The 56,761-nt window shown below is 71.9% G+C and carries 56 protein-coding genes and 1 pseudogene; 44 read left to right on the forward strand and 13 right to left on the reverse strand.

The genetic code is table 11. The annotated features are described in order from the left end of the window. The coding region (locus AB0M54_RS32440; RefSeq protein WP_364475549.1) for a hypothetical protein at window positions 1–906 on the reverse strand (906 nt) is incomplete at its 3' end. A gap of 334 nt (window positions 907–1,240) precedes the next feature. Between AB0M54_RS32440 and rsmD the strand changes: the two genes are divergently transcribed. From rsmD to mutM, 9 genes are all read left to right on the forward strand, one after another. After that, window positions 1,241–1,816 (forward strand): 16S rRNA (guanine(966)-N(2))-methyltransferase RsmD, encoded by a 576-nt coding sequence (rsmD, locus tag AB0M54_RS32445; protein WP_364315249.1) that lies wholly within the window; start codon window positions 1,241–1,243, stop codon window positions 1,814–1,816. Then, complete coding sequence (gene coaD / locus AB0M54_RS32450) at window positions 1,813–2,292, forward strand: pantetheine-phosphate adenylyltransferase (protein WP_364315252.1); 480 nt, start codon at window positions 1,813–1,815, stop codon at window positions 2,290–2,292. Before rsmD ends, coaD begins: the two co-directional genes overlap by 4 nt. 124 nt (window positions 2,293–2,416) lie before the next feature. After that, window positions 2,417–2,911, forward strand: a complete 495-nt coding sequence (locus AB0M54_RS32455; RefSeq protein ID WP_364315254.1) for a hypothetical protein — start codon at window positions 2,417–2,419, stop codon at window positions 2,909–2,911. A 71-nt stretch (window positions 2,912–2,982) separates the two neighbouring features. Then, window positions 2,983–3,546 (forward strand): DUF177 domain-containing protein, encoded by a 564-nt coding sequence (locus AB0M54_RS32460; RefSeq protein WP_364315257.1) that lies wholly within the window; start codon window positions 2,983–2,985, stop codon window positions 3,544–3,546. Window positions 3,547–3,551: 5 nt separating this feature from the next. Further along, on the forward strand, window positions 3,552–3,725 hold the full coding sequence (rpmF, locus tag AB0M54_RS32465) for a 50S ribosomal protein L32 (RefSeq protein ID WP_364315259.1): 174 nt from the start codon (window positions 3,552–3,554) through the stop codon (window positions 3,723–3,725). 105 nt (window positions 3,726–3,830) lie between these two features. Continuing rightward, the gene (locus tag AB0M54_RS32470; protein ID WP_364475674.1) at window positions 3,831–4,781 is read left to right on the forward strand and encodes a phosphate acyltransferase PlsX; all 951 of its coding nucleotides are present in this window, start codon (window positions 3,831–3,833) and stop codon (window positions 4,779–4,781) included. Beyond that, window positions 4,771–5,532, forward strand: coding sequence for a ribonuclease III (gene rnc, locus AB0M54_RS32475; protein WP_364475551.1), 762 nt, complete (start codon window positions 4,771–4,773; stop codon window positions 5,530–5,532). Before AB0M54_RS32470 ends, rnc begins: the two co-directional genes overlap by 11 nt. Beyond that, window positions 5,529–6,677, forward strand: a complete 1,149-nt coding sequence (locus AB0M54_RS32480; protein ID WP_364475553.1) for a hypothetical protein — start codon at window positions 5,529–5,531, stop codon at window positions 6,675–6,677. Before rnc ends, AB0M54_RS32480 begins: the two co-directional genes overlap by 4 nt. A gap of 10 nt (window positions 6,678–6,687) precedes the next feature. Next, complete coding sequence (gene mutM, locus AB0M54_RS32485; protein WP_364315267.1) at window positions 6,688–7,569, forward strand: bifunctional DNA-formamidopyrimidine glycosylase/DNA-(apurinic or apyrimidinic site) lyase; 882 nt, start codon at window positions 6,688–6,690, stop codon at window positions 7,567–7,569. Here mutM and AB0M54_RS32490 read toward each other — a convergent pair. Then, window positions 7,496–8,722, reverse strand: a complete 1,227-nt coding sequence (locus AB0M54_RS32490) for an FAD-dependent monooxygenase (RefSeq protein WP_364475555.1) — start codon at window positions 8,720–8,722, stop codon at window positions 7,496–7,498. The genes mutM and AB0M54_RS32490 overlap by 74 nt on opposite strands. Before the next feature lie 46 nt (window positions 8,723–8,768). Here AB0M54_RS32490 and AB0M54_RS32495 point away from each other — a divergent pair, with 46 nt between their 5' ends. Continuing rightward, entirely contained in the window at window positions 8,769–9,398 is a 630-nt protein-coding gene (locus AB0M54_RS32495) for a TetR/AcrR family transcriptional regulator (RefSeq protein WP_364475557.1), read from the forward strand. On the opposite strand, the gene AB0M54_RS32500 is transcribed toward AB0M54_RS32495, so the two are convergent. The 4 genes from AB0M54_RS32500 to AB0M54_RS32515 form a co-directional block, all read right to left on the reverse strand. Continuing rightward, window positions 9,395–9,949, reverse strand: a complete 555-nt coding sequence (locus AB0M54_RS32500; RefSeq protein ID WP_364475559.1) for a spherulation-specific family 4 protein — start codon at window positions 9,947–9,949, stop codon at window positions 9,395–9,397. The two genes, AB0M54_RS32495 and AB0M54_RS32500, sit on opposite strands and share 4 nt — an antisense overlap. After that, window positions 9,946–12,483 (reverse strand): hypothetical protein, encoded by a 2,538-nt coding sequence (locus AB0M54_RS32505; RefSeq protein ID WP_364475561.1) that lies wholly within the window; start codon window positions 12,481–12,483, stop codon window positions 9,946–9,948. Before AB0M54_RS32505 ends, AB0M54_RS32500 begins: the two co-directional genes overlap by 4 nt. Beyond that, window positions 12,480–13,982, reverse strand: coding sequence for a DUF3492 domain-containing protein (locus AB0M54_RS32510; protein WP_364475563.1), 1,503 nt, complete (start codon window positions 13,980–13,982; stop codon window positions 12,480–12,482). Before AB0M54_RS32510 ends, AB0M54_RS32505 begins: the two co-directional genes overlap by 4 nt. 125 nt (window positions 13,983–14,107) lie before the next feature. Next, on the reverse strand, window positions 14,108–14,911 hold the full coding sequence (locus tag AB0M54_RS32515) for a CAP domain-containing protein (RefSeq protein ID WP_364475565.1): 804 nt from the start codon (window positions 14,909–14,911) through the stop codon (window positions 14,108–14,110). Between the two features lie 455 nt (window positions 14,912–15,366). Between AB0M54_RS32515 and AB0M54_RS32520 the strand changes: the two genes are divergently transcribed. The 13 genes from AB0M54_RS32520 (at window position 15,367) to AB0M54_RS32580 (ending at window position 32,393) form a co-directional block, all read left to right on the forward strand. Continuing rightward, window positions 15,367–15,561 (forward strand): hypothetical protein, encoded by a 195-nt coding sequence (locus AB0M54_RS32520; protein ID WP_364475567.1) that lies wholly within the window; start codon window positions 15,367–15,369, stop codon window positions 15,559–15,561. 283 nt (window positions 15,562–15,844) lie between these two features. Beyond that, window positions 15,845–19,426, forward strand: a complete 3,582-nt coding sequence (gene smc / locus AB0M54_RS32525; protein WP_364475569.1) for a chromosome segregation protein SMC — start codon at window positions 15,845–15,847, stop codon at window positions 19,424–19,426. Window positions 19,427–19,431: 5 nt separating this feature from the next. Further along, window positions 19,432–20,043: an HAD-IA family hydrolase gene (locus AB0M54_RS32530; protein WP_364475571.1), complete on the forward strand. Its 612-nt coding sequence runs from the start codon at window positions 19,432–19,434 to the stop codon at window positions 20,041–20,043. A 53-nt stretch (window positions 20,044–20,096) separates the two neighbouring features. Next, the gene (locus AB0M54_RS32535) at window positions 20,097–21,785 is read left to right on the forward strand and encodes an alkaline phosphatase D family protein (protein ID WP_364475573.1); all 1,689 of its coding nucleotides are present in this window, start codon (window positions 20,097–20,099) and stop codon (window positions 21,783–21,785) included. Between the two features lie 44 nt (window positions 21,786–21,829). Next, window positions 21,830–22,351: a DinB family protein gene (locus tag AB0M54_RS32540; protein WP_364315291.1), complete on the forward strand. Its 522-nt coding sequence runs from the start codon at window positions 21,830–21,832 to the stop codon at window positions 22,349–22,351. A gap of 22 nt (window positions 22,352–22,373) precedes the next feature. Continuing rightward, window positions 22,374–22,892, forward strand: a complete 519-nt coding sequence (locus AB0M54_RS32545) for a DinB family protein (protein WP_364475575.1) — start codon at window positions 22,374–22,376, stop codon at window positions 22,890–22,892. A gap of 219 nt (window positions 22,893–23,111) precedes the next feature. Further along, a complete protein-coding gene (ftsY, locus tag AB0M54_RS32550; protein ID WP_364475577.1) occupies window positions 23,112–24,290 on the forward strand; it encodes a signal recognition particle-docking protein FtsY in 1,179 nt (392 codons plus the stop codon). Between the two features lie 22 nt (window positions 24,291–24,312). Then, entirely contained in the window at window positions 24,313–25,137 is an 825-nt protein-coding gene (locus tag AB0M54_RS32555; RefSeq protein WP_364315300.1) for an aminoglycoside phosphotransferase family protein, read from the forward strand. Window positions 25,138–25,348: 211 nt separating this feature from the next. Then, entirely contained in the window at window positions 25,349–26,716 is a 1,368-nt protein-coding gene (locus tag AB0M54_RS32560) for an ammonium transporter (RefSeq protein WP_364315302.1), read from the forward strand. A gap of 29 nt (window positions 26,717–26,745) precedes the next feature. After that, window positions 26,746–27,084 carry a P-II family nitrogen regulator gene (locus AB0M54_RS32565; RefSeq protein ID WP_364315304.1) on the forward strand — a complete coding sequence of 113 codons (339 nt, stop codon included), beginning with the start codon at window positions 26,746–26,748 and terminating at the stop codon, window positions 27,082–27,084. A gap of 4 nt (window positions 27,085–27,088) precedes the next feature. After that, on the forward strand, window positions 27,089–29,299 hold the full coding sequence (locus AB0M54_RS32570; RefSeq protein WP_364475676.1) for a [protein-PII] uridylyltransferase: 2,211 nt from the start codon (window positions 27,089–27,091) through the stop codon (window positions 29,297–29,299). Window positions 29,300–29,343: 44 nt separating this feature from the next. Further along, window positions 29,344–31,434: a glycosyltransferase gene (locus tag AB0M54_RS32575; RefSeq protein WP_364475579.1), complete on the forward strand. Its 2,091-nt coding sequence runs from the start codon at window positions 29,344–29,346 to the stop codon at window positions 31,432–31,434. Then, entirely contained in the window at window positions 31,431–32,393 is a 963-nt protein-coding gene (locus AB0M54_RS32580; protein ID WP_364475581.1) for a class I SAM-dependent methyltransferase, read from the forward strand. The genes AB0M54_RS32575 and AB0M54_RS32580 overlap by 4 nt, the downstream gene beginning before the upstream one ends. An 845-nt stretch (window positions 32,394–33,238) precedes the next feature. Here AB0M54_RS32580 and AB0M54_RS32585 read toward each other — a convergent pair. Together AB0M54_RS32585 and AB0M54_RS32590 are read right to left on the reverse strand one after the other, a co-directional pair. Then, window positions 33,239–33,724, reverse strand: coding sequence for a CAP domain-containing protein (locus tag AB0M54_RS32585; protein WP_364315315.1), 486 nt, complete (start codon window positions 33,722–33,724; stop codon window positions 33,239–33,241). A gap of 173 nt (window positions 33,725–33,897) precedes the next feature. Further along, a complete protein-coding gene (locus AB0M54_RS32590; RefSeq protein ID WP_364475583.1) occupies window positions 33,898–35,508 on the reverse strand; it encodes a glycosyltransferase family A protein in 1,611 nt (536 codons plus the stop codon). A 62-nt stretch (window positions 35,509–35,570) separates the two neighbouring features. Here AB0M54_RS32590 and AB0M54_RS32595 point away from each other — a divergent pair, with 62 nt between their 5' ends. Genes AB0M54_RS32595 through AB0M54_RS32605 form a run of 3 tightly spaced genes read left to right on the forward strand, consistent with a single transcriptional unit; the run spans window position 35,571 to window position 38,268 of the window. Then, a complete protein-coding gene (locus AB0M54_RS32595; RefSeq protein WP_364475585.1) occupies window positions 35,571–36,506 on the forward strand; it encodes a glycosyltransferase in 936 nt (311 codons plus the stop codon). Next, the gene (locus AB0M54_RS32600; RefSeq protein WP_364475587.1) at window positions 36,503–36,862 is read left to right on the forward strand and encodes a hypothetical protein; all 360 of its coding nucleotides are present in this window, start codon (window positions 36,503–36,505) and stop codon (window positions 36,860–36,862) included. The genes AB0M54_RS32595 and AB0M54_RS32600 overlap by 4 nt, the downstream gene beginning before the upstream one ends. A 14-nt stretch (window positions 36,863–36,876) precedes the next feature. Next, window positions 36,877–38,268 (forward strand): FAD-dependent oxidoreductase, encoded by a 1,392-nt coding sequence (locus tag AB0M54_RS32605; protein ID WP_364315324.1) that lies wholly within the window; start codon window positions 36,877–36,879, stop codon window positions 38,266–38,268. On the opposite strand, the gene AB0M54_RS32610 is transcribed toward AB0M54_RS32605, so the two are convergent. After that, on the reverse strand, window positions 38,227–40,239 hold the full coding sequence (locus tag AB0M54_RS32610; protein ID WP_364475588.1) for an acyltransferase family protein: 2,013 nt from the start codon (window positions 40,237–40,239) through the stop codon (window positions 38,227–38,229). The two genes, AB0M54_RS32605 and AB0M54_RS32610, sit on opposite strands and share 42 nt — an antisense overlap. Before the next feature lie 186 nt (window positions 40,240–40,425). Between AB0M54_RS32610 and AB0M54_RS32615 the strand changes: the two genes are divergently transcribed. The 3 genes from AB0M54_RS32615 to AB0M54_RS32625 all read left to right on the forward strand — a co-directional run bounded on the left by AB0M54_RS32615 (window position 40,426) and on the right by AB0M54_RS32625 (window position 42,925). Beyond that, the gene (locus tag AB0M54_RS32615) at window positions 40,426–40,665 is read left to right on the forward strand and encodes a hypothetical protein (protein ID WP_364315329.1); all 240 of its coding nucleotides are present in this window, start codon (window positions 40,426–40,428) and stop codon (window positions 40,663–40,665) included. A gap of 30 nt (window positions 40,666–40,695) precedes the next feature. Further along, entirely contained in the window at window positions 40,696–42,249 is a 1,554-nt protein-coding gene (gene ffh / locus AB0M54_RS32620; protein WP_364315331.1) for a signal recognition particle protein, read from the forward strand. 61 nt (window positions 42,250–42,310) lie between these two features. Next, window positions 42,311–42,925 (forward strand): Uma2 family endonuclease, encoded by a 615-nt coding sequence (locus AB0M54_RS32625; RefSeq protein ID WP_364475590.1) that lies wholly within the window; start codon window positions 42,311–42,313, stop codon window positions 42,923–42,925. Between the two features lie 59 nt (window positions 42,926–42,984). Here the strand turns inward: AB0M54_RS32625 and AB0M54_RS32630 are convergent, their stop codons facing one another. Then, a complete protein-coding gene (locus AB0M54_RS32630) occupies window positions 42,985–43,395 on the reverse strand; it encodes a hypothetical protein (protein ID WP_364315336.1) in 411 nt (136 codons plus the stop codon). Between the two features lie 101 nt (window positions 43,396–43,496). Here AB0M54_RS32630 and AB0M54_RS32635 point away from each other — a divergent pair, with 101 nt between their 5' ends. From AB0M54_RS32635 to AB0M54_RS32700, 14 genes and pseudogenes are all read left to right on the forward strand, one after another. After that, the gene (locus tag AB0M54_RS32635) at window positions 43,497–44,573 is read left to right on the forward strand and encodes an amidohydrolase family protein (protein ID WP_364315337.1); all 1,077 of its coding nucleotides are present in this window, start codon (window positions 43,497–43,499) and stop codon (window positions 44,571–44,573) included. Between the two features lie 21 nt (window positions 44,574–44,594). Continuing rightward, window positions 44,595–46,001 (forward strand): proline--tRNA ligase, encoded by a 1,407-nt coding sequence (gene proS / locus AB0M54_RS32640; RefSeq protein WP_364315338.1) that lies wholly within the window; start codon window positions 44,595–44,597, stop codon window positions 45,999–46,001. Next, window positions 46,001–46,648: a DUF402 domain-containing protein gene (locus tag AB0M54_RS32645; protein ID WP_364475592.1), complete on the forward strand. Its 648-nt coding sequence runs from the start codon at window positions 46,001–46,003 to the stop codon at window positions 46,646–46,648. Before proS ends, AB0M54_RS32645 begins: the two co-directional genes overlap by 1 nt. Before the next feature lie 159 nt (window positions 46,649–46,807). Continuing rightward, the gene (gene rpsP / locus AB0M54_RS32650) at window positions 46,808–47,329 is read left to right on the forward strand and encodes a 30S ribosomal protein S16 (RefSeq protein WP_364315344.1); all 522 of its coding nucleotides are present in this window, start codon (window positions 46,808–46,810) and stop codon (window positions 47,327–47,329) included. Beyond that, window positions 47,307–47,564 carry an RNA-binding protein gene (locus tag AB0M54_RS32655; protein WP_014447131.1) on the forward strand — a complete coding sequence of 86 codons (258 nt, stop codon included), beginning with the start codon at window positions 47,307–47,309 and terminating at the stop codon, window positions 47,562–47,564. Before rpsP ends, AB0M54_RS32655 begins: the two co-directional genes overlap by 23 nt. Before the next feature lie 17 nt (window positions 47,565–47,581). Further along, window positions 47,582–48,079, forward strand: a complete 498-nt coding sequence (gene rimM, locus AB0M54_RS32660) for a ribosome maturation factor RimM (protein WP_364317113.1) — start codon at window positions 47,582–47,584, stop codon at window positions 48,077–48,079. A gap of 9 nt (window positions 48,080–48,088) precedes the next feature. Continuing rightward, window positions 48,089–48,853, forward strand: coding sequence for a tRNA (guanosine(37)-N1)-methyltransferase TrmD (trmD, locus tag AB0M54_RS32665; RefSeq protein WP_364475594.1), 765 nt, complete (start codon window positions 48,089–48,091; stop codon window positions 48,851–48,853). Window positions 48,854–48,976: 123 nt separating this feature from the next. Beyond that, on the forward strand, window positions 48,977–49,336 hold the full coding sequence (gene rplS, locus AB0M54_RS32670; protein ID WP_364315350.1) for a 50S ribosomal protein L19: 360 nt from the start codon (window positions 48,977–48,979) through the stop codon (window positions 49,334–49,336). A 204-nt stretch (window positions 49,337–49,540) separates the two neighbouring features. Further along, on the forward strand, window positions 49,541–50,401 hold the full coding sequence (gene lepB, locus AB0M54_RS32675; RefSeq protein WP_364317116.1) for a signal peptidase I: 861 nt from the start codon (window positions 49,541–49,543) through the stop codon (window positions 50,399–50,401). Continuing rightward, window positions 50,398–51,045, forward strand: a complete 648-nt coding sequence (lepB, locus tag AB0M54_RS32680) for a signal peptidase I (protein ID WP_364315353.1) — start codon at window positions 50,398–50,400, stop codon at window positions 51,043–51,045. Before lepB (AB0M54_RS32675) ends, lepB (AB0M54_RS32680) begins: the two co-directional genes overlap by 4 nt. Window positions 51,046–51,092: 47 nt before the next feature. Next, complete coding sequence (locus tag AB0M54_RS32685) at window positions 51,093–51,548, forward strand: NUDIX domain-containing protein (RefSeq protein WP_364315356.1); 456 nt, start codon at window positions 51,093–51,095, stop codon at window positions 51,546–51,548. Beyond that, window positions 51,548–52,357, forward strand: coding sequence for a ribonuclease HII (locus tag AB0M54_RS32690; RefSeq protein ID WP_364475596.1), 810 nt, complete (start codon window positions 51,548–51,550; stop codon window positions 52,355–52,357). Before AB0M54_RS32685 ends, AB0M54_RS32690 begins: the two co-directional genes overlap by 1 nt. Further along, a complete protein-coding gene (locus AB0M54_RS32695) occupies window positions 52,354–52,677 on the forward strand; it encodes a DUF2469 domain-containing protein (RefSeq protein ID WP_285682857.1) in 324 nt (107 codons plus the stop codon). The genes AB0M54_RS32690 and AB0M54_RS32695 overlap by 4 nt, the downstream gene beginning before the upstream one ends. Window positions 52,678–52,807: 130 nt before the next feature. Then, a pseudogene (locus tag AB0M54_RS32700) lies at window positions 52,808–53,179 on the forward strand (peptidoglycan DD-metalloendopeptidase family protein); the annotation flags it as partial. 20 nt (window positions 53,180–53,199) lie between these two features. On the opposite strand, the gene AB0M54_RS32705 reads toward AB0M54_RS32700, so the two are convergent. The 3 genes from AB0M54_RS32705 to AB0M54_RS32715 all read right to left on the reverse strand — a co-directional run bounded on the left by AB0M54_RS32705 (window position 53,200) and on the right by AB0M54_RS32715 (window position 56,098). Further along, entirely contained in the window at window positions 53,200–53,643 is a 444-nt protein-coding gene (locus AB0M54_RS32705) for an AAA family ATPase (protein WP_364315361.1), read from the reverse strand. 317 nt (window positions 53,644–53,960) lie between these two features. Beyond that, complete coding sequence (locus AB0M54_RS32710) at window positions 53,961–55,142, reverse strand: aminotransferase class V-fold PLP-dependent enzyme (protein WP_364315364.1); 1,182 nt, start codon at window positions 55,140–55,142, stop codon at window positions 53,961–53,963. A gap of 17 nt (window positions 55,143–55,159) precedes the next feature. After that, window positions 55,160–56,098: a tyrosine recombinase XerC gene (locus tag AB0M54_RS32715; RefSeq protein ID WP_364315366.1), complete on the reverse strand. Its 939-nt coding sequence runs from the start codon at window positions 56,096–56,098 to the stop codon at window positions 55,160–55,162. Window positions 56,099–56,152: 54 nt separating this feature from the next. Between AB0M54_RS32715 and AB0M54_RS32720 the strand changes: the two genes are divergently transcribed. Further along, window positions 56,153–56,590 carry a DUF6636 domain-containing protein gene (locus AB0M54_RS32720; protein WP_364315368.1) on the forward strand — a complete coding sequence of 146 codons (438 nt, stop codon included), beginning with the start codon at window positions 56,153–56,155 and terminating at the stop codon, window positions 56,588–56,590. Window positions 56,591–56,761 lie beyond the last annotated feature (171 nt).

The following is a 56,761-nucleotide window of genomic DNA, read 5'->3' on the forward strand; positions in this document are numbered from 1 at the left end:
ACCTGTTGGACCATCGTCCAGATCGCGCGATTGCCGGGCTCGGCCAGCCAGGTCAGCGCGACCCGGGCGGCCACATCCTCGTCCCGATCCGCCGCTGGCGTTGGCGCCCGTCAGCGGGAGCGTCCCGTCGCCGCCACCGGCGCCGGCGGCCGAGCAGTCGTCCGGCTTGTCCCAGGCGATCTCGGTGGTCTCGTCGATCTCCTTGGCGCCGACCTCGACGGTGAAGCCCTCCTTGGCGGAGAACTTCTCGGTCTTCTTCTCGCCCGGCTTGACGGTCAGCTCACGCTTCTCGCCCCTGCTGGTCTTGAGGGTCAGCGTGATCTTCACGCCGTCCTTCGGGTTGTCCAGGCCGATGACGATCGTGGTGCAGTCCATCTCGACGATGGGGGTCGGCTCGCCCGGGGCGGCCGGGGTCGACGGCGTCGTCGGGTTCTCCGGCTCCTCCGGCTTCTGCGGCGCGTCGGGCTTGCAGTCCGGCTGGATGTCGATCTTCTTGGTGGCGCTCTTCTGGTCGACGCCCGGGGTCTTCCAGTCCAAGGTCACCTTGAGCGTGACGCTCTTGGTGGTCTTGGGGAGGGTCTGCGTGGCCGTGACCGACTGGTTCTCGGGGATCGACTGACCGACCGCGAGCTCGGGAACGGCCGGAGCGGCCTGGGCGCTGAGCGGCTGGTCGTTCTCACCGAGGAACACCGACTCGGTGATGAAGCCGGCCCGGCCCTTCATCGAGTAGTTGAAGACGGTCCACTCGACCTTCCAGTTGTCACCCGTCGGGCACTCGGCCTTGACGTTGATGTCCGGGTGGTGAGCGCTGGCCGGTGCGGTGAAAGCCACGGCGCCGACCAGGCCGATGAAGGCTCCGGCGATCGCGGCCGTGGTGCGGCGCAGGGGGGACTTGAGCAGGTTCACGCGTGCTCCTGTGCTCCTGTGGTGGGATCAGGGGTACGAGCCAGGGGAGGGCGCAGCGAAGGCACGAGAACGAGAGAGCCTTGCGACGACGCCTCCCCGACGTCGTCGGGCATCCGACCTAAGTCGTCTGCAACAGGCAGTGACCATAGCGACTGGCGTGAATTTGCGAAACCGATGAGTGCGGCTTAATGGTGTCGATGCGAATCCGAGATCTTCGTTGTACCGAGAGGCATTTCATCGATCCGCTGAGTAGGGTTCGGAGGTCGCAGAATTCACCGGCGCGGCCGTTGCCGATGCCTGTGCAGTAGCGTCGATCCGTGCTAATGGGAGCGCAATGACCAGGATCATCGCCGGAGTGCTCGGCGGGCGGCGGTTGTCCGCACCGCCCGGTTCGCAGACCCGGCCCACCGCCGACCGCGTCCGTGAGGCGCTGTTCAGTTCGCTGGCCTCGTTGACCGATCTGGACGGTGCCCGGTTCGTTGATCTCTATGCCGGTTCGGGGGCCGTCGGCCTCGAGGCATTGTCACGCGGAGCTACCTTCGCGCTTCTCGTGGAGTCGGATGCCAAGGCCGCGCGGGTGATCCGGGACAACATCGTCGCGCTGCGTGCGGGAGCGTCGACCCGGCTGGTGACCGGCAAGGTGCTGTCGGTGCTCGCCGCCGAGCCCGAGGGCGGCCCGTTCGACGTGGTGTTCGCCGACCCGCCGTACGCCCTGGCCGAGGAGGAGGTCGACGAGCTGCAACGGCTGCTGGTGGCCAACGGCTGGCTGGCGCCGGATGCTGTGGTGGTGCTCGAGCGCGCCACCCGGGCGGTGCCCCGCGGCGAGGATCTGAGCTGGGTGGACGGCATCACACCGGAACGCAGCAAGCGGTACGGGGAGACCACGCTTTGGTACGGTCGCCGATCATGAGACGTGCGGTGTGCCCGGGTTCCTTCGATCCGGTGACCAACGGCCACCTGGACATCGTCGGCCGGGCCAGCCGGCTCTTCGACGAGGTGATCATCGGGGTGCTGATCAACCAGCACAAGACCGGTTTGTTCACCATCGAGGAACGCATCGAGATGCTTCGCGAGGTGACCGAGCCGTACGGGAACGTCCGGGTCGAGTCCTTCCGTGGCCTGCTCGTCGACTTCTGCCGTACGCAGGAGGCCGCCGTGGTGGTGAAAGGCCTTCGCGCGGTCAGCGACTTCGACTACGAGTTGCAGATGGCGCAGATGAATATCGGGCTGTCCGGCGTCGAGACATTGTTCATGCCGACCAATCCGCAGCATTCATTCCTGTCCTCCAGCCTGGTCAAAGAGGTGGCCAAGTGGGGTGGCGACGTTTCCACGTACGTCCCCGACGTGGTGGGCGACCGGTTGGTGACACGCCTCAAGCAGGGCTGAGGCGGGCCGACTCGCCGGGCGCACCCCATCATGGGCAGTGGCCGACTACGCAGTAACGTGATCGCACCACGCTGCGTGGGGCGCGTGACGCTCGGTTGGTGACAAGCAGGGAGATGAGACGCCGGTGGACCCGCTCGACCGCATCGACGAGATCATCGCCATGGTGGAGGCGGCACGATCGGTGCCGATGTCGCGGACGAACTACATGTTCGACCGCGGCGAGATGGTCGCCATCCTCGACGAGCTGCGCGCCGAGCTGCCGGGTGACCTGCGCCGGGCGGCCGCGCTGCTGGAGGAACGCGACAAGATCATCGACGCCGGCAAGCGCGAGGCCGACCGGATCATCAGCGAGGGTGAGTCCGAGCACGCCCGGCTGGTCTCGGTGAACGAGATCACGGTCTCGGCCGAGCACGAGGGCGCCCGGATCATCGCCGAGGCCCGGGCCGAGGCCCAGCGCCTGCGCGAGGAGGTCGACGACTACGTCGACACCGCGCTGGCCAACTTCGAACAGTTCCTGACCAGGGCGCTGGCGTCGATAGAGCGTGGCCGCGACAAGATGCACGCGCTCCGCGAGATCGGCACCTTCCAGGGCGAGGACGAGCGCCCGCTACCCTTCTAGGGCCGATTCGACGCTCGACCGGCTGCTCAGGTAACCTTTCCTGTCGGCCTTCCACGGCCTGAGAGTTCACTATGCCTAAGTCATCGCAGAGTCACCTGGATCCCAGGCAGCCGCTGGTCGTCGACACGACGAAGCTCCCCCGGCAGCCTGGTGCGACGCGTGCCCTCCAGCGGGTGGTGCCGGCGCCGGCGGATCTCGGCCTGGAACTGATCTCGGTGCCCGTGGGCTCCGACCTCGAGCTCGATCTGACGCTCACGTCGGTGTCCGAGGGTGTCTATGTCAGCGGTCACGTCCGCGGCTCACTGACCGGCGAGTGCGGTCGTTGCCTGGACGAGATCGACCAGTCCTTCGACGTGTCTGTCGCGGAGCTGTTCGCCTACGTGGACAGCACCACCGAGGAGACCACCGACGAGGACGAGGTGGGCCGGATGCGGGGCGACCTGCTTGACCTAGAGCCGGCGGTACGGGACGCGGTGGTGCTCACGCTGCCGGCGAACCCGGTCTGCCGGCCGGACTGCCCAGGGTTGTGCACCGAGTGCGGCGCACGTCTCGCGGACCTGCCGGCTGACCACAGCCATGAGGCCGCCGACCCCAGGTGGGCCGCTTTGCACAACCTTTCGAGTAACGAGGAGTAGGAACCGTGGCCGTCCCCAAGCGCAAGATGTCGCGCAGCAACACCCGCTCGCGCCGGGCCAACTGGAAGGCGACCGTGGTCTCGACCGTGGCGTGCCCCCAGTGCAAGTCGCCGAAGCTGCCGCACGCGGCGTGCTCGGTCTGCGGCACCTACAACGGGCGTCAGGTTCTCGAGGTCTGAGTCGGCCTGGTGACGCGCCCGAACATCGGGCGGGTCGAGTCTGACCAACGGCGAGATGCCGGTGCTCCGGACGGCGGGACAACCCCGCAACCGGGCACCGCGCGGATCGCCGTCGACCTCCTCGGCGGGGACCATGCTCCCGCCGTCGTGGTTGACGGCGCTCTGCACGCCGTTCAGGCCGATCCGTCCGTGCACCTTCTTCTCGTCGGCCCCGTGGAAGCGGCCGGCGAGGTTCTCGCTGCCCTGAGCCCGGCCGATCGGGCCCGCGTGCGCACGATCGGCAGTCCCGCCTCCCGCCCCGGCAACACCGGCTGGATCGAGTCCGGCGTCCGTGCCGCGGTCCTGGCCGTCGCCGAGGGCCAGGCCGACGCGGTGGTCTCCGCCGGGTCGACCGGCGCCACGGTCACCTCGGCCGCGCTCGGTCTCGGGCGCTGGCCCGGGGTGCGCCGCCCGGCGCTGGCCGCGGTGCTGCCCACCGCCACCGGCCGGATCGTGCTCCTCGATGTCGGCGCCACGGTCGATCCGGACGAACGGGCCCTTCTCACCCAGGCCCGGCTGGGCGCCGCGTACGCCGCGGTGGCCCACGGGATCGCCGTGCCCCGGGTCGGCCTGCTCACCATCGGCACCGAGCGCGGCAAGGGCGACCGCCTCCGACGGGCCATGCCCGCCCTGCTGAGCGGAACCGTCCTGCCCGCGGGCGCCCGCTACGTCGGCCTGGTCGAGGGCGACGACGTGGTGACCGGCCGCGGCGCCGACGTCGTGGTGACCGACGGCTTCACCGGCAACGTCCTGCTCAAGGGCCTGGAGACGGCGTACGCCCTGATCGCCCCGCCCCGCAACGGCGATGTCCCGCCCCGCGCGGCCACCCTCCTCGGCGTCGCCGGCACGGTCGTCGTCTGTCACGGCGCGGCCTCCGGCCCTGACCTCGCGGCCGGCATCGCATTGGCCGCCGATCTGCACCGCCGGGCCGCGGTGCCGTCCATCGCGGCCTTCCTGAGCGATGAGCAAACTCTTCCTGAGCGAATGAGCGAACCAGAGGTGATTGATGAGCAATGACAAGAGACGACGGCCGTCGACCGATCCGCTCGAGGAGGCCTTCGGTGTGCCGCTCGAACCCGGCCTGCTCGAACGGGCCCTCACGCATCGTTCGTACGCGTACGAGAACGGTGGTCTGCCGACCAACGAGCGCCTGGAGTTCCTGGGTGACTCGGTGCTCGGCGTGGTGATCACGTCGGCCTTGTTCCACAACCACCCCGATCTCCCGGAGGGCCAGCTGGCCAAGCTCCGGGCGAGCGTGGTGAACATGCACGCGCTGGCCGACGTGGCACGCACGCTGGGTCCCGAGGGGCTCGGTCCACACCTGTTGCTGGGCAAGGGCGAGGAGACCACCGGCGGCCGGGACAAGGCGAGCATCCTGGCCGACACGCTGGAGGCGCTGCTCGGCGCGATCTATCTGGAGCACGGCCTGGACAAGGCGGGCGACGTGATCCACAAGCTGTTCGACCCGCTGATGGCCGAGTCGGCCGGGCGCGGCGCCGCCCTGGACTGGAAGACCAGCCTCCAGGAGCTGACCGCGGCGCTCGGGCTGGGCGTGCCCGACTACGTGATCGACGACGCCGGCCCCGACCACGCGAAGACCTTCACCGCCTGGGTGGTGGTGGCCGGCGAGCGGTACGGCGGCTCGGACGGCCGCAGCAAGAAGCAAGCCGAGCAGCGGGCCGCCGCGGCCGCGTGGCGGACCCTCAACGAGCGGGCCGAACAGGACACCCCGCCCCCGGCCGTCGCCGGTGGCGGACACGCCCCGTGACCTCGCCGCCCGCCGGGGAACGCCTTCTCGACCGGGCCGGTGGGCCGCGTGGGCTGGCCATCGCGCTGGGCATCCTGATCGCCGGCCGGTTGGGTCAGCTCATCATGCTGGTCTGGCTGTCCGCGGCCGCCGACGACGGCCAGACCATGCGCCAGCACCTGCTGGAGTGGGACGGCGGCTGGTTCGAGCGGGTCGCCACGAACGGCTATCCACACGGCTACACGTACGGGCAGTCCGGCGCCCTGGAGGCCAACGAGCTGGCCTTCTTCCCGGTCTACCCGACGCTGATCCGGCTGGTCATGGTGTTCGGGGTGGGCTCCGGCACGGCCGCGCTGGCGGTGGCCTGGCTGGCCTCGGCCGGCGCCGCGATCGCCCTGCACCTGCTCGGCACGACCCTGCACTCGCGCCGCGCGGGCTGGGCGCTGGTGGCGATCTGCACCACCGCGCCGGTCTCGGTGGTGCTCAGCATGGCGTACTCGGAGGGGCTCTTCCTCGCCTTCGTGGCCGGGATGCTGGTCGCGGCGCATCGCCGGGTGTGGTGGGCGGCGGGGCTGCTCGGCCTGGCGGCGTCGCTGACCCGGCCGACCGGCGCCGCCGCGGCGGTCGCGCTGGCGGTCGCGGCGATCATGGCGGTCCGGCAGGTGAGGTCGTGGCAACCGATCGCGGCGGCGGTGGTCGCCCTGGCCGGGGTGCCCGCCTACCTGGCCTGGGTCGGACTGCGGGTGGGTGAGCCGGACGCCTGGTTCAAGATCCAGAGCGCCGGCTGGGGTACGTCGTTCGACGCCGGCGCGAGCACGATCACCTTCCTGGGCACGACGCTGAGCGCCGGCGACGGCTGGGTGCCGGTGAGCGTGGCCCTGATCCTGCTGGCCGCCCTGGCCGCGGCCGGTGTGGCGCTGGCCACCCGGCCCTGGCCGCCGCTGGCCGTCTACGGCGTGCTGGCGATGATCCTGGTGTACGGGCAGGCCGGCTTCTACCACTCCAAGCCGCGCCTGCTGCTGCCCGTACTGTTGACGCTGATGCCCGCGGTGGTGGCCGCGGCCCGCGCCCGCCCCCGGGCCGCGGTGCCGGCGATCGTCGCGTGGGCGCTCTTCGGCCTCTGGTACGGCGCGTACCTGGTCGTCGTCTGGCCCTACACGCTCTAAGGACCCCGTTGTGCCCGAACTTCCCGAGGTGGAGACCGTCCGTCAGGGGCTGGCCAAGTGGGTGGCCGGCCGGACGATCAAGTCCGTCGAGGTACGCCATCCGCGTGCGATCCGCCGTCACCTGCCCGGCGACGCCCACTTCATCGCCATGCTGACCGGCCGCACGATCCTCGACGTCGCCCGCCGCGGCAAATACCTGTGGCTGACGCTCGACTCCGGCGACGCGATCATCGGCCACCTCGGCATGAGCGGCCAACTGCTGGTCGAGCCGGCCGAGAAGGCGGACGGGCCACACCTGCGGGTCCGGTTCACCTTCGCCGACGGCGGCCGCGAGCTGCGCTTCGTCGACCAGCGGACGTTCGGCGGGCTGGCCGTCTCGGAGGGCGGCGCCGAGCTGCCGGACGAGATCGCGCACATCGCCCGCGACCCGATGGACCCACTCTTCGACGACGAGAAGTTCGTGGCCCGGCTGCGCGCCAAGCACACCGAGATCAAGCGCGCCCTGCTCGACCAGACCCTGATCTCCGGCGTGGGCAACATCTATGCCGACGAGGCCCTGTGGCGGGCCCAGTTGCACGGCGCCCGCCCGACCGACGCGCTCACCCGGCCCGCCGTCCGCCGCCTGCTGGCCCACGTCCGCGACGTCCTCGGCGAGGCGATCGTGGCCGGTGGCACGTCGTTCGACGCGCTCTATGTGGACGTCAACGGGCAGAGCGGTTACTTCGACCGGGCCCTCAACGCGTACGGGCGGGAGGGCGAGCCGTGTCACCGCTGCGGCACGCCCATCCGCCGGGAGCAGTTCATGAACCGCTCGTCCTTCAGCTGCCCGAAGTGCCAGCCGCGTCCACGAGTGCTGTCGCCCCGGGATAGTCGGGCAGCGTCAGGGCGGTAGTCGCCGCCCGGATGTCGCGACCGGTCAGTCCGGTGGCCTCGAGCAGGGGGGCCACCTTGAGCAGCACGTGGTTGCGGAACCACAGGGCCCGGGTGGTCGACGGGGCCAGCATCGACGCGCCGTCGTCGGCCAGGGCCTGATTCTGGCGTACGAAATCACGGGTCTTCTGCTCGTAGGTCTTGAACGCCACCTCGGGCGGCGCCGAGGCCAGTTCGCCGGCCAGCACATAGCCCCCGACCAGGGCGATGGAGGAGCCCTGGCCGGAGAAGAACGACGGCGCGTGGGCCGCGTCGCCGGCCAGCCCGACCCGCCCGCGTGACCAGACCGGCATCCGGATCTGGCTGGTCACGTCGAAGAAGACGTCGTCCGCGGCGCGCATGCCGTCGAGCAGCCTGGGCACGAGCCAGCCCTCGCCGCCGAAGATCTCGGTCATCAGCGCGCGCTGGGCGGCCACGTCACGCAGCTCGGCCAGCGGCGGGATCGGCCGCTTGGCCATCAGGAAGCCGTGCAGCGTCGGGCTGCAGCCGGGCGCGTAGATCGCCGCCATCCGGCCGGGCGTCGACCAGAGCAGCCCCTCGTGGGCCAGGCCCAGGTCGTTCGGGATGGTGAACCCGGCGAAGCAGTAGCCGAGGTAGTGGTTGAACTGGTCCTCCGGGCCGAAGGTCAGCCGCCGGGTGTTCGAGTGCAGCCCGTCGGCGCCGATGACGACGTCGAAGTCCTCGGTCCGGTGTTTGTCGAACGCCACCGTCACGCCGTCGCCGTGATCATCGATCGCGGCGATCGAGTCGCTGAAGATCCACTCGACGTCGTCGCGGACCGCCGCGTAGAGGATCGACGTGAGGTCGCCGCGCGGCAGCTCGACGTCGCGACGTGCGACGCCGCCGGTGAGCTTCTCGGGGTCCATCGACCCGGCGACCTTCCCGTCCGGGGCGAAGAACGTGAGCTTCCGGGAGTTGATGTGCGCCGCCCGGACCTGGGGCAGCACGCCCATCCGGTCGATGACGTCGAGGGCGGTGCCGCGGACGTCGATGGGGTAGCCGCCGCCGCGCACGGTGGGCGCCTTCTCGACCACGGTCACCTCCCAGCCGTAGCGGTGCAACCAGTAGGCCAGCGTGGGTCCGGCGATGCTCGCGCCGGAGATGAGTGCCTTCATGGCGACGACACTACACCGTGCAGTGTAGTTCCGGTAAGGTCGTCGTGTGCCAAGTGAGAAGACGCTGCGTGAAGGGTCGGCGGCGAAGCGCGCGGCCATCCTCTCGGCCGCCCGCGAGCTGTTCCTCAACGACGGCTTCGACCGGACGAGCGTGGACGCCGTCTCGGCCCGGGCCGGCGTCTCCAAGCGGACCGTGTACGACTACTTCGGCGACAAGCAGACGCTGCTCGCGGCCGTGGTGAACGACATATCCGGCTCGCTGCTGGACGCGGTCCGGCGCACCATCCAAGGCACCCTGGCCGGGCTCACCGACCCGGCCCAGCTCGAGGACGCGTTCGTCGGCTTCTCGATGCGGATCGTCACCGACATGCTCGGTTCGGCCGACTACACGATGCTGATCAAGCTGCTCGGCGGGGAGGGCCACCTGGCCGACGCGCCGTTCGGGGACGCGCCCGAGGACGAGCTCGCGGCCCAGCTGGCCGTGCTGGCCGAGCGTGGGCTGTTGACGGCGCCCGACCCGCGGATGGCCGCCGACCATCTGCTCGCGCTGACCTTCGGGGTGGCGATGAACCGGTTCGGGGCGCTGCCGAGCGCCGGGGACGATCGGGTGCGGCCGCTGGTGGTCGAAGGGGTGCGGGCCTTCCTGCGGGCGTACGCCGGCTGTTCTTCCGGCTAGGACCGCACCTGTTCGGGGATCGGGCTCACCTGCGGGGCCGCGTCCGTGGCCAGGCCGAAGCCGGCGCCGCGGCGGCCCATCAGGCGGCGGGCGGCGGTGAGCAGGGCGGTCGGCACGCCGTGCACGAGGTGGCCGTCGCCGGGGACCACGCCGTCGCCGTTCCAGCCCTGGTAGGCGTCCCACGGGCCGTCGAAGGTGCAGATGCGCACGTCCAGCTCGCGGTAGGACGGATGCGTCGGCACCCCCGGGTTCAGCACCACACGATGCAGGCCGCGGCGGGCCGCCAGCCGCAGCGTCAGCGCCACCGGGCCGACACCGCCCTCGCCGGCCGGGGCGCGGTCCAGGAACAGGCCCTCGACGCCGTCCTCGCGCCACGCGTCCACATCGGCCAGCACGTCGGCCAGGGAGCGGCCACCCCAGTCCAGGTCGACCCGGCCCAGCACCTGGTGCACCGAGTGTCGCCGGCCGGGGCGGGCCTGGATGATCCAGGTGTCGGCGTCCAGGGCCAGGTTCGCGGACGGGTGGGCGTACGGCGGGAAAAGGGTCTTCACGAAGATCTCCGATGGTCCTTTTGATCGGCTGACGTGTAGGCCACCAGCAGCAACCCGAGCAGGTGGGTCGCGGCGAGCACGGCCACGACGGACGGCAGCGGCTTCGCCAGGAGCGGCAGCGTCAGGATTGCCAACGGCGCGGCGGCCGCCAGGGATGCGGCCGTCGCCGTCCGCCGGCGCGCCGCGAGCAGGAACGTGATCGCCAGCAGGCCGCCGAGCAGGGTTCCGGCGGCCAGGGTGAGCACGCCGTCGCGACCCTGCGGGAGGCGGTACGCGGCCGCGGTCAGCGCGACACCGGCGGCCAGCGGCGGCAGCAGCGCCGACACCGTGGTCACCGCGACGCTCCGCACATGCCGGCGGTAGTCGCGTTCACTCTCGGCCAGGTCCAGCCCCGCCTCGACCTCGTGCAGATGCCAGCCGACCAGCGTCTCCAACGCGGGCACGGCGACCAGCAGGGGCAGCATGGCCAGCACCGCCGAACCGTCCGGGCCGGCCCGCCACAGCAGAACAGCGGTGCCGGCCTGCGCCGCGCCGAGCACCAGATGCCCCAGCCCACGCCACACCGCGCCCCGCTCGAGCCGCGGCCGCCCCGGCACCCGCCGCATGATCACCGGCCGGTAGGCCCGCACCGCCGCCACCACGATCGCCGCCGGCAGCAGCGTCCCCAGCGGCAGGCCGGCCGTCCACCCGTCACCCAGGGTGGCGGCCACGCTCAGCGCCCCCAGCAACCAGCAGGGCAACGACCACCGGACAACATCGGCTTCGGTACGGGTGACAAGCGCCGCCGTGACCGTCGCCAGCGTCGCCAGCCCGCCCAGCCCGACCATGAACGCGAGCATCCGCGACCCGCCGAGCAGCGCGTCCGGCGCCACCCAGACGAGCGCGCTCCACACCCCGCCCGCGGCCAGGAACCCGCCACCGACGAGCCGGGCCGCCGGCGCCGCGCCCGCACCTCGCGCCACCTCGGCGCCGACACTGGTCAACGCCTGCGCCGCACTCCACCCGAGCAGCACCAGCACGGTCGGCACCAGCCACCCGAGCCGCCCCAGCACCGGCAGCCCGGCCACCGCGACGCTGAGCGGCCCGACGTAGAGCGCACACCGGACCAGCGCCGTCCCGACGTAAGGCCGCTTGGCCGGTGCCCGCCGAGCCCCACGCTGGGCCCGCCGCTGCTCCAGATGAGTGAGGACGGACACCCCCACCCCCTGCAACGACATCCCGTACCGCCGCCGCGCCTCATCGTCATCGTCGACACCCATCCGGCCGATCTCCGCGACCACATCGGACGCGTCGACCAGGTCGTCACCGAGCCGCTCGGCCAACTCGACCACCGACCGCCCGACCGGCTCCTGGTCCGCGGCGGCTACCTCGGCGGCTTCCGCGGCGGCTTCCTCGGCAGGCGACTTCGGCGCCGGCGTGGCCGCGTCGACCCCGGACGGCGGCCACGCCCACCGGCCGCGCCCGTCCTCCCCGGCGACCGCCGGATCAACGACCGCAACCGGCAGCACCGCCACGGCATCCAGGTCATCGGCGTCCAGCACCGGCCGCGGTTCCTCGCGCTCGGCGGCGTCGGGCCACGACTGCTCCGGGTCGGCCTGGTCCAGATCCGCTGCCGGTGGATCGTCGGCGGCGGTCGCCGGCTCGGCGGGATGCGCCGGCCATTCGATCGGCCTGACCGACGGCCGGGGCCACAACGCGCTGGCCTCGGGGCCGGTCGGCGGTTCGTCCAAGGCTTGCGGGCCGGTCAAAGCTTGAGGGTCGCCCTCGGCCGTCGGGTCCAGGTCGTGGTGGACGTCCACGTCTTGTGCCTCGTGCGCGGCAGGCGTGTCCACCTCAGCGGAGTGCTCATCACGCCGACGACGGCGCCACGGCTTGCGCCACGACCGGCCGGCGGGGTCATCGTCGAGGGCGACGCGATCGTCGTCCTTCCACAGGTTGCTGAAGTCGGGCTCGGGCGCTGGAGGGCCGCCGGCCAACGCGATCCGACGGTCGTCGTCCCACGCCGAGTCCGTCCACCCGCCCGCCGCGGGTGCGACCGAGACCGGGTCGCCGAGGTCGCCAGGTGGGGCGTCGCCAGGTGGCGAGTTATCAGGCCGGGTGTCGCCGGGCGGGGTGTCGCCAAACGGGGAAGCGCCAAACGGCGAAGCGTCAGGCGGGGAGGCACGTGTCGGAGCGGCGCCAAACGGCGAGGCGTCGGGCAGGGAGGTGGGCGACGCGGTAGGGGAGACGTCCGTTCCCCGGTCGCCGAGAGCGGGCGGGACGGGGGCCGCGTCGAGCAGAGCCGGGTCGGCCTGCTCGGCCTCGACCGCGGCCAGATGCTCGGCCAGCAGGCTGCCCAGGCTGCGCCCGCCGCGCCGCTCGGCGGAGAGCCGCTCGGCGTCCGCCACGATCGCCTCTTCGGCCGGGAAGGGCGCGGGGGATGAGGTGGCGGGGAACAGCGCGGAGGGTGAGCCCGGCGGGAAGGGCGCAGGAGATGAGCCGGCTGGGGCGGGCGGGCCGGAGCTGGGGAACGGGTGGGGCGGTGAGAGTGTCATGAATCCTCCCGGACCAGCCAGCGCATGGTGGCCGGCAGTTCGGTGCGTGGGGCCGGCACCGACAGCGCCAGCTCGAACGCCGGCGGGGGCGGGGGTGCGGCCAGGTCGGTGTAGAGGGCGCGGTAGACGCGGAGCACCCGGTCGGTGGTGAAGTGGGTCAGGGCGCGGCGCCGGGCGGCCTCGCCCAGGGATCGGCGGCGGGCCGGGGCTCGGAGCAGCGCCACGACGGCCCGGGCCAGCTCGCCGGGATCGCCGGGCTTGACCAGCACCCCGGTGTCGCCGAGGGTCTCGGCGGCGGGGCCGATGTCCACGCCGACCACGGCCCGGCCGGACATCATGGCTTCGACCAGGCGGTACGGCGGGTCGGCGGGGCCCGGCAGGTGGATGACGACGTGCGCGGCCGCGTACCGCTCGCCGGGGTCGGCCGGCAGCGGGTGGAGCCGGACCGCCCGGCCCAGGCCGCTGCGTTCGATCTCCTCGGCGGCGTGGTCGACGTGGGCCGCGGTGACGCCGACCAGGTGCAGCACCGTGCCGGGGACCTGGGCCACGACGGAGCCGAAGGCGTCCAGCAGGTGGGTCAGGCCGCTGTCCGGTCCGCCGCTGCCCGACCACACCAGCGCGGGGTCGGGACTGGTGACCTCCAGGACGCCGACGTCACCAGGATCCACCCCGGCGGGCACGGACACCAGGCGCGACGGCGTGGCGCCGTGCTTCAGGGCCCAGCCGTGGTGGTACGAGCTCAGCGGCGCGATCAGCGACGCCTCGGCGTACCCGGTGCGGGCCACCGCCCGCCGGAACCGGCGCAGCACCGTGCGTACCGCCGGCGACAGCCTCTCCTCGGCCGGCCGCAGCCGGGCCACGGGGGCGCGCGCCTCGGTCAGCAGCAGCGGGGTGCCGCTGCGCCACCGCCCGGCCAGCGCGGCCAGCAGCGGCGTCGTCCCGCCCACGCAGTGCACCAGGTCGGCGGGCGGCGGCTGGACGGCCAGCGCCTTGACCGCGTGCCGCAACAGCGTGGCCGCCGTGCGCGCGTCGCGGACGCTGAGCCGGGGCAGCGGCAGCCGATCATTCGCGGTCATCAACTGCCCGGTCCGCCAGGCGTCGAGGAGCACGTCGGCCAGCGTGACCCCGGCCAGCGGCGACGGCGATTCACAGGGCAGGGGGTCGATCATGGTGGCGAGCCGGCTCAGCCCGTCGGCGAACATCTGGTCGGCGTTCTCCTGCTCGCCGAGCAGCCCGCGGCACAGCAGCACGGCCGCGGCGGTCGCTCCGTCGTCGGGGGCGCCGGCCCGGCGGGGCTCCGGCAGGTGCGGCGCGATCGCGCTCGCCGTTCGCACATTCCGGGGCAGTGGGTACGCCGGACCGCCCGCCGGCTCCCGGTCAACCACCGTGAGCAGGTCGAACGTGACCTCGGGCAGCCCTTCGACGACGGTCCGGCACCAGCCGCCGAGCGCGTCACGACGGAACGGATACCCACCACCGGTGAGCAGACAGATGCGCATGCGCCGGGCTCAGGTGCGCGTCGTGGTCGGCGATATCACGCAGGGCGCAACGAGACAGCAGCGAAAAGTTACGGGAACCTGTCACCCGGACGACACAACTCGCACTATTTGTACGATTTGTGGGGTTAACTGCGGCCGAAGATCTGGCCCCACCCGATCGTCCCGTCGGACGACGCCTTGACCGCGCCGACCCCGATCGCCTTGAACGAGCAGTTGAGGATGTTGGCCCGGTGCCCCTCGGAGTTCATCCACGAGTTCATGACGTCGGCCGCGTCGCGCTGTCCCCGCGCCACGTTCTCGCCGCCTGGGTCGTCGTACCCCTGCGCCTTGGCCCGGTCGACGAACGACCGCCCGTCGTCGCTCACGTGGCTGATGTAGAGATTCCCGTGCTCGCCCAACTCGGTCACGTGCAGGCGCATGGCCGTACGCAGCTCGGTGTTGAGCGTGACCGGCCGGCAGCCGGCCTTGCCCCGCTCGACGTTGGTCAGCCGGATGACCTCGGACTCCTGCCCGGTGAGCCCGGCCGCCACCTTCGGCGCCGAGGTCGTCTTCCTGGTGGTGACCGTGGGCTTCCGGGTGGTCGGCTTGACCGTGGGCTTCCGGCTGGGCGTGCTGCTGGCCGGCGCCTTGGCCGGCGGCGAGGTCGGAGCGGGAGCGGGGGCGGCGGATGACGTCGCGGGCGCGGGCGGAGCCGCCCGGACGCCGGGTGCCCCGCCACCGGCACCCGGCGCCAAGGCGTCGGCACCGGCTCCGGCCGCCTGGAGAGGCATGCCTGAGCCGGTGAAACTCGCGGGAAGCAGGGCGGCGCCGCCACCGAACACGGCCAGCAGCCCGATCACGGTCAGTCCGAGGGCGACCGGGGCCGGCGGCGTGCGCCGTCCGCGGTGATGACGCCCATGGCCGGCGTTGACGGCGATCGGCTGGTACACGCGACTTCCTCCGGGTCCTTCGCCTGACCGGGCGAAACCTCGCTCCGTGAGCGTCGGGCGAGGTAGGTCGTGCTGACGGATCGAGAGGACTCGACCCGGGGCACCGTAGGACGCGAAAAAGTAAAGAATCCAGCCGGCTAAGAAAGATATAAGCCTGCCGAAAGGCGGGTCGGGTGGCGAGATTCACTGCCGAACGGCAGGTCGAGCCCGTGTCCTCCGCTTGACGCAGCGTGCGTCTCGGCGGACTATGGAGGAGTCGCCAGTCGCGCCCATCCGTGTCCAGGTAACCCTTGGGCATGGGCGATCTGCACCTCAAGCAATACCTCCGCGGTGCAGGATTCTGTGCTCACGCGTGCCCGTGAGCGTGGTGTGCGCCTCATGCTGGGCGTGCGACGGCCGGCCGTTCCCGGCATCACATTTCACAAAGAGACAGCCAGTCTCACTAGGAGTTCATGATGGCGAAGGCCCTCTTCGGCCACGTAGGTGCGGCGCCCGATCGGCGTCTGCTCGACGAGGTCACCCGACTGCGTTCCCGGGTGCAGACTCTGGAGTTCGAGGTCACCCGTCTTCGGGCGGAAAACGATCGTCTCGCGGCGGCCGCCGCCGAGGCCGACGATTTCGCGCGGCTGACCGAGCCCGCGCTGACCTGAGAATCTCGCTGAGTGATCGGGGCCGCTCAGGCCCCACCCAGCACCAAGGAACCACCCCCAAACAGCGCGCCTCCACTCCTGTGGCGGCGCGCACCTTTTTGCCCAGCGCGCCCGCCGGCCGGGAAACGGCCCAGGGGGCGGTTGCAGACAGCCGCCCGCGGGGGTGGTCGGGGACGGCCCGCGAGAGCGGTCAAAAACGGCCTGCGACGCGCCGAAACCAGAGGTCCGGGCCGGGTGCGGGTAGCCTGCACCCCAGCAGACGACAACCGACCCTCGGAGATCCGTGCACCTCAAGAGCCTGACGGTCAAGGGCTTCAAGTCCTTCGCCTCCGCCACGACGCTGCGGCTGGAGCCGGGAATCACCTGTGTGGTGGGTCCCAACGGCTCCGGCAAGTCCAACGTCGTCGACGCCATCGCCTGGGTGCTCGGTGAGCAGGGAGCCAAGGCGCTGCGCGGCGGCAAGATGGAGGACGTCATCTTCGCCGGCACGGCCGGTCGGGCCCCGCTCGGCCGGGCCGAGGTGACGCTGACCATCGACAACGGCGACGGCGCCCTGCCGATCGACTACACCGAGGTGTCGATCAGCCGCCGGATGTTCCGCTCCGGCGAGAGCGAGTACGAGATCAACGGCAGCTCCTGCCGCCTGCTCGACATCCAGGAGCTGCTCAGCGACTCGGGCATCGGCCGCGAGATGCACATCATCGTCGGCCAGGGCCGGCTCGACGCGATGCTGCACGCCAAGCCGGAAGATCGTCGCGCCTTCATCGAGGAGGCGGCCGGTGTCCTCAAGCACCGGAAGCGGAAAGAAAAGGCGATCCGCAAGCTCGACGCGATGCAGACCAACCTCAACCGGCTCAACGACCTCACCGCCGAGCTGCGCCGCCAGCTCAAGCCGCTGGGCAAGCAGGCCGAGGTGGCCCGGCGCGCGGCCGGCATCCAGGCCGACCTGCGCGACGCCCGGCTCCGGCTGCTCGCCGACGACCTGCACACGCTGCGCACCACCCTGGACAAGGAGATCGCCGACGAGTCGGCCATGCGGGACCGCCGCCAGCAGGTCGAGGCGGAGAACCGCGAGGTCCAGCGGATGCTGGCCGACCTCGAGCTGGCCCACGCCGAGGACGCGCCGCTGCTCCAGGCCGCCCAGGACACCTGGTACAAGCTGTCCGCCCTGCAGGAGCGGTTCCGGTCGACCGAGCAGCTGGCCGGCGAGCGCCTGCGGCACCTGTCGGCGGCGCCCGAGGACGAGCGTCCCGGCCGCGACCCCGAGCAGCTGGTCGCCGAGGCCGAGCGGGTCCGCGAGCAGGAAGAAGAGCTGCGCGAGGCGCTGACCGAGGACCAGATGCGGCTGGCCGAGGCGGTCGAACATCGGCAGGAGCTGGAACGGCAGCTCGCCGCGGCGGAGAACTCCCTGCGTACCGCCGCGAAAGCAATCGCCGACCGGCGTGAGGGCCTCGCCAAGCTGACCGGGCAGGTGAACGCGTCCCGGGCCCGGGCGAGCAGCGCCGGCGAGGAGATCGAGCGGCTCGCCGCCGCCCACACCGACGCCTTGCAGCGGGCCGAGGCCGCGCAGGCCGCCGTCGACGAGGTGTCGGCCGAGTCGACCGAGGCCGATCGGGACAACGCCGACCTGGACGCCCGGCACGACGAGGCGGTGGCCGCGCATGATCGCGCCGCCGCGGTGGTCAAGGAGCTGTCCGACGCCGAGCGGGCCGCCGAGAAGGACGCGGCCAGCTGGAAGGCACGGGAAGAGGCGCTCGCGCTCGGGTTGAAGCGCAAGGACGGCGCCGGCGCGCTGCTCGGCAAGGCCGACCAGGTCCCGGGCCTGCTGGGCAGCCTGGCCTCGATGCTGACCGTGCGGCCCGGACATGAGGCGGCGCTGGCCGCGGCGCTGGGCAGCCTGGCCGACGCGGTCGCGCTGGCCGGTGTCGACGAGGCCGTCGAGGCGATGCGTACGCTCAAGATCGCCGACGCCGGCCGGGCCGCGCTGGTGGTCGGCGGTCCCGCCGCGCCCGGCATGCAGGGGTCGCTCGACTCGCTGCGCCCGGCCCTGCCCGATGGCGCGATCTGGGCGCCGGACGTCGTCGGGTGCCCCGACTCCATCCGCCCCGCGCTCAACCACACGCTGCGTGACGTCGTGCTGGTGCCCGACCTGGCGGCGGCCACCGCGCTGGTGGCGGCCAACGCCGAGCTGCGCGCGGTCACGCCGGACGGCGACGTGCTGGGCGCCTACTCGGCCGCCGGTGGCTCCGGCAAGCAGACCAGCTACATCGAGGTGCAGGCCGCGGTCGACGAGGCCCGCGCCAACCGGGAGGCCGCCGAGCAGTCCATCGGGGAGCTCAAGGACCGGCTGGGCGAGGCCCGGGCCGAGGTGGCCGAGCACAAGGAACGCGTGAACGTGGCGGCCGCCGCCAAGCGGGCCGCGGAAGGCGAGCGCAACGCCGCCGCCCGCCGCCTGGCCGAGCTGGGCGCGGCGGCCCGTTCGGCGAAGGCCGAGACCGAGCGCCTCGGCTCGTCCCTCCAGCGCGCGCAGGCCAACCGCGATCAGGACCTGGCCGGGCTGGACGAGCTCGAGGAGCGGCTGCGGCTGGCCGAGGACTCCCCGATCGACGAGGAGCCGTCCACCGAGGAACGCGACATGCTGGCCGGCATGGTTCCGCAGTCGCGGCAGAACGAGATGGAGGTGCGGCTGGCCGTCCGTACCGCCGAGGAGCGGGTCGCGTCGATCTCCGGCCGCGCCGACTCCCTGCTCCGCCAGGCCAACCAGGAGAAGCAGGCCCGGGAACGCGCCGCGGCCCGCCGGGCGGCACGGGCCCGCGGCGCCGAGATCGCCAAGGCCGTCGCGATCGGCGCCGCCCACGCGATGCGCCGGGTGGTGGTCTCGCTGGAGGCCGCGGTCGAGGTGCGCGACGAGCTGGCCCGCGCGCGGACCCAGCGCGAGGCCGAGCTCCAGGAGGTCCGGGCCGGCGCCAAGCGCCTGGTGTCCGAGCTGGAGCGGCTCACCAACGAGGTGCACCGCGACGAGGTGGCCCGCGCCGAGCAGCGGATGCGCATCGAGCAGCTCGAGGCCAAGGCCGCCGAGGACTTCTCGCTGGACGTGGACACGCTGGTCAGTGAGTACGGGCCGGACCAGTGGGTGCCGCCGACCCAGGCCGAGGTGAACGCGGCCGAGTCGGCCGGCGAGCCGATGCCCGACCCGGTGCCGTACCACCGGCCGACGCAGGAGAAGCGGGCCAACAAGGCGGAGCGCGAGCTGGCCCTGCTGGGCAAGGTCAACCCGCTGGCGCTGGAGGAGTTCGCCGCGCTGGAAGAGCGTTTCAAATTCCTCTCCGACCAGCTGGAAGACCTCCGGGCCACCCGCAAGGACCTGCTGACCGTGGTCAAGGACGTGGACGACCGGATCCTCGAGGTGTTCACCACCGCGTTCGAGGACACCGCCCGCGAGTTCCAGGTCGTCTTCCAGGTGCTGTTCCCGGGCGGCGAGGGCCGGCTGGTGCTGACCGACCCCGAGGACATGCTGGCCACCGGCGTCGAGGTCGAGGCGCGGCCGCCGGGCAAGAAGATCAAGCGGCTGTCGCTGCTCTCCGGTGGCGAGCGCTCGCTGACCGCGGTGGCCATGCTCTGCGCGATCTTCCGGGCCCGCCCCTCGCCCTTCTACATCATGGACGAGGTCGAGGCGGCCCTGGACGACGTCAACCTCGGCCGCCTGATTACGCTCTTCGAGCAGTTGCGGGAGAAGAGCCAGCTGCTGATCATCACGCACCAGAAGCGCACCATGGAGGTCGCCGACGCCCTCTACGGCGTGACCATGCGCGCGGGTGTGACCCAGGTGATCAGCCAGCGGCTCAAGAAGGAAACCGAGGAGTAGTCAGCGTGCTGCGCAAGCCGGCCCAGGCCCTGCTCATCGACCTGGACGGCGTGCTGCGCCACTGGGATCCGGCCGTGCCCCGGGCGGTCGAGGAGAAGTACGGCCTCGAACCCGGGTTGCTGCTGCGCACCGCGATGACCTGGGAGCTCTATCGCCCCGCGGTGGCCGGCGAGATCACCGACGCACAGTGGATGGAGCTGGTCGCGTCCCGCCTCCCGCTCCCGCCGGCCGAGGCCGCCGTGGCGGTGGCCGAGTGGCAGACCCACCGCGGCGCCGTCGATCAAGAGGTTCTCGATTTCGTACGCGAGGTGCGAGCCGCCGGCCGCCCGGTCGGCCTGGCCACCAACGCCACCGACCGGTTGCGTGCCGACCTGGCGTCGCTCGGGCTGGCCGACGAGTTCGACGTGATCCTCAGCTCGTGGGAGCTGAAGATCCACAAGCCGGCCCCGGAGTTCTTCGCCCAGGCCGCCGAGGCCCTGGCCACCGAGCCGCCGTGGGTGATGGTGGTGGACGACGACGACCGCGTCATCCGAGCCGCCCGGGCGGCCAAGATGGTGGCGTTGCGCTGGACGGCCCGCCGGGACTTCGGCTACCTCCGCCCCGCCCTCGGCCTCTGACGAACCCGATTGCCCGCTGGCGGAAATCAAGATCGATAGGAAGACTGGGGCCCGTGACGGCGCACCTGCTCATCGGGCCGGTCCTCCGACGGGTCGTGGGCAACCGCGCGACCGTCTGGGTGGAGACCACAGAGCCCTCGTTCGTGCGGGTCGCGGCCGAGGGTGGGGCTTCCGGCTCCGCGCCGACCTTCTCCGCGTACGGCCACCACTACGCGATCGTGGTGGTCGAGGGCTTGCTCCCGGACGCCGACCACCCGTACACGGTGACGCTCGACGGGCGCGAGGTGTGGCCACTGACCGACTCGCCGTACCCGAAGTCCTTCATCCGCACCCGCCCGGCCGACGACGCCGAGCACCCGGTCAGGCTGATCTTCGGGTCCTGCCGCGAGGCCACCCCGCACGCGACCGCCCGCAAGCTGCCGCCGGACGCGCTCGACGCGTACGCCCGCCGCCTGATGACCGACCCGCTGAACCCCGAGCTGCGACCGGATCTGATCGTGCTGCTCGGCGACCAGGTGTACGCGGACAAGCCGACCGCCAAGGTCCGGAAGTTCCTCAAGCGCCGCCGCGCGGCCGGCTTCCACGGCCCGGACGACGAGGTGGTGTCGTTCGACGAGTACACCAAGCTCTACCTGGAGTCGTGGCGCGACCCCGAGGTGCGGTGGCTGTTCGCGACCGTGCCGAGCGTGATGATCTTCGACGACCACGAGATCATCGACGACTGGAACACGTCCTCGTCGTGGCGCGCCGAGATGGCCGAGGAGGGCTGGTGGCGGGAGCGGATCTCGGCCGGCTTGGCGTCGTACTGGGTCTATCAACATCTCGGCAACCTGAGCCCCGACCAGCTGGCCGCCGACCCCCTGCTCCAGAAGGTGACGACCGTCGACGACGCCACCGACCTGCTGCACGACTTCGGGCTCGCGGTGGACCAGCCGGATTCGGCCGACAACACCGACCGCCCGTACCAATGGAGCTTCGCCCTTGATCTGGGTCGCACCCGCCTGGTCATGCTCGACAACCGCTGCAACCGGGTGCTGGTCCGCGGCGGGCGCGAGATGCTGCCGGCGCCGGAGTGGAACTGGTTCGTCGACCAGGCCCACGGGTACTACGACCACCTGGTCGTCGGCTCGTCGCTGCCGTGGCTGATGCCGCCGGCGATCCACCACCTCGAGGCGTGGAACGAGCAGAGCGCCGACTCGCCGAACCGCCGCCGCAGCGGCGCCGCCGAGCGTCTGCGCCGGATGGTCGACCTGGAACACTGGGCCGCCTTCCAGAAGTCGTTCGGGGCGCTGGCCGAGCTGTTCCGGCGGCTGGGCGAGGGTGGCGAGGGCGCGCCGGTCCACCGGGTCGGGCTGAGCGGGGCCTACCGCGCGCCCGAGACGATCAGCGTGCTGTCCGGTGACGTCCACCACTCGTACGTGGCCAAGGCCGACCTCGGCCCGCGGGTGACCACGCCGGTCCACCAGCTCACCTGCTCGCCCATCCACAACCAGGTGCCGGCCTTCATGCGCCCACTGATGCGGTTCAGCTGGTCCCGGGCCGCGGCGCGGAGCACTCGCGGCATGGCCAAGGGCGCCGGGGTGGCCGAGCCGGCGCTGAGCTGGGCGCGGCTGGCCGGGCCGTACTTCGGCAACGCGGTGAGCACGTTGCGGCACCGCGGCCGGCACGCCGAGATGACCATCGAGGGTACGAGTCCCGACGGCACCCTCTTCGAGGTGGCGAGCGTCGAGCTACATCGCTGAAACTCGGTCGCCCGCCGCCGTGGCGAGCGGCAGGATGAGCCGCGATGACTAACTGGATCGCACCCCCCGTTGATCGACAGTCCGAGCCGATGACCGGCGACGAGCGCGCCATGCTCGAGGGCTGGCTCGACTGGCACCGCCAGACCCTGCTGGGCAAATGCGCCGGCCTGACCGCCGACCAGCTGAAGCAGGCGGCGGTCGAGCCCTCCAACCTGACCCTGCTGGGCCTGGTGCGCCACATGGCCGAGGTCGAGCGCAGCTGGTTCCGCACCCGCGCCGCCGGCCAGGACGTGTCCAGGCTGTTCGGCACCGAGACCAACCCGGACGGCGAATTCGACGACGTGGGTGACGCCGATGCCGAGTCCGACTTCGCCACCTTCCAGGCCGAGGTCGACCTGGCCCGGCAGGCGGCGGCCGGGCTGCCGCTGGAGCACGAGTTCGCCACGAGCCGGGCGCCGGCGATCAGCCTCCGCTGGGTCTACCTGCACATGATCGAGGAGTACGCCCGCCACAACGGCCACGCCGACCTCCTGCGCGAGCGCATCGACGGAGTGACCGGCGACTGACCTTGGCCATAGGCTGGCGGTCATGACCACCTGGACGGCGCCGGTTGTGGACCGGCAGCACAAGGCCAAGGCCGGCGACGAGCGCACGATGCTCGAGAGCCTCCTCGACTACCACCGTGCCACCCTGCTGACGAAATGCGCCGGCCTGACCGCCGGCCAGCTCAAGCAGCACGCGACCGACCCGTCCAGCATGTCCCTGCTCGGCCTGATCCGGCACCTGACCGAGGTCGAGCGGGGCTGGTTCCGCCGGGGCGCGGCCCACGAAGACCTCGACATGTTCTACTGCTCCGAGGCCAACCCGGACGGCGACTTCGACGACGTGGGCGACGCCGACGCCGAGGCCGACTACGCCAACCACCTGGCCGAACTCGACAAGGTCCGCGCCGTGGCGGCCGGCCTCTCGCTCAACCAGACCTTCACCCGCAACGACACGACCTTCAACGTCCGCTGGGTCTACCTCCACCTGATCGAGGAGTACGCCCGCCACAACGGCCACGCCGACCTGCTGCGCGAGCGCATCGACGGCGTGACCGGCGAGTAGGGCGCCGAGGCGTCTGCCGATGCCGGCATCCAGCTGGGCGACGGTCACCTAACAGCGCGGAAGTCGTCACGTGGGGTGACGGAGGATACGGCGCCCTGCGCTGTCTTCCGGCCGATCTTCGGGATGTGCTTCTCGAGTGGAGATTGCCGGCTCGGCCCGGAAGCGGGTCAGCGGTGGGGGTGTGACACGCGGCGGTCGCGGATCTGTCAGGCTTTGGGCATGGAATACGTGATCGTCGCGGTGATCTTGCTGGTGGTGCTGGTTGTCGGCGCGGTGGGGCTGGTCGTGCCCCGGATGCGGCGCAAGCAGGTGCCCCCGCCGGCGGCGCCGACGATCACCAAGCCCGACACGCAGGTGATCACCAGGCCGGCGGAGGGCGAGTCGGCCGAGACCGGGCCGGTGGAGACCGCGCCGGTGGAGGCGCCCGTCGAGGCGGAGACGCCGCCGGCCGCCGTGGTGGAGACGCCGCTGCCGACCGCGGGGCGGCTGGTGCGGCTGCGGGCCCGGCTCAGCCGCTCGCAGAACGCGCTCGGCCGCGGCCTGCTGGCCGTGCTGTCCCGCGACCACCTGGACGAGGACGCCTGGGAGGAGATCGAGGACAGCCTGATCACCGCCGACGTCGGTGTCGAGGCGACGCAGGTGCTGGTGGCCCGGCTCCGCGAGCGGGTCCGCGTGCTCGGCACCCGGACCGTCGCGGAGGTCCGTCAGCAGCTGGTCGAGGAACTGACCGACGCCCTCGAGCCCGACCTCGACCGCAGCCTGCGGACCGCCCCGCACGACGGGCGCCCGGCCGTGGTCCTGGTGGTCGGCGTCAACGGCGCCGGCAAGACCACCACCTGCGGAAAGATCGGCCGGGTGCTGATCGCCGACGGCCGGACCGTGCTGTTCGGCGCGGCCGACACGTTCCGCGCCGCCGCCGCCGAGCAGCTCGCCACCTGGGGTGAGCGGGTCGGCGCCGAGACGGTCCGGGGGCCCGAGGGCGGCGACCCGGCCAGCGTGGCCTTCGACGCGGTCAAGCGGGGCATCGACTCGGGCGTCGACACGGTGCTGATCGACACCGCCGGCCGGCTGCAGAACAAGGTCGGCCTGATGGACGAGCTGGGCAAGGTCAAGCGGGTGGTGGAGAAGCACGGGCCGGTCGACGAGACCCTGCTGATCCTGGACGCGACCACCGGGCAGAACGGCCTGGAGCAGGCGCGGGTGTTCACCGAGGTGGTGGACGTCACCGGAGTGGTGCTGACGAAGTTGGACGGTACGGCGAAGGGCGGCATCGTCATCGCCGTGCAGCGCAAACTGGGCATCCCGGTCAAGCTCATCGGTCTCGGCGAGGGCCCGGACGATCTGGCGCCGTTCGAGCCGGCGGCGTTCGTCGAGGCCCTTCTTGGGAGCGACGGGTAGTCTCGAATCTTCAGGTGGACGGATGTCGGACAAGGGCGGGAGGTCGTGGGTGACGCAGGATCCCGTGCGTGAGATCCCCCTGCACGGCGGGAACGTCAGCACGGTGTCCCGGGCCGGCGACACCGTCCGGCGCAACGCGGGCCCGTGGACCCCGGCCGTGCACTCCCTGCTCAATCACCTGCAGCGGGTCGGCTTCACCGGCTCACCGCACGCGCTCGGCATGGACGACCGTGGTCGCGAGGTCCTGTCGTATCTCGACGGCGAGTGCGGCGAATACCCGCTCGCACCCCACTGGGTGACCGACGAGGCGCTGACCACCGTGGCGACCATGTTGCGGATGTTTCACGACGCTCAGTACGGCTTTCAGCCGCCGCCGGGCTCGGTGTGGCGCTCGTTCGGGCCGCCGCCGCCCGACGCCGAGGTGGTCTGCCATCACGACGCCGCCCCGCACAACGTGGTCTGGCGGCCCGACGGCACCCTGGCGCTGATCGACTTCGACCTGGCCTCGCCGGGCGCCCGGATCTACGACGTGGCCTACGCCGCCTGGACCTGGGTGCCGCTGTTCAGCGACCGCGACTCGTACACGCTGGGCTGGAAGCGGCCGAACCGGCCGCGCCGGCTGCGGATGTTCGCGGACGCGTACGGCCTGATCCCGCGTGACCGGCACCGCCTGGTCCGCACCATCCGGAAGCGGATCGTCGACCACGTCGAGGGCATCCGGCGGATGGCCGCGGCCGGCGACCCGGCCTTCGTGCGCATCGTTCACAAAGGTCATCTGCGCCGTCCGATGCGCGATCTGCGTCTGCTCGATTACGAACGACACACCCTCGAGTACGCCCTGCGTTAACCCCCGAGCGGCCGGATTATGCCAGTAGCATCCGATTTGCCGCAGTACCTGTGAGGGTTTCTTCACACGCCGGAAACAACCCGTCACACCCCGGAAATCGCGGGTTGACCGTGCTCGAAACAGCCCCCCGGAAAGCTTCCGCCCGAACCGGCACACGCGGCGATGACGCCAGTGGGCCGTGCGGGAGGACACCTATCCGAGAGGAGGCAGCGTGGAGGTCAACACCGGTAACACCGCATGGTTGCTCCTGTCGTCTGCGCTCGTTTTGCTCATGACACCCGGTCTGGCGCTGTTCTACGGTGGCCTCAACCGGTCCAAGGGCGTGCTCAACATGATGATGATGAGCTTCTCGTCCATCGGGCTCATCTCAGTGTTGTGGGTTCTTTACGGCTTCACCCTGGCCTTCGGCTCGAACGAGTCCGAGGGCGCCAACAACATCATCGGTAGTTTCAGCCAGTACTTCGGCACCGGCACCAGCTGGATCGGCGACGAGTGGATGCTCGGCGACACCGGCACCGGCATCCCGACGTACGTCTTCATGGTCTTCCAGATGATGTTCGCCATCATCACGGTCGCCCTGATCAGCGGCTCGCTCTCCGACCGCCTCAAGTTCGGCGGCTGGATCCTGTTCGCGCTGGGCTGGTTCTCCCTGGTCTACGTCCCGGTCGCGCACTGGGTCTGGGGCGGTGGCTGGATCGGCGCCAAGCTCGGCGCGCTCGACTTCGCCGGTGGCACGGCGGTGCACATCAACGCCGGTGCGGCGGCTCTCGGCGTCGCATTGGTGCTCGGTAAGCGGATCGGCTGGCCGCGGGAGAACATGCGCCCGCACAACGTGCCGTTCGTCGCGCTGGGCGCCGGCCTGCTGTGGTTCGGCTGGTTCGGCTTCAACGCCGGCTCCGAGCTGACCGTCGACAGCGTCACCGCCGTCGCCTTCGTGAACACCCAGGTCGCCACGGCCGCCGCCCTGCTGGGCTGGGTCATCGTGGAGTGGCTGCGGGACGGCAAGCCGACCCTGGTCGGCGCGTCCTCCGGCGCGGTCGCCGGCCTGGTCGCCATCACCCCGGCGTGTGGCTTCATCGCCCCGCTGCCGGCCGCCCTGCTGGGCATCATCGCCGGCGTCGTCTGCGCGCTGGCCGTGGGCCTGAAGTACAAGCTGGGCTACGACGACTCGCTCGACGTCGTCGGCGTGCACTTCGTCGGCGGCTGGATCGGCTCGCTGGGCATCGGCTTCTTCGCCACCACCCAGGTGAACGCCCTGGCCGCGAACGAGAGCCTGTTCTACGGCGGCGGCCTCACCCAGCTGTGGAAGCAGTTCGTCGGCAGCGCGGCGGTCACCGTGTACTCGTTCGTGATCGCGGCCGTCATCGCGCTGATCCTCAAGGCCATCAAGGTCTTCCGGGTCAGCGAGGAGGCCGAGGTCGGTGGCATCGACATCGCCGACCACGGCGAGACCGGGTACGACTTCACGCCCTCCGGCGGCTCCGGCGGCGGTGGCGCCTTCGCCATGGCGGGAATCGGCAAGTCCGAGGCAGTGGACGCTGACGGTAAGGCCGACGTCAGCCAGAAGGTTGCCGGTTAACTTCTCTTATGGCGATGGAGGGACTGAGCATGAAGCTGGTGACCGCGGTCATCAAGCCGTACCAGCTCGACGCGGTGAAGGAGGCTCTGCACGCGCTCGGCGTCGCCGGCCTCACCGTGAGCGAGGTGCAGGGGTACGGACGTCAGAAGGGCCACACCGAGGTGTACCGGGGGGCCGAGTACACCGTCGAGTTCCTGCCGAAGATCAAGGTCGAGGTGCTGACCGACGAGATCGACGTGGACAAGGTCGTGGACGCGGTGGTCACCGCGGCCAAGACCGGCAAGATCGGTGATGGCAAGGTGTGGGTCACGGCCGTCGAGGACGTGATCCGGGTACGTACCGGCGAGCGCGGCCTCGACGCGCTCTGAGCATCTGATCACCTTGGGTGACAACATCGGCGCCGCCGCCCGTGAACAGCGGGCGGCGGCGCTCGACACCTGGCTGGGCGACCTGTTCCCCAGCCATCTGCCCGGGGTCAGCCTGCTCGCGGTCGGCGGCCTCGGCCGGCGCGACTGCGCGCCACACAGCGACCTCGACCTGGTCCTGCTGCACGACGGGCAGGCCGGCATCGACCGGATCGCCGCCGGGCTCTGGTACCCGATCTGGGACGCCAAGCTCGGTCTCGATCACTCCGTCCGTACCCTGCCCGAAGCTCTTTCGGTCGGGCACGACGACGTGAAGGTGGCGCTGGGCCTGCTCGACGCCCGGCACGTCGCCGGTGACACCCGGCTCTCGGCCGAGCTGATCGGCGCGGCCGGCGACCAGTGGCGGCGCACCGCGGTCCGCCTGATGCCCCAGCTCAAGGACCTCACCCAGGCGCGCTGGGCCCAGCACGGCGAACTCGCCTTCCTGCTCGAGGGCGACCTGAAGGAGGCGGCCGGCGGCCTGCGCGACGTGACCGTGCTGCGGGGCATCGGCCGGGCCGGGATCGCCGACACCATGCGCCCCGCGGTCCGGGCGGCCGGCCTGCGCCTGCTCGACACCCGGGACGCGCTGCACATCGCGGTCGGCCGGCGGGTCGACCGGCTGGTCGCGCAGGAACGTGGCACGGTCGCCGAGATGCTCGACCTGGACGACGGTGACGCGCTGCTGCGCCGGGTCGCCGGTGACGCCCGGACCGTCGCGTACGCGCTGGAGGACGCCTGGCGGGCCGCCGACCGGCTGCGCAGCGGGCGTCGGCGAGGTATGCCGCCCGGAAAGCCGGCCCGTCGCCCGATCGCCCGTGACGTGGTCGAGCAGGACGGTGAGCTGGTGCTCGCGCGGACCGCGATCGGCCCGGTGCCCGACCCCAGCCTCTCCCTGCGCGTTGCCGCCGCGGCCGCCACCGTGGGCCTGCCCATCGCCCGCGCCACCTGCGAATGGCTGGCCGCGTTCAGCCCGCCGCTGCCCGCCCCCTGGCCACCGGCCGCCCGCGCCGCGCTGGTCTCGCTGCTCGGTTCCGGCGCCGGCCTGCTGCCCACCTGGGAGACCTGCGACCGATACGGGCTGATCGACGCCTGGCTGCCCGAGTGGGCCCGGATGCGCAGCCTCCCGCAACATCACCCGGTGCACCGCTTCACCCTGGACCGCCATCTGGTGCAGGCCGCGTACGAGGCGACCGCCTACGCCCGCGAGGTGGACCGCCCCGACCTGCTGCTGATCGGCGCCTTCGTGCACGACGTCGGCAAGGGGCTGGACGGCGACCACAGCGTGGTCGGCGCCCCGGTGGCCGGTGAGATCGCCACCCGGATCGGCCTGCCGCCGGAGGACGTGGCGACCATCGAGAAGCTGGTCCGGCTGCACCTGCTGCTGCCGGATGTGGCCACCCGCCGCGACCTGTCCGACCCGGTGACCATCTCCTCGGTGGCCGCGGCGGTGGGCGACGTCGCCACCCTCGACCTGCTGCACGCGCTGGCCCGGGCCGACTCGCACGCCACCGGCCCGGCCGCCTGGTCCGACTGGAAGGGCCGGCTGATCGCCGACCTGGTGGCCAAGGTGCGCACCGCGCTGGACAGCGGCGCGCTGCCTGCCCCGCCGCGGCCCGACCCCGAGCTGCTCAGCGGCGACCTGCCCGCGGTGCACCTGGACGGCGACCGGGTGGCGGTGGCCGCGGCCGACCGCCAGGGCCTGCTCGCCGCGGTGACCGCCTGTCTGGCCATGCACCGGCTGGAGGTGCTCGGCGCGGACGCGTCCAGCGCGGACGGCCGGGCCATCGTCTCGTTCCTGACCCAGCCGCGGTACGGCTCCCCGTACGACCCGGTGGCCCTGGCCGCTGACCTGCGCCGGGTGGCCGCGGGCGACGTGTCGGTGACCCAGCGGGTGCGCGCCCGCGCGATGAGCGCCCGTGGCCACGCGGCGTCCCCGCGGGTGGTGTGGCACCGCGACATCGCCACCGACGCCTCGGTGCTGGAGTTGCGCGCGGCCGACTCGCCGGGCCTGCTCTACCGCGTGGCGACCGCCCTGGACGACACCGGCGCGGTGCTGCGCGCCGCCCGCATCTCGACCCTGGGCGGCGACGTGGTCGACGCGTTCTACCTGGTCGGCGACTGGTCCGAGGAGGACGCGCGAGCCCGCGTGGAGGCGGCGGTGCTGGACGCGGTCTGACCGGGTGAGCATCACCTCGGGGTGGTCGCGGGCGTTGGGCAGGTGTGCAGGCGGCCGAGTTGCTCGACGACCACGTCACGGCGATGGGGCCATCGCTGCGGGCGGCGGTCGGCGCTACCGCCGTGCGGGAACGGTCGGTTGACGCGCGGCATCTGCTCGCCCGCGCGGCCGGGGCCGGCCTCGACGATCTGCTCGCGGCGGCCCGGGCCGGGGACCGGCGCTGGCTGCGGCGGGTGCGGCCGCGCCGGGCGATGCTCGCCACCCTGGCCCAGACGATCGCGTTGCAGGACCTTCGACCGGCCGACCGGGCCGACGCCCTGGCGCTCTACACGTTGCTCGGTCCCCGCGCGCTCTCGGCCGCGCATCAGGGGCTGCACGCCCAGCTGACCCTGGTCTGGGCCGGACCGGCGGCCGTGCCGGGGCTGCTGCGGCGCTACCGGAGGATCCGGCCCGAGGTGCGCGCCGCGATCGAGGCCGACCTGGCCAACCCGTTCGTCGCCGACCGGCCGGTCGGGCCGTGGCTGGAAGCGTTCGGCGCGCTGCTCCCGGCGCCGGGGCCGATCCTCGACGGCAACACCTCGGTGCCGCCGTTCGACCGGCTCGTGCCGGCCACGCCGCCGGCGAAGATCGCGGCGACCCAGCCGATCTCGGTGGTGATCCCGGTCCGGAGGAGCGGCCCGGAACTGCTGACGGCGATCCGCTCGATCCTCGGTCAGACCTGGCCCGACCTCGACGTGATCCTGATCGCGGCCGAGGTCGACCCGGCCCTGCGCCGGGCGGCGGCGATGGGTGACACCATCCGGCTGGCCCGCACCCGGGAGGAAGCGCTGGCCGTGGCCACCGGTGACTTCGTCGCCTTCCAGGACCCGGCCGGGTGGGCGCATCCGCGCCGGCTGGAACGCCAGATGGCGCCGATGTGCGACCCGGAGGTGGTGGCGACCACCTCGGACGGTCTCCCGGTGACCGACGATCTGCTGTTCACCCGGGCCGGCCTGCGAACCGGGCGGATCGAGGCGTCGTCGCTGCTGTTCCGGCGGTCGGCCGTGGCGGGGCGGATCCACCATGTGGCCGAGCCGCTGGCGCTGGTCCGGCCTCGGGAACAGCCGAGGACCGAGGCCAGGAGAGCCGCGTACGACGTGGTGCTGGCCGGTGACTGGCGGTTCGCGACCGGCCCGGTCCGCTCGGCCGTCGACGAGATCCGGGCCTTGCGCAACGCCGGCATGCGCGTCGGGATCGTGCAGCAGGACACGTTCCGGGCCGCGTACCGGCGCCGCCTCCCGCTCTGCGCCGCGATCCAGGGCCTGGTCGACGCCGGTGTCGCCGACCAGGTCGGGCTGAGCGACGCGTGCACGGCCGAACTCCTGCTGGTGCGTCAGGCGGCGGTGCTGCAGTTCGCCGCCGACGAACCGGCCCAGCTGCGGGCCGGGCGGGTGCTCGTGGTCGCCGATCGCGCCCCTCAGGGCCACTACGACACCAGGACCTGCACGGCCCGGGTACGCCGGGTGTTCGACCTGACGGCCGTGTGGTGGCCGCGCGACCCCGGGGTGCGCGCGGCCCTCCGGGCGGCCGACCCCGACCTGCCGATCGCCGAACGGGACCTGCCCGCGATCATCGACGCGGACGGCTGGGTCGCCACCCGCGCCGGCGCCACCGCGGACCGGCCGATCGCCGGGGCCGACCTGTGCGACACCGAGGCGGCCGGCCCGATCGGCGTGCTCGGGCGGCTGTCCGACATGGACGTCCGGCTGCGGCTGGCCGACGGGCCGCCGGGAACGAGCGCTCCGGGCGTACCCACCTCGTGGTTGATCTTCCCGGCCGGCGCCGTGGCGCCGAAAGCGTTCCTCCACCAGCTCGACTTCTACCTGCACGTGCCCGGCCCGGCGGCGGCCGGAACCTTCTCGCGCCCCGCGCTGGAAGCCGCGGCCGCCGGGTGCGTCGTGGTGCTGCCGGAGCGGTCGGCGGCGCTCTACGGCGACGCCGCGATCTATGCCGAGCCGGAGGCCGTGCCCGACCTGATCCGCCGGTACGCCGCCGACCCGGCCCTGTTCGCCGAGCAGAGCCGCCGGGCCCGTCAGGTCGTGGCCAAGGCGCACCGGCCGGAGCAGTTCGCCCTCACCGTGGAAGGTTGCCGATGAACGAGCTGGTCCGGCGGTTGCTGCGACTGCCGCCGCACACGATCGGGGTGGCCGTCGCGGCCCTGGCCGGGGCGGGCGCGGTGGTGGCGGCGCTGTCCGGGCGTACGCCGATCGCCACCGCACTGCTCGCCGCCCTGCTGACGGCGGTGCTCGCGGTGGCCGTACGCCTGCATCGCCGCACCACCGCCCAGCACGACGCCCAGCGTGCGTCCCTCGGCGAGCTGCGCGACATCCTCGATCAGGTGCAGCGCCGGGTGGTCGCCGCGGTCGAGAAGGAACGGCTGGAGGCCGGCGACCGGCACCTCGAGCTGACCGGCACCATCGCCCGCCTCGACCGCCTCACCCCCGGCGGCGCCGAGACGTTGCTGCGCGCCCAGAACCGTGAGCTCAACGCCGTGATCCAGCTCTCCCGGACGATCGCGCCGCGCGCCCCGATGCCCCTGCCGGAGTCCGGGCCGGCCCCCTCCGACCTGCTCGGCCTGCTCCACCTGACCCGCGGCCGCAAACCCGGTCTGACGGTCGCGCTGGGCGCGGGGCCGGTCGCCGTCTGGCTGGGGTACGCGGCGGAGCACGGCGGCCGCCTGGTCGTGGTCGAACACGACGCCACCCGGGCCGACCGCCTGCGCGCCGACCTGCTGGCCCACGACCTGACCGGCATCGAGGTGCTGCGGGTGCCACCGGCCGAGCTGGCCTGGGACGGCCGGACCGCGGACTGGTACGACGTGGACGCCCTGGCCGGCCTCACCGACATCGGCCTGCTGCTGGTCGACGGCCCCGGCCCCGACCCGCTGCCGCCGGCGCTGCACGTGCTCGGCCGCCGGCTCGCGGCCGACGGGGTGGTCGTGGCGGCGGCCACGCCGGTGCCCCGCCAGGGGAACCTCGACGGTTTCGTGGCGTCCCCCTCGTCGGCGGGCGGCTGGACGGTGCTGTGCCGCGCCTCCTCCTCCGTCGCCCGGTAGCGCCGCCGGCGGCCCCTGCTCTCCGCCCGGACATCGAGGGCCTGCGCGCGCTGGCCGTCCTGCTCGTCGTCCTGGGCCACGCCGGGCTGCCGTTCCTCGCCACCGGGCCGCCGTCCGATCGGTCGCCGGTCCGTCCTTCGCCGACCCCGTCCCGTGGCTGGGCGCGGCCCGCTGTCCCGTGGTGCTCGGCAACGTCCTCGTCTACCGCGACGACCATCACATCACCGGCGCGTACGCCCGACTGGCGGCCGACCGCCTGGGCGACGCGGCTCGACTGTGACCTGAAATACCTCGAGCCCTACGCCGAGGCGGCCCCGCACCTGGCTGCACCAGGAGGCCGAGGTCATCGACACCACCCACCTCACCCAGGCCCAGGCCGCCGCGCAGATCGTCGAGGCCCTCGAGAAGTGACGTGGCCGCCCACGCATGCCTCGCTCCCCCGCGAGTGGTAGCCGCCAGCGGTGGCGGGGACCAGCAATACCGTCTTGCCCTACCACCGTTGCGGCCATCAAAGCGGCATCGGGGCCTGATATGCCATCGGGACCTACCTCTGACCTGAACGGTGGCAGGGCGAGACGGCGAAAGGGCGATCGTCGCGAGGCCCGGGAGTTTGTCGTGCCGGGCGGCGAACACCGAGGCGGCGCTGCCGGCCGGGGCGAAGGCCCGGGCGTGTCGCGCTCGGCGTCGGCGAGGATCCGGAGCCGCGCGCACCATTCTCAACCCGCGCGCCGATGGGTGACCTCGGGAAAGACAGCGCGCCCTCGCCGCGGGGGACGGCGAGGGCGCGGTCGTGGGGCGTTACCCCACGTCGGGCCCGCGGGGGCGGGCCCGGAGACTGCGACGGCTCAGCGGGTGCCGAAGTCCTGGGTGTAGTACGGGGTGCCGTTGGCCGCGTAGATGGCGCCGACGCCGACGGCCTTGGCCCGGCAGTTGACGATGTTGGCGCGGTGGCCGGGGCTCTTCATCCACCCGGCCACGACCTCGGCGCCGGTGCGGTAGCCGTAGGCCACGTTCTCCGACAGGGCGCCCACGTAGCCGGCGCGGGAGGCGCGGACGGCGAATGTCGAGTTGCTCGAGCCGGTGTGGCTCATCCTGTTGGTGCGGGCCTGGTAGGCGCTGTGGCCGCGGGCCGCGTAGCCGAGCTTGGCGTCGTTGCGGAGCCGGGCGCAACCGGCCTTGACCCGCTGCACGTTGGTGGCGTTGAAGATGTCGACCTGCAGCTGCCCGACCGTCGGCGCCGCGGCCTGAGCCGGGGTCGCCAACGCCATCACGCCGAACAGGGCGGCGGGGACGAGGGCGATCTGGGCCAGGCGGCGGACGATCGAGCGCATGTGAGCTGCCTTTCGGAGTGCGGCGCCTGGCTCGTGTCCGCCAGGTTCAGCATTCCGATCGGCCCGCTCCGGGGCGCCTGAAGGCCGCTACAGGTGCCTTGCCGTGACCTCTGAGTTGCGGGACGGGTGAGTAGCGCCCAAGGCTGTCCAGCACAGGAACAGCCCGGTTGCGATCACGGTGTCAAGGCCTCGATCCGGGCGGCGTAGCGGCCGTGGTGGTGGTGGGTACGCACGAACGCCACGCCCCGGTCGCGCTGCGCGGTCAGATCGGTTCCGTGCAGCGCGGTCATCGCGCCGGCCGGGTCGGTGGTGTAGACGGCGGCGTCGCCGAACGCGGGCCGGTGGCTCGGTGGCAGCAGCACCACACACCCGGCGGCCAGCGCGGCCAGCACGGCCGGATCGGGATCGGCCGGCGGCGGCAGCGGCAGGTAGAAGTCGAGCTGGTGCAGGAAGGCGCGCTGGTCCAGGTCGGTGGGGCGATAACGCAACCATCCGGGTACGCCGTGACAACCGTCCAGCAACCTGACGTCGACAGCCGGGTCCCGCGGAAGGCCGGCGCCGCCGCCGATGCAGCCCACCACCGGACGGCCGGGTCCGGCGGAACGCCGGTCCAGCCGCCAGTCCTCGGCCGCCACGGTCGCGGGCAGGTCGACCGGGGTGAGCGGCAGCCCGGCCAGCGCCTGCCGGGTGCGCGGCCCGGCCGGCGCCAGCAGCGGCTCGGCGTGGAAGAGCCGGCGCGAGGCGTCGACGCAGCGGCGCGGCGACCGGGACGACTCCACCACGACCCGGGTGGCCCGCACGCCGCTGGGCGCGTCCGGCGGATGGATCAGCACGGCTGGGTCGCGGACCACGACCAGCCGGGCCCGGATGTCGTCGGTGATGTCGACCTGCTCGGCCGCACCGTCGTTGACGGCCTGCTGGACGGCCGGGTCGAGGTCGGCGGGACCGAGCCGCAGCCGGGCCGGGTCGTCCAGGTGCAGCAGGGCGACGCGCAGGCCGCGGGCCTTGAGGGCGTGGAACTGGCCGAGCCCGCCGTCGGGCCGGGTCCAGTCGGCGGCGAGCACGACGTCGTAGGCCCGCCGGCCCCGGCGTTCCAGCAGGGGCCACGGGCGGCCGGGCGAGGCGGCGGGGTGGCGGTGCCATCTCCGGTACGCCGAGCGGTACGACCGCAGCGCCGGAGCGAGATGCGGCGGCGGCGCGGATCGGGTCAGCGCCAGCAGGTCGGGCCGGGCGGGCAGGGACAGCCGCTCGACGTACTCGTCGTCCCCGCCGTGCCGGACCTCGTCGAACCGGCCGGCGCCCCGCCGTACCAGAAAAGGGCCTCGAAGCGCGCGGGTCACGGTCAGGTCGCCGGTCACGTGCAGCGCGCGGCCCACGACGCCGGCCCACGACGACGCGCGAAGGGCGGCGACCTGCACCGCGAGCCGGGACGGGTGCGACCAGGCGTCCGGGTCCTGGAACGTGACGTAGTCGCCGGTGGCCCGGTCGAGGGCGGCGTTGCGGGCGGCGTACACGCCGAGGTTGGCGTCGAGCCGGAGCAGCCGCACCCGCGGATCGAGGCCGGTCGCCTCGGCGAACACGCGGTCGTGCCCGTGCGGCGACCCGTCGTCGACCAGCAGGATCTCCTGGTTGGTCCAGCTCTGCGCGGCCAGCGAGCGGATCGAGGTGATCAGTTCCGGTCCGGGGGAGTACGCGACCACGATGCTGGTGACCCGCTCCGGGTCGCCGATCCGATGCACGATCGGCGGGGTCCGGGCCGCCTCGAGTAGTTCGCGCGCCTCCACCACCCAATGATCAACTACGGCAGGGGAGTTTCGTACGAGACTCGCGTGTCGTTCAACCAGGTGTGAACGCCCGGGTCCTGCTGGTCGGCGACATGACCGACCGCCTGCTCGCGGTGGCCGCCCGGTTGCCGGCCGCGCCGATCCTGTTGACCAGCGCGGCGGAACTGCCGCGGGCGCCGCTGCTGATCGAGCACCTGCCCGAGACGAAGAGGCCGCGCCGCGAGACGCTGCTGCGGGACCGGCTGCGTCACCTGATCGAGGTGCACGAGATCGGCACCGTGGTGCTCGACGGCGTACCCGAGGACGGTCTCCTCGCCGCGACCGCCGACCATCCGGGGGTGACCTGGCTCTGGCTGCGCCCGGCGATGTGGCGGCGTGGTCAGGGGCTGCGGTGGCGCGGTCGGTCGGCGGCCTTCGACGCGGTGCTGGAGCCGGGTGAGTTCGCGACCGCGGGCGACGAGGGCTGGACCGTGTACGACCGGGAGGGGGTCACCACGGTCGCGCCGATCACCGCGCTCGACCGGGCCGACCTGCTCGACCGGGCGGCGGCCCGGGAGCGGCTCGGGCTGGGCGACGAGCCGGCCGTGGTGTGCCGGGGCCTCACCACCACGGTGCCCGGCTTCACCGTCATCGAGCCCGAGGCGCGGGCGTTGCGGGCGGCCGACCTGGCCGTCGCCACGGCCGGCTACACCGCGTACCACGAGCTGCTGGCGGCGGGGGTGCCGACGGTGTTCGTACCCGACGAGGACGCCGGACCCGACGACCAGCTCGCGCGGGCCCGGTTCGCCGCCGCGGCCGGTGCGGCGCTCTGCGCCGAGCGGGCCGCCGACCTGGCCGACCTGCTCGCGCTCGCGGCGAGGCCGGAGGTACGGGCGGCGCTGGCGTCCCGGTGCGCGGAGGTGGCGTTCGAGAACGGCGCCTCGGCCGCGGCCGAGTGGGTCGGGTCGCGCGCCTCGCCCGCCTCGCCGGCGCCGACCGGCCGGGGGCCGCGGTCGTGAGCGAGCGGCTGCGCTGGGAGCTGGCCGGGGCGCGGGCCGAACGGGACTGGTGGCGGGCCCGGGCCGCGGAACCCGGACCGGATGCCGTCGAGGTGGTCGTGGCGGCCGGGCTCGGCGTCGAGGAGCTGCGGGCGCTGACCGCGGGGCTGGCCCGCGAGACCGGTCCGGCCACCGTGGTGGTCACCGACTGCCCGGAGTTCCGCCTGGCCCGCGCGGCCGGGGTGGTGCTGGAGTACCTGCCGGACGCGGCCACCTGGGAACGGCATCGACCCGGCGTGCCCTGGGACGATCTGCTGACCCGGCGGCTGACCCGGATCCTTCTCGATCACGGGCCGGGTCACATCCGCCCGGCGTGAACCACAATGGAGGCATGCCGTCTGCCGCCGCCACGTTCGCCGAGATCTCCGACACCACGCCACCGCCGGGCACCCCGGCCCGCCTGGGCACGGCCGTCGTGCTCGGCGGCAGCATGGCCGGGCTGCTCGCGGCGCGGGTGCTCGCCGACCACGCCGACACGGTCCTGATCATCGAGCGGGACGAGGTCTCGGGCGCAGAGCCGCGCCAGGGCGTGCCCCAGGGCAGCCAGGTGCACGCGTTGCTGGAGGGCGGGAAGCTTCAGCTCGAACGCTGGTTCCCGGGTTTTGCCGACCGGGCCGTGGCGGCCGGGGCGGTGCGGGTGCCGACGCAGCGCATGGTGTCGTACTCGCTGGGTGTGCCCAAGGTGGCCGGCGCCGACCTCGACCTGCTCACCTCGACCCGGCCGTTCCTGGAGAGCCGGGTCCGCGCCGAGCTGGCCCAGGTCCCGAACGTCAAGGTGATCACCGGCCGGGTCACCGGGCTCGAGTTCGGCGCCACCGCGGTGACCGGTGTGCGGCTGGAGACCGGCCGAGAGCCGGCCGACCTGGTCGTCGACGCGATGGGCCGGGCCAGCAATGTCAGCGGCTGGCTGGCCGAGGCCGGCTGGGACAAGCCGCCGATGACCCGGGTGACCACCGGCATCAACTACGCCACGGCGTTCTTCCGCCGGCCGCCGGGCGGCTACGACGTCGACCTGGGCCTGGCCTTCCAAGCACCCGACGCCTTTCTGCGCGGCGCGAACTTCACCCCGATCGAGGGCGACCGCTACATCATGATGGTGGCCGGGGTCGGCGACGACCGGCCCGGTCGCACCGTCGAGGACATGGTCCGGCGCTGCCGCACCGAGCTGCCCGAACCGTTCGGGGTCGTGGCGAGCGGCGAGGTGGTCCGTGACGTGCTGACCTATCGGCAGGCGGACAGCCGGCGCCGCGACTACACCGCCTGCGAGCGGCTCCCGGCCCGGCTGGTCCCGGTCGGCGACGCGGTGGCCTCGTTCAACCCGATCTACGGGCAGGGCATGTCGTCGGCCGCCCTGCACGCCTCCTGCCTGGCGAAATACCTCCGCACGGACCCCGATCTGGACGCTCCGGCCCGCGCCTTCCTGGAATTGCAGAGGGTCGTCGTGGACGCGGCGTGGGGCATCTCCACCTCCGGGGACGGCGCCGAGGTGTCGTGGCTCGGCCGGCTCCGGCGCCGGATGGTGCAGCAGGTCGTCGAGGCGACCACCACCGACCGCGAGGTCAACAAGCTGTTCCAGGCGGTCATGCAGATGGAGGCCCACCCGACCGTGCTGGCCCGTCCCGACGTGCTGTGGCGCTCCTTCCGCGCCCGCGGCAACCCGCTCCCGCCGGTGACGCCGTCGCTAGTCGACGAGCGGGGCGAGCTGCGGCGCGAGCAGCCGTGACCAGGTGGCGGTCATGTGGCCCGGGTCGCGGAAGACCAGTACGTTCCCGACGATGACCGGGCAGCGGGCCGGCGTGCAGAACCACGGCGTCGGGTCGATCACGGTCACGCCCTTGGTGCGCAGCTTGGCGGCGATCGCCCGGCGGCGGTCCGGCCCCGGCAGCGCGCTGTCCGCCGCCACCTCGCAGGCGCGCGGGTTCGCCGGGTTCCGCGACAGGCATGCCAACGGCGGTCGCGCCTGATAGGGCGTGTCCTCCAGGAGGAACAGCCGGGCGCCGCTCGACGCGAGCTGGTCGGTGGTCTCGGCCCAGCCGGCGAGCCAGGCCCGGTCGGTCCAGGTCGGATCGGTCAGCGGTACGCCGGAGGCGTCGACCACGGTGCCTCCGACGGCGGCCGACGCCATGAACACGCGCGACGGCCGCCGCGCGGCGATGTACGCCCACGCGTTCCGCCGCCACGCCACACACTCGTTGAAGGGCCGGTTGAGCTTCACCTGGAAGATCCGGGTGGCCGCGGCCGAGCAGGAGTTCTTGGTCACCACGAGCAGGCGCCAGTGCCGGTCGCGGGCGATCGCCTCGAGCGCCGGGAACCAGTGCGCGGCGTGCGAGTCGCCGTAGAGGACCACGGTCTCCGGTGAGGTCACGTCGCCGTACGCGCAGGGCCGCCGGACCGTCGGGTCGGTGAGCTCGGACGCGCAGCCGTCCGGGTAGACGCGCGGCAGGTCCTTGTTCGCCGTACGCAGCGACGGGGTGAGGTTGGCCGGGACCGCCGGAATCCTCGCGGCCAGGCGCTCGGCGGACCAGGCGGTCAGGACCGGCGCGCGATAGCGGGTCACCGGCGCCCGGTCGACCCGGGTCACGGCCAGGTATGCGGCCGCGGCGAGCAGGCTCACGACCAGGCCGGCGGCCACGGTCCGGCGTGGGCGGTCGCGCAGGGCGGTCAGGTGACGGAGGGGATTTTCGATGATGGCGTACGTCAGGGAAGCGGCGACCAGGGCCGAGGCGGCCAGGGCGAGCTTGACCGGCAGCGTCGCGGTCACGCCCAGCGCGGCCGGGCCGATGGTCAGGAACGGCCAGTGCCACAGGTACCAGGAGTAGGAGAGGCGCCCGACGGCCTGCAGCGGCGATTCGGAGAGCAGGCCGGACGGCGCGGTGATGCCCCCGGCCAGCACGGCCAGGGCGCCGGCCACGGGCAGCGCGGCGGCGTACCCCGGGAAGGGGGTTTGTGAATCGAGAACGACGGCGGCCAGCGCGATGGCGACCAGGCCCGCCCCGCTCAGCGCCGAGGCGAACCGGCGGGGAACGCGCGGCGCCAGCACCGCCAGCAGCGCGCCGGCCCCCAGCTCCCAGGCCCGGGTATGCAGTCCGAAGTAGGCCCACGTCGGGTTGGCCGCGGTCTGCCACAGCGACACCGCGAACGAACCGGCCACCACCACGATCAGCGCGACGGTGACCCCGCGCCGCCGGCCCAGCGCCCACCCGGCCAGCAAGAGCATCGGCCAGACCAGGTAGAACTGCTCCTCCACGGCCAGCGACCAGAAGTGCTGGAGCGGCGACGGGGCGGTCTCGGCGAACAGATAGTCGGCGCCCGTGGCGGCCAGCCGGTAGTTGATGCCGTAGAGCGCGGCGAATAGCCCGTCGCCGGCGATCTCCGGTGTCCGCAGGGGCGGCAGCCAGCGTGCCGCCGCGGCCACCGTGACCCCGCTGACCAGCAGCGCGGCCGGCAGCAGGCGGAGGAAGCGCCGCGCGTAGAAGCGGGCCAGCCGGCGCTCGCGGACGAGCTGCCCGGTGATCAGGTAGCCGGAGATGACGAAGAACACGTCCACCCCGGCGAAGCCGCCGCGCACCACCGGGACGCCCGCGTGGAAGAGCACCACCAGCAGCACCGCGATCGCGCGCAGCCCTTCGATGTCGCGGCGCCTGGTCGGCTCGGCGGCTTTTTGCCGGTGTTGCCGCGGATAGGTGACCGTCACGTGTCACCCCTTCCGCTCCCGGTGTCCGATCTCAGACCCTCAACGGACACGTGCCGGGCGGGGTTGCGGTCGATATCGACCCATCTGCGTCGGTGCCCCCTAAGGGTGCGGCTCAGGCGACAGACTGATGCGGGACGTTGCGTCGAGAGCGCATGGTGGAGACCGGGCCAACCGACGGAGGCAATGATGGGCAAGGGCATCGCATACCTGGTGGCGCTGATCGCCGGCGTGGTCGTGGTGGGGTGGGTCGCGGTCAACGTGCTGGGCGCCCTGTTGGGCTGGGTCTGGTACCTGATCATCGGCGCCGCGGTGATCGGTGGCGGCGCCTGGCTCTACAGCCGGGTCAAGCGTGAGATCGCCCCCGGAACCCGCACCCAGCGCCGCATCGAGGCGGCCGCCAAGACCTATCGGATGCGCAACCGGTAAGGGCGGCGGCGGGAAGCTAGGCTTGCGGACGTGTTCGACAACCTCAGTGACCGCCTCAACGGCATCTTCACCAAGCTTCGCGGCAAGGGGAAGCTGACCGACGCCGACATCGACGCCACCGCGCGCGAGATCCGCCTTGCGCTGCTGGAGGCGGATGTCGCGCTGCCCGTGGTCCGGTCGTTCATCAGCTCGCTCAAGGAGAAGGCGCGCGGCGCCGACGTCTCCCAGGCGCTCAACCCGGCCCAGCAGTTCATCAAGATCGTCCATGAGGAGCTCATCGAGATCCTCGGCGGCGAGGGCCGGCGGCTCCAGTTCGCCAAGCAGCCACCGACCGTGATCATGCTGGCCGGCCTCCAGGGCTCCGGCAAGACCACGCTGGCCGGCAAGCTGTCCCGCTGGCTCAAGGGCCAGGGACACCAGCCGCTGCTGGTCGCGGCCGACCTCCAGCGGCCCAACGCGGTCAACCAGCTCCAGGTGCTGGCCGGCCGGGCCGGTGTGGACATCCACGCCCCCTCACCCGGCAACGGGGTCGGCGACCCGGTCCAGGTCGCCCGCGAGGCCATCGACGTGGCCCGGCGCACCGCCAAGGACATCGTCATCGTCGACACCGCCGGCCGCCTCGGCATCGACGCCGAGATGATGCAGCAGGCCCGCGACATCCGCGACGCGGTCAACCCCGACGAGGTCATCTTCGTCATCGACGCGATGGTCGGCCAGGACGCGGTGGCCACCGCCGAGGCCTTCCGCGACGGCGTCGGCATCACCGGCGTGGTGCTCTCCAAGCTCGACGGTGACGCCCGCGGTGGCGCCGCGCTCTCCGTCCGGCATGTCACCGGCGAACCCATCCTGTTCGCGTCGACCGGTGAGAAGCTCGAGGACTTCGACGTCTTCCACCCCGACCGGATGGCCAGCCGCATCCTCGGCATGGGCGACGTTCTGACCCTCATCGAGCAGGCCGAGACGGCCTTCGATGACGATCAGAAGGAGAAGATGACGGCGAAGCTGCTCGGTGGCGAGCAGTTCACCCTGGAAGACTTCCTCGACCAGCTGATCGCCGTCCGCCGGATGGGCCCGATCGCCAACATCCTCGGCATGATGCCCGGCATGGGCCAGATGAAGGACCAGCTGGCCGAGCTCGACGACAAGCACTTCGACCGGGTCACCGCGATCATCCGCTCGATGACCCCCGGCGAGCGCACCAACCCGAAGATCATCAACGGCTCCCGCCGCGCGCGCATCGCCAGCGGCTCCGGCGTCACCGTGATGGACGTCAACCAGCTGCTCAACCGCTTCACCGACGCCCAGAAGATGATGAAGCAGATGGGCGGCATGATGGGCCTGCCCGGCGGTGGCCGGCGCAAGGCCACGAAGAGCCCGAAGAACAAGCGCAAGGGCACGAAGGGCGGCAGCCGCGGTCCTCGTCCCGGCGGCCTGCCCCGCGGCGGCGGAATGCCCCAGCTGCCGCCCGGCTTCGACCCGACCGCCCTGGCCGGCGACGGCGCCCAGGGCCTGCCGCCGGGCTTCAAGCTCCCCAACCTCGACTTCAACAAGCTCATGAAGCCCAAGAAAGACGACGACAAGTAGTCAGGCGACAGCTAGTCTCATGTCTAGTAACATCGACGGCACCCCTCGTGAGGAGCTGTCGATGACTACTGCCTTCAGCCGTCCCGATCTCCACCCCGACGTGCAGGACCTGCTCAATCGCACCGATGTGACCGTCGCTGAGCTGGCGCGCCTTCCCGAGGATCTTCGCTATGAGTTGATCAACGGAAGGCTCGTCTTGTCCCCCGCAGCGCCGACGGTTCACAGCATCATCTGCCGCGCGATCGCCAACGCCATCGATGTCGGCTGCCCGTTCGACTACGCGGTCGGCGAAGAGCGGGCGGTCATGGTGGACGAACACACCGAACGACGACCGGACATCCTGGTGATCGAGGCGAGCGCATCCCTGGACTCGCTGATTCATCACACCGACGTCCTGCTCGCGGTCGAGGTCGTGTCGCCCAGTTCGATCAGCCGGGACTGGAAGATCAAACGCAAGCAGTACGCGGTGAGCGGCATCCCGTCCTACTGGATCGTCGATCTGTACACCGAGCAGATCTCCTTCACCCAGTTCCTCCTCGGCGACAACAACGTCTATCACCGGCACACCGAGACGACCGACGTGGTGACGGTCGACGTGCCGTGGGAGGTCACGATCGATCTGCCGGCCCTCACCCGTCGCCGCAACGAGTACATCGCGCGGGCCTCACGGCGCTGACGTCGGCCGGATCGGGTAGGAACGGCCCATGGTCGGGCCGTTCCCGTCCGTCGGGTGGGTCAGAGGTCCTGGATGGCGATCGGGCGGGCGCCCCACGGGCAGTACGTGGTCGAGGTGATGGCGTGGGTTTCGACGTCCTCGGGGGTGCCGTCGCAGATCTCGATGTCGGCATCGACCTGGCGGGTGCCTTCGAGATGCCAGGTCCAGCCGATGTTCTCGTTCGCGGCGCCGTAGACGATGCGGCCGCTCGGGTGGCTGGCGTTGTCGCCGCCGGCCAGCTGGTCGCGGGCCGCGGCGATCGAGTCGGTGTCGTTCAGGATCGACTTGAAGGTCGAACCGTTCTCATGCACGTACGTGACCAGCACGCTCGAGGCGGTGGTGGGTTCGGCGGCCATCGCGGGTGTTGCCGCCATCGCGCCGGTGGTCAGGGTGGCTGCCATCAGCAGGGTTACGGCTGTGCGCTTCTTCATGTCTCTCCACAACGGACCGAGCCCGAGGCGGTTCGGACGAAGTAACGCGATTCATATTTTACGGACATCTAGGTAAGCGGTGATCGTGGTAGGAACGACCCGTGGCGTTGCATGTGCGTGGGGTGGTTCTCCCCGAGGGTGTAGTCCGGGATCTGTGGCTGGTCGGAGACCGGGTGACCTACGAACCGGTCGCGGGGGCGGAGACCGTCGCGAGCGAGGGCTGGGTCCTGCCGGGGCTGGTCGACGCGCACTGCCACCTGGGCATCGCGCGGGGGCCGCGGCCGATCACCGGGCTCGACGAGGCCCGCGAGCTGGCCTACATCGACCGGGACGCCGGTGTGCTGGCCCTGCGCGACGCCGGGTCGCCGTACCCGTACCCGGAATTGGACGACGAACCAGGCATCCCCCGCCTCGCCCGCGCGGGCAAACACGTGGCCGCGCCCCGGCGGTACCTGCGGGACATCGGGATCGAGGTGGCCGGGGACGACGTCGCCACGGCCGTCGCCGAGCAGGCCAAGGCCGGCACCGGCTGGGTGAAGATCGTGGGGGACTGGCTCGATCGGGAGACCGGTGACCTGGCGCCGAGCTGGGACGAGGCGACCATGACGGCCGCGGTCGAGGCCGCCCACGCCAACGGGGCGCGGGCCGCGGTGCACACGTTCTCGGAGGAGGGCGTGGCCATGATGGTGCGCGCCGGCGTCGACTCGGTCGAGCACGGCACGGGCATCACGCTGGACCTGATCGACGAGATGGCGCGCCGGGGGACGGCGCTGGTGCCGACGATGATCAACATTTTGACGTTCGGGACGATCGCCGACAAGGCAAGGGCGAAATTCGGCGGGTACGCCGACCACATGATCGCGCTGCGTGACCGGTTCCCCTCGGTCGTGTCGGCGGCGTACGAGGCGGGCGTACCGATCTTCGTCGGCACCGACGCGGGCGGCGGCATCGAGCACGGGCTGGCCGCCGACGAGATGCTCCTGCTCCAGCGGGCGGGGCTGCCGGCCGAGACCGTCCTGGCCGCCGCGAGCTGGGGCGCGAGGGCGTGGCTGGGCTTCCCGGGCCTGGTCGAGGGCGGGCCGGCCGACCTCGTCGTCTACCCCGCCGACCCGAGGAAGGACCTCGCCGTGGTGAAGGCGCCGAGCCGCATCGTGCTCCGGGGGCGAGTGATCAAGTAGCCCGCACTAGGATGCCTTCCCATGGCTCGCGTGCTCACTCCCCGTGCGGAGGACTTCCCCCGCTGGTACCAGGACCTGATCGCCAAGGCGCAACTGGCCGACAACGGGCCGGTGCGCGGCACGATGGTGATCCGGCCGGCCGGCTACGCCATCTGGGAGCGCATGCAGTCCGAGATGGATGCGCGGATCAAGGAGGCGGGCTCCGAGAACGCCTACTTCCCGCTGTTCATCCCGGAGTCCTACCTGCGCCGCGAGGCCGAACACGTCGAGGGCTTCTCGCCCGAGCTGGCCGTGGTCACCCACGCGGGTGGCAAGCAGCTGGCCGAGCCGCTGGTGGTCCGCCCGACCAGCGAGACGGTCATCGGCGAGTTCATGGCCAAGTGGGTCGACTCGTACCGTGACCTGCCCCTGCTCCTCAACCAGTGGGCGAACGTGGTGCGCTGGGAACTGCGACCCCGCACGTTCCTGCGGACCACCGAGTTCCTCTGGCAGGAGGGGCACACCGCGCACGCCACCGAGGACGACGCCCGGGCCTACGCGCGGCAGATCCACTCCGACGTCTACGAGGACTTCATGGTCCAGGTGCTGGCCATGCCGGTCGTGCCGGGCCGCAAGACCAAGGGTGAGCGCTTCGCCGGCGCCACCAACACGATGACGCTCGAAGGCATGATGGGCGACGGCAAGGCCCTTCAGATGGGTACGTCGCACGAGCTCGGTCAGAACTTCGCGAAGTCGTTCGACATCACGTACACGTCGCCGGCCAGCACCGTCGAGCACGCCTGGACCACGTCCTGGGGCACGTCCACCCGGATGATGGGCGGCCTGATCATGACGCACGGCGACGACAACGGGCTACGGCTGCCGCCCCGGCTGGCGCCGATCCAGGTGCAGGTCATGGTGGTCAAGGCGGGCGAGGGTGTCGTCGAGGCGGCGGCCCAGCTGCGCGACGAGCTCAAGGCTTCCGGCGTACGCGTCAAGCTCGACGACCGGGCCGACGTGCCGTTCGGCCGCCGGGCCGTGGACGCCGAACTGCGCGGCATCCCGATCCGCATCGAGGTCGGGCCGCGCGACCTGGCCAGTGGCAACGTGGTGGTGGCCCGGCGGATCGACGGCACCAAGTCGTCCGTCCCGCTGACCGGGGTGCTCGCCGAGGTGACCGCCGCGCTCACCACCGACCAGCAGCGCCTGTACGACGACGCGCTGGCCTTCCGCGCCGAGCGCACGGTCGAGGTGAAGACGCTGGGTGAGGCGCTCGAGGCGGCCCAGACCGGCTGGGCCCGGCTGCCCTGGTCGGCCGTCGGCGACGAGGGTGAGAAAGAGGCCAACGGCAAGGCGGTCACGGTCCGCGCCCTGGTCCGCGAGGACGGGTCGATGCCCGACTCGGACACCGAGGACGGGCTCGTGGCGATCCTGGCGCGTTCGTACTGATGGGGTTCGAGCCCGGCCAGGTGATCGTGCACCGCAACACCCGGCGCGGGCGCATCGCGTTCGCCCGCCCGGTCCGGGTGGTCTCCGACACGCCGCTCGGGCTGCTCGTCTGGCTGGAGCGACACTCGCCGGCCATCGGTGAGGCCTCGGCCGACGGCCGCGGCACCCGGGGCATGCCGTTCGCCGAGTGGGTGACGCTCGACTACACCCATCGCCCCGGCACGTGGATGGGCCCGGGCATCCTGATGCTCTTCCCGCCGGACGCGGACCACTCGGTCTGGTGGTTCTGGACCGACGAGGGCGTGTTCGACAGCTGGTACGTGAACCTGGAGGAGCGCGGCGTCCGGTGGGACGACGGCGCCGTGGCCGGCATCGACGTCGTCGACCAGGACCTCGACGTGGTCGTGCACCCCGACCGCACCTGGGAGTGGAAGGACGAGGACGAGTTCACCGAGCGCCTCGGCTTCCCCGACCACTACTGGGTGGCCGACGAGGCCGCGGTCCGGGCCGAGGGCCGGCGGGTCGTCAAGATCGCCGAGGCGGGGGAGTTCCCGTTCGACGGCACCTGGACCGACTTCGTCCCCGACCCGTCCTGGGAGCTGCCCGGCCTGCCGGACGGATGGGATCGTCCCCCGGTTCCTCGGTAGCTCCGGGTGTCTGGCACAATGGTGAGCTGGTATCGGTCCGCGCGAGGCGCCCTCTAACCCCTCGGTGCGCGATCAGGTCCAGACGAGGCATCGGTCCCGCAACCCCACGTGGGCTCCGTCGACTCACCCCACGCAAATCATTCGGGAGCGTAAAGAACCGTGGCCGTTAAGATCCGGCTCCTGCGGATGGGCAAGATCCGCAACCCGCAGTACCGCATCGTCATCGCCGACGCACGCACCAAGCGCGACGGCCGTGCCATCGAGTACGTCGGCATCTACCACCCGAAGGAGCACCCTTCGCTGATCCAGGTCAAGTCCGACCGGGTTCAGCACTGGCTCTCCGTCGGGGCGCAGCCCAGCGAGGCCGTGCAGCGCATCCTGGAGAAGACCGGCGACTGGCAGCAGTTCAAGGGCCTGCCCGCGCCGCCGCCGCTGCTCGTCGCGGCCGAGAAGACCGACCGCCAGGCGACGTACGAGGCCGAGGCCAAGGCGGCCGCCGGTGTCGAGGCGCCGGCCAAGGCCACCAAGCCGGCGAAGAAGGCCACCAAGGCTGCCGCCGCCCCGGAGGCCGCTGAGGCCAAGCCGGCGCAGACCAAGGCCGTCGACCCGGCCGAGCCCAACCGCGAGGCCGTCGCCGAGACCGCAGAGGACCCGGCCGGTGCCGGCGCCGACGCGAGCTGACGGGGCGCTCCGGCCCGCGCTGGAGCACCTCGTCAAAGGCATCGTCGACAACCCGGACGACGTCCGGGTGCGTCTGGTCGACTCGCGCCGCGGCAAGCGGCTCGAGGTCCGTGTGCACCCCGAAGACCTGGGAACGGTCATCGGGCGCGGCGGACGCACGGCCAAGGCGCTTCGGCAGGTCATCGGGTCGATCGGTGGGCGCGGTATCCGCGTCGACATCGTCGACGCCTACTGACCCGCGCCGGTCAGATGCTGCTCGTCGTCGGACACATCGGTAAGGCGCACGGCATCCGGGGCGAAGTCCTGGTCACCGTGCGTACGGACGAGCCGGAGCGACGTTTCGTGCCGGGGGCGGTGTTCACCACCGCCTCCGGCACGCTCACGCTCGAGGCTCTGCGCTGGCATCAGGGTCGGGTGATCGCCCAGTTCGAGGGCATCGCCGACCGGAACGGCGCCGAAGAATTACGCGGCACGGAACTGCGGGTCGACTCGGCCGGCATCCCGGAGCCGGAAGACCCGGACGAGTTCAACGACCACCAGCTCGTGGGTCTTCGGGTCGTGTCCGTCGGCGGCGATGAACTGGGCACGGTCGCTCGGATCGACCACGCGCCCTCCTCCGATCTGTTGGTTCTCGACAAATCGGGCGGCGGGTCGGCGTTGATCCCGTTCGTCACCGCGATGGTGCCGACCGTCGACCTGGCCGGTGGCCGGGTGGTCGTCGACCTTCCCGAGGGCCTGCTGGACCTCTGAGAGGCTCTTGTGCGCGTCGACATCGTCTCGATCTTCCCGGAGTACTTCGCGCCGCTGGAACTGTCGCTCATCGGCAAGGCGCGCGGCACCGGCCTGCTCGACCTGACCGTGCACGACCTGCGGACCTGGACGTCGGACGTGCACCGGACGGTGGACGACACCCCGTACGGCGGCGGGCCGGGCATGGTCATGCGGCCGGAGCCGTGGGGCCAGGCGCTGGACGCTGTCGCTTCCCCCTCGGCCACCCTCGTGGTCCCGTCCCCGGTGGGTAAGCCGTTCACCCAGGCCGACGCGCACGAGTTGGCCGGGCTGGACCACCTGATCTTCGCCTGCGGGCGGTACGAGGGCATCGACCAGCGGGTGATCGACGACGCGGCCACCCGGATGCCCGTGCGCGAGGTGTCGCTCGGCGACTACGTGCTGTTCGGTGGCGAGGTGGCGGTCATCGTGGTGCTGGAGGCGGTCACCCGGCTGCTGCCCGGGGTGCTGGGCAACGCCGACTCGCTGACCGAGGAGTCGTACGCGGCCGGTCTGCTCGAGGCGCCGGTCTACACCAAGCCGGCGTCGTGGCGGGAGCGGGACGTCCCGGAGGTGCTCCGCTCGGGCGACCACGGGCGGATCGCGCGCTGGCGGCGTACCCAATCACTGCTGCGCACGGCCTCGCGCCGCCCCGACCTGATGGACGTTTACCCGGCCGAGAATTTGGACAAAAAGGACAGGGTGGCGCTGGACGAGTACGGATTTCAGATCCCGCCTCCCGGTGTGGCAAAGTAGTGAGGTTGCCGTTCGCCCTCACGCCGTGAGTGGCGAGCGAGGACTCCGGTCAGCCGGGGTCAGTGGTACCCCATCTGCGCATCGAACTCCCGGTGCGCTGTGAGTAAGCAAGGATGCAGCGAAATGAACACGCTGGACGCTCTCGACGCTCAGTCGCAGCGCACCGACATCCCCGACTTCCGCGCCGGCGACACCATCAAGGTGCACGCCCGGGTCGTCGAGGGCAACCGCTCCCGGGTCCAGGTCTTCCAGGGCGTCGTGATCAGCCGTCAGGGCGGCGGCCTCCGTGAGACCTTCAAGATCCGCAAGATCAGCTTCGGCGTCGGCGTCGAGCGTACGTACCCGATCCACAGCCCGCAGATCGACCGGCTCGAGGTCGTGACCCGCGGTGACGTGCGCCGGGCCAAGCTCTACTACCTGCGTGAGCTCCGCGGCAAGAAGGCCAAGATCAAGGAGCTGCGGGAGAAGCAGAACGTCGGCTGACGGCCGTCGATCCGTCGGATGCGCCGAGAGCGAACTACTCTTGCGCCAGTGACGGATGAACTTCGTTCGCACTGCCGCCCGTATTCGTCTGTCGAGGACGTCTCCGGGCGGTAGTGCTGTATCCGGGGCCTGTAGTCCGGACGGCGGCGGGAGATGCGTAGCGTGGGACAGATGGGCGGCTATTCAGGTGGCTATCCGGGTGGGATGTCGCCGGGCCGGCGACCCCGCCGGGGCCGGATCATCCGGCGCAAGGAGATGCCCCTGTGGCAGGAGCTGCCGCTCCTGCTGATCGTGGCCTTCTGCCTCGCGGTTCTGATCCGCACGTTCCTGGTCCAGGCGTTCTTCATCCCCTCCGGGTCGATGCAGCAGACGCTCGAGATCAAGGACCGGGTCCTGGTCAACAAGGTCATCTACGACGTCCGTGACCCGCTGCGCGGTGAGATCGTGGTGTTCCGCGGCCCCGAGACCTGGGCCAGCGAGACGCCGACCGAGCCGATCAGCCAGACCTTCTCGGCAAAGCTCGGCCGCACGATCGGCGACCTCGTCGGCGTCAGCCGCCCGGGGGAACGCGACTTCATCAAACGGGTGATCGGGGTCGCCGGCGACAAGGTCGCCTGCTGCGATCAACAGGGCCGGATCACCGTCAACGGCGAGGCGATCGACGAGCCGTACATCTTCGAGAACTCCTCGCTGGAAGCCCCGCCCAACCCGAAGCAGTGCACCAGCCGGCGCTTCGCCGAGGTCACCGTTCCGAGCGACCAGCTCTTCGTGATGGGTGACCACCGCGGTGTCTCCCAGGACGCCCGCTGCCAGGGCCCGGTGCCGGTCGAGAACGTGATCGGGCGCGCCTTCGTGATCGTCTGGCCGACCAGCCGGTTCACCAGCCTGGACGTGCCGGACAACTGGAAGAACTTCGCCCTGGAGCCGGTCGGGATGCCGCCGGCCAAGGAACCCGACCCCGATCCGGAGACGGGGGCACTGATGCTCCCATTCCTGTTAACTGCGGGTTTGTCCGCGCGTTCCGGACTGCCGTTCGTGCCCCGGCGACGTAGGCTCCGATCGTGATTGACGAGCAGACCGAGAAGCGCTCCGGCTCCTTCTGGCGTGAGTTGCCGATCCTCATCGGCGTGGCGGTCCTGGTCGCCGTCCTGGTCCGGGCGTTCGTGCTGCAGACCTTCTACATCCCGTCGCCCTCGATGGAGCACACCCTCAACGTGCTCGACCGCGTGCTCGTCAACAAGCTCGTCTACGACTTCCGCGACCCGCGCCGCGGCGAGATCATCGTCTTCGAGGCGCCGAAGACCTGGCAGAGCGGCACTGAGGGCGAAGACTTCATCAAGCGCATCATCGGCCTGCCCGGCGACCACGTGATGTGCTGCGACGACAAGCAGCGCCTGACGATCAACGGTCACGCGATCGACGAGCCGTACATCTACACCGACGCCGACGGAACCCGGAACGCCGTGGCCGACGAGCCGTTCGACATCACCGTGCCGGCCGGTCGTCTGTGGGTCATGGGTGACCACCGGGAAGCCTCGGCCGACTCGCTGGAACACTGGGAGACCTCCCAGAACATCCAGGAGGCCACGATCGAGGACAAGTCGATCGTGGGGCGCGCGTTCACCGTCTTCTGGCCGGTGAACAGGGCGACCTGGCTGTCGGTGCCGGACACCTTCAACGGCGTACCGGAGCCTGCCGCCGCCAAGTGACCGCCCGCGGTCGAGAGATCGACCGTCGGCGCAATAAGGTGGGTGCCGTGACCGTCCTCGACCGCCGTGCCGCACGAGTCGTGCTCGTCGATCGGGCCGACCGTACCCTGCTGCTGCGCGGGAGTGATCCGGCCCGGCCCGGCCTCCGCTGGTGGTTCACCCCCGGCGGCGGCCTCGAGCCGGACGAGACGTCGGCCCAGGGCGCCGCCCGCGAGCTGTTCGAGGAGACCGGCCTCCGGGTCAGCCCGGACGATCTCGGCCAGCCGGTCTGGCACCAGGTGACCGAGTTCAGCTACGACGGCCGGACCTTTCGGCAAGATCAAGACTTCTATTTCGTACGGATCGACGAGTGGGAAGTCGACACCGCCGGTTTCGACCCGGAGGAGCGTGCCACCATCGACGCACATCGGTGGTGGTCGGCCGACGAGATCGCCACCTCGGACGAGCAGATCTTCCCCGCCGAGCTGGCCGACCTGCTCCGCCGGCTCGTCGGTGGTGCCTGATGCTGACCCCCGCACGCACCGTGATCCGCCGGGAAGGCGGCCTCTACGCCCTCGAGCGGGCCCTGCAGCGCCGCGGCTTCCGCAACGTGGCCGGGGCCGACGAGGCCGGTCGTGGCGCCTGTGCCGGCCCGCTGGTGGCCGCCGCGGCCATGCTGCCCGAGGGCAAGCGCGGCGAGATCGCCGAACTGGCCGACTCCAAGCTGCTCACCCCCCTGGCCCGCGAGCGGGTCTACGCCGAGGTGGTCAAGCGCGCCCTCGCCTGGTCGGTGGTCGTCATCCCGCCCGCCGAGGTCGACCAGCGCGGCCTGCACGTGTGCAACCTGGCCGCGATGCGCCGGGCGCTGGCCTCGCTCACCACCCGGCCCGACTACGTGCTCACCGACGGCTTCCCGGTCGACGGGCTGGGCGCGCCCGGCCTGGCCGTCTGGAAAGGTGACCGGATCGCCGCCTGCGTGGCCGCGGCCAGCGTGCTCGCCAAGGTCACCCGGGACAGAATGATGGTCGAGCTCGACGGGCAGTACCCCGACTACGGTTTCGCGGAACACAAGGGCTACATCACCGACGAGCACAGCGCGGCCCTGACCAAGCATGGGCCGTGCGCCGAGCACCGTTTCTCGTACGTGAACGTGGCCGTCGCCTCCGGCCGCGGCAACCGCCCGCCCCGCGCTCGGCGCCCGGCGGTCACCACGGCCGAGCCGCTTACGCTGTGGCCTGCGGAGGGGGGTACCGTCGGCGTGGCGTCGGGCGAGCCGCCGGGGCGATCGCCAGCGGTGGGGGAAGATGAGGTTATGGAGGGCGAGAAGCGATGAGCGCAGAAGATCTCGAGAAGTACGAGACCGAGATGGAGCTGCAGCTCTACCGGGAGTATCGCGACATCGTCCGCCAGTTCTCCTACGTCGTGGAGACGGAGCGCCGCTTCTACCTCGCCAACCAGGTCGACCTGCACGTCCGCAACTCCGACGGCGAGGTCTACTTCGAGGTCGAGATGCATGATGCCTGGGTCTGGGACATGTACCGGCCGGCGCGCTTCGTCAAGAACGTCCGCGTGATGACGTTCAAGGACGTCAACGTGGAAGAGCTCGAGAAGCCCGACATCTCGTTGCCGGACAACGCCGGGTTCGGCGGCTAGTTCTTCGGTCATCCGGCTAGTTCTTCGGTTATCCACAGGGCCCCCTCGGGGGCCCTTCTGGTTGGGCATGCTTTCCCGCATGCTGTTGCTGCTTCTGGCGTTGATCTTCGGGCCGGTGGCGCCCGGGGTGGTCGTTCGTCCCTTCGACCCGCCGGCGGCGCCGTGGCTGGCCGGGCACCGCGGGGTTGATCTTTCTGCCGTGGTCGGGGCGGCAGTGGTGGCGCCCCGGGACGGGACGGTCCTGGTCGCCCGGGTGATCGCCGGCCGCGGGGTGATCACGGTGTCGCATGCTGGTGGGCTGCGGACCACCTACGAGCCGGTCACGGCCGCGGTTGCCGTCGGTGACGTGGTCCGGGCCGGCGACGTTCTAGGGCGGGTGGATGCGGGGCATCCGGGGTGTCCGTCCCCGGCCTGCCTGCACTGGGGGCTGCGGAGCGGTGATGTCTATCTCGACCCGATGGTCCTGCTGGGGCGTGGGCGGGTGCGGTTGCTTCCGCTCTGAGATGCGTGTGGTCGTGTCTGTCACTGACACAGGCAGTTCTCCACGCGGTCGGCCAGCGCGGAGACCGACAGCCGGCCATCGAGTTCGAGGGTGGCGGTCCGGCGGATCAGGGGTTCGACCTCGGCGACGTAGCGGGTGATGTCGGCCTGCTGCTCGGCGGTCTTGCCGTAGGGGTTGTTGGTCCGGGCGCGCACCCGGTCGAGCAGCACCTCCAGCGGGACGCGGAGGTAGATCACGTGCTCGAACCTGTCGTAGAAGCGGCCCTGATTCTGCGCGGTTCCGCCGACGGCGATGGTGGGGTGCTCGGCGAGCAGCGCGCTCATCCTGGGCTCGTCCCACAAGGCGCCGGGCAGCTCCCAACCGTCGTAGTCGGTGTCGACGGTGGTGTAGCCGCGCCGGGCGACGGCCTCGAGGAGGGTGCTCTTGCCTGCGCCTGACATTCCGGTGAGCAGCACTCGCGCCATGTCTAAGGCTATGTCCCGCCCACCGCCAGGCGGCTTTGGTGTCGCCCGTTGCGCTTGGCGGTGGTAGGTCTGCGCGGCATTAGGGGCCGGGATGGCGCTTTGGGCTACCACCCGGTGGGTGGGTGGACCCTGGCGGCGGCGGGGGGCGGTGCGGTGGGCCGCGTTAGCGGCGGGGGTGACCACTCACTCAGGGTGCAGGGAGGGCGGGCGCGGAAGCGGAGCGTGCGGCCGCCCGGACTGGCCTCGGCGGGAGCAGCGGTCTGTACCCACCACCCCGCTGCGACATCTGGTTCTTGATCTTGGGTTGGGAAGGGCGGTCAGCGTTGGAGGGGGCGTAGGAAGTCGGGGAGGCGGGCGGCCAGGCGGTGGTAGTCGTCGGGGGTGTTGTAGATCTGGGCGCTCAGCCGCAGGTAGCCGCGGCCGCCCCAGGCGTTGATGGCCGTTTCGATGGAGAGCTGGTCGGCTATGTGGTCGCGTAGGCCGTGGGCCTCGGGGGTGGTGGTGGCCAGGCCGGCGGGCAGGGGGACGACGCGCATCGATACGTGGGGGTCGCCGGGGTCGGGAAGGTCGTCGGGGGCGTAGCCCAGGGACTCGCCGACCACGCGTTGGCCGTAGGCGGCCAGGGCGGCGTTGTGGGAGCGGACGGCGTCGGCGCCGAGGGTGCGCAGGACGAACAGGCCGGTGGGGGCGGAGAGCCAGGCGGTCGGGTCGAGGGTGCCCTGGAACTCGACGTTGTGGGGGAAGCCCTTCTCCTGAGCCCAGGAGACGACCAAAGGGTCGATCTTGCGGCGCCACGGGGAGGCCACCGACAGGAGGGCCGTGCCGCGCGGGGCGAAGGCCCATTTGTGCAGGTTGCCGACCCAGAAGTCGGCGCCGAGGGCGGACACGTCGACCGGGAGCATGCCGGGGACGTGGGCGGCGTCGACCAGGATGGGGATGTCGTGTTCGCGGGCGGCGGCGGCCAGGTCGCGAACCGGGAAGGCCTTGGCCGTGGGCGAGGTGATCTGGTCGATCACCAGGAGTTTGGTGCGGCCGGGCCGGAGGGCGTTGCGGATGCGCGAGACCACCTCGGTGTGGGTGGCGGTCAGCGGAAGGGCCACGGTGCGGGCGGTGGCGCCGGCGCGGCGGCACTGGCGGCGGACGGCCAGGGCCACGGCGCCGTAGGCGTGGTCGGTCATCAGGACCTCGTCGCCGGCGCTGATGCGCACCGACTGGAGGATCAGGGAGACGCCGATCGTGGTGTTGCCGACCAGCGCGCTGCCGTCGGGGTCGGCGCCCAGGAAACCGGCCACGTGCCGGCGGGTGTGCACAACACGGTCGTCGAGGCCCTGGTGGAAGAACTTCATCGGGTTCGACTCGGCCTCGTCGCGCAGCCGCTGCTGGGTTCGCTGCACGCTGATCGGGACGGCGCCGAACGAGCCGTGGTTGAGATAGGACACGGCCGGGTCGAGCGAGAACAGCAGGCGCGCGCCGGGGATGGCGGGTGGCGGTTCTCTCATCACTGAAGGGTAGATGATCAGGCCCGGGGGTGGGCCTGCTTGAATGCCGCGCGCAGCCGCTCGGTCGAGACGTGGGTGTAGATCTGGGTGCTGGACAGCGACGAATGCCCGAGCAGGTCCTGCACGGCGCGCAGGTCGGCGCCGCCGTCGAGCAGGTGGGTGGCGGCGGAGTGGCGGAGGTCGTGCGGGCTGGTGTGCGGCAGGCCGCGGGCCTGGGCGGCGGCGGCGACGATGCGGCGTACGACGGTCTGCTGCAGGCGGCCGCCCTTGAGGCCGACGAACAGGGCCTCGCGCTGGGTGGTCAGTCGAGGGCGGCCCCGGTCGCGCCAGCCGTCGAGGGCGCGCTGGGCCGGCAGGCCGTACGGAACGGTCCTCTCCTTGGCGCCCTTGCCGAAGACCCGGAGCACGCGGCGGCCGTCGTCGATGTCGGACAGGTCGAGGCCGCACAGTTCGCTGACCCGGATGCCGGTCGCGTAGAGAACCTCGAGGACGGCACGGTCGCGCAACTCGATCGCGGCGGCCACCGGATCGTCGGTGACCGCGGCCGCCGGGGCCTCCACCAGCTCGGCCGCCTGGTCGCTGCGCAGGACGGTCGGCAGGTCACGATGTGCCCGTGGGCTCGACAGCATGGCGCCGGCGTCGTCGCCGGCCCGGCCCTCGCGATGGGCCCACGCGGTGAACGCCCGGGCCGCGGCCGCCCGCCTCGCCTGGGACGTCCGCGCCGCGCCCTCCCGCAGCCGCGCCGCCAGCCAGCTCCGGAGAACAGCGATGTCCAGGTCGGCCGGCGACGCGCAACCCTCCCGCGCGGCGTGATCAAGGAGCGAGACCACATCCCCGAGGTACGCCCGGACGGTGTGCGCCGACCGGTTCTCGACCCGTGCCAGGTGCAGGCCGAACTCGTCGGCCGCCTCGCGCATCGCCGGCGGCAGCGCCTCGTGGATCTCCCGCGTGCTCATCGCCCTTGACGGTCCGCGCTCGACCCGCGGGCGTCAAGGACCTATCCTGCCGTGGTGCGGCGCGCCCTGGTGATCATCGGCATGGCCCTGTCCCTGGTGGGCTGTTCCTCGAACGAGGAACCGGAGGCCAAGACCGGGCTGGGCGAGCGCAACACGGCCACCCGCCAGTTCACCCTGCCGTCGAAGAACATCGGCTGCCTGGTGACCGCCGAGTCGGCCCGCTGCGACATCGGCGAGAAGACGTGGCAGCCGCCGGCCAAGCCCGCCGACTGCCAGCAGGCGTGGGGGAGCGCGATCACCGTCACGGCCGAGGGGGCCACGCTGACCTGCGCCGGCGACACGGTGATGGGCGCGGCCGAGATCCTCGACTACGGCAAGGCGGTCCAGGTCGGCGACTTCGTCTGCAACAGCGCCAGCGCCGGCGTGCGTTGCACCCATGCTCCGTCGGGCCGGGGCTTCACGCTTGCGCGGGCCGAGTTCAAGATCTTCTAGCTGGGGTACGCGCGCCGGATTGTCGTACCCGCTTCTTACGGTGTTGCCATGGAGCCTTCGCCTTCCCCTTCGCCTTCCCCTTCGCCTTCGCCTGTGGTGCGGACGCCCAGGGGCAGACTTCGGGCGACCGCACCACAGGGGTCGGTCCACCGTCTCAGATGGACGGTGCAT

This window comes from Actinoplanes sp. NPDC051470 (assembly GCF_040682035.1).
Lineage (GTDB): Bacteria > Actinomycetota > Actinomycetes > Mycobacteriales > Micromonosporaceae > Actinoplanes.

Bases quoted from the DNA above. Each gene is read 5' to 3' on its own strand.
- rsmD (WP_364315249.1), top strand. From the start codon at position 1,241: ATGACCAGGATCATCGCCGGAGTGCTCGGCGGGCGGCGGTTGTCCGCA.
- coaD (WP_364315252.1), top strand. From the start codon at position 1,813: ATGAGACGTGCGGTGTGCCCGGGTTCCTTCGATCCGGTGACCAACGGC.
- AB0M54_RS32460 (WP_364315257.1), top strand. From the start codon at position 2,983: ATGCCTAAGTCATCGCAGAGTCACCTGGATCCCAGGCAGCCGCTGGTC.
- rnc (WP_364475551.1), top strand. From the start codon at position 4,771: ATGAGCAATGACAAGAGACGACGGCCGTCGACCGATCCGCTCGAGGAG.
- AB0M54_RS32490 (WP_364475555.1), bottom strand. From the start codon at position 8,722: ATGAAGGCACTCATCTCCGGCGCGAGCATCGCCGGACCCACGCTGGCC.
- AB0M54_RS32505 (WP_364475561.1), bottom strand. From the start codon at position 12,483: ATGACACTCTCACCGCCCCACCCGTTCCCCAGCTCCGGCCCGCCCGCC.
- AB0M54_RS32510 (WP_364475563.1), bottom strand. From the start codon at position 13,982: ATGCGCATCTGTCTGCTCACCGGTGGTGGGTATCCGTTCCGTCGTGAC.
- AB0M54_RS32520 (WP_364475567.1), top strand. From the start codon at position 15,367: ATGGCGAAGGCCCTCTTCGGCCACGTAGGTGCGGCGCCCGATCGGCGT.
- AB0M54_RS32540 (WP_364315291.1), top strand. From the start codon at position 21,830: ATGACTAACTGGATCGCACCCCCCGTTGATCGACAGTCCGAGCCGATG.
- AB0M54_RS32545 (WP_364475575.1), top strand. From the start codon at position 22,374: ATGACCACCTGGACGGCGCCGGTTGTGGACCGGCAGCACAAGGCCAAG.
- ftsY (WP_364475577.1), top strand. From the start codon at position 23,112: ATGGAATACGTGATCGTCGCGGTGATCTTGCTGGTGGTGCTGGTTGTC.
- AB0M54_RS32555 (WP_364315300.1), top strand. From the start codon at position 24,313: ATGTCGGACAAGGGCGGGAGGTCGTGGGTGACGCAGGATCCCGTGCGT.
- AB0M54_RS32565 (WP_364315304.1), top strand. From the start codon at position 26,746: ATGAAGCTGGTGACCGCGGTCATCAAGCCGTACCAGCTCGACGCGGTG.
- AB0M54_RS32580 (WP_364475581.1), top strand. From the start codon at position 31,431: ATGAACGAGCTGGTCCGGCGGTTGCTGCGACTGCCGCCGCACACGATC.
- AB0M54_RS32585 (WP_364315315.1), bottom strand. From the start codon at position 33,724: ATGCGCTCGATCGTCCGCCGCCTGGCCCAGATCGCCCTCGTCCCCGCC.
- AB0M54_RS32605 (WP_364315324.1), top strand. From the start codon at position 36,877: ATGCCGTCTGCCGCCGCCACGTTCGCCGAGATCTCCGACACCACGCCA.
- AB0M54_RS32615 (WP_364315329.1), top strand. From the start codon at position 40,426: ATGGGCAAGGGCATCGCATACCTGGTGGCGCTGATCGCCGGCGTGGTC.
- AB0M54_RS32625 (WP_364475590.1), top strand. From the start codon at position 42,311: ATGACTACTGCCTTCAGCCGTCCCGATCTCCACCCCGACGTGCAGGAC.
- AB0M54_RS32630 (WP_364315336.1), bottom strand. From the start codon at position 43,395: ATGAAGAAGCGCACAGCCGTAACCCTGCTGATGGCAGCCACCCTGACC.
- proS (WP_364315338.1), top strand. From the start codon at position 44,595: ATGGCTCGCGTGCTCACTCCCCGTGCGGAGGACTTCCCCCGCTGGTAC.
- AB0M54_RS32645 (WP_364475592.1), top strand. From the start codon at position 46,001: ATGGGGTTCGAGCCCGGCCAGGTGATCGTGCACCGCAACACCCGGCGC.
- rplS (WP_364315350.1), top strand. From the start codon at position 48,977: ATGAACACGCTGGACGCTCTCGACGCTCAGTCGCAGCGCACCGACATC.
- lepB (WP_364317116.1), top strand. From the start codon at position 49,541: ATGTCGCCGGGCCGGCGACCCCGCCGGGGCCGGATCATCCGGCGCAAG.
- AB0M54_RS32690 (WP_364475596.1), top strand. From the start codon at position 51,548: ATGCTGACCCCCGCACGCACCGTGATCCGCCGGGAAGGCGGCCTCTAC.
- AB0M54_RS32695 (WP_285682857.1), top strand. From the start codon at position 52,354: ATGAGCGCAGAAGATCTCGAGAAGTACGAGACCGAGATGGAGCTGCAG.
- AB0M54_RS32705 (WP_364315361.1), bottom strand. From the start codon at position 53,643: ATGGCGCGAGTGCTGCTCACCGGAATGTCAGGCGCAGGCAAGAGCACC.
- AB0M54_RS32710 (WP_364315364.1), bottom strand. From the start codon at position 55,142: ATGAGAGAACCGCCACCCGCCATCCCCGGCGCGCGCCTGCTGTTCTCG.
- AB0M54_RS32715 (WP_364315366.1), bottom strand. From the start codon at position 56,098: ATGAGCACGCGGGAGATCCACGAGGCGCTGCCGCCGGCGATGCGCGAG.